Consider the following 57671-nt stretch of genomic DNA (forward strand, 5'->3'; position numbering starts at 1 on the left):
AAGCCAAGGGCGAAGTGCATTCGTATGAGGAAGTGCATCACGCCATCCAGCCAGCGTTCAAGGCCAAGACACCGTATCTGGTACTGCTGGTTGACCTGGATATACAGAATGGTCAGCCATCGGAATACGAAGCCTTGCGGATTGTCGCCAACCTGGCAACGACGGATGGCGCCTTGGCACCTGTCGAACTAGTTCGCACCGTCGGCATCGGCACGCGCGTGCGCATGGTATTCGCCGACGTGGCCGAGGGGTTGTCACTGCCGCAATGGACGATCGACGAAACCGCGGAGCAACCGGAACGACCGTGGCGTTATCCACTGGAGTAACTATCGGAAGCGGATATCACTCGACCCCGTTGGCAGCATCGATTGTCGGGCGCGCGTGTTTGGCGGACGCCATCATGGTTGTGTTGATTGCGGCATCAATGTTTTAGCAACGGGCGTTGATTGTCCGTATGGTCAATTCAAATTCTATATTATGAGGCGGTCCGGCTTCACGGCTGTTATGTTTAGTAGCGACGCTTGCTATTCTAGGCAGCAAGCTTTGTGATCTTAGCTTACCAGGTTAGCTGTTCACATCATGGCAGGGAGGGTAGGCCGTTGCTATTCCTGGGACGTCAGCACTAATCTCGTTTAGTGCGGCCTAGATAAGAGGTCGCGAGAAGTGGCCCGGCACAAGGGCCAGATACAGGAGTTTAAATGGCCACGAAGGCAACGGGTGTATCTCGGAGAAGAGCTTTAAAGCTAGCAGCCGCGTCGACGGCGCTTCCGCTCGTTCATATTCGAACCGGACGCGCGGCCGGCAAGGTTTCGGTGGGCTTCTGGGACCACTGGGTTCCGGAAGGTAATGCCATCATGCGAAAGCAGTGCGCCGCATTCGCAGCCGCGCATCAGGTGGAAGTGGAGGCTGATTTCATCACTTCCGTGGGCAGCAAAAACCTTCTGACCATGGCGGAGGAGGCTCAGTCCAAGACAGGACATGATATTCAGCAGTTTCCTGGCTGGGAAGTGCAGAACCATGCCGACCAGCTCGAGCCGATCGACGATGTGATGGCTCGGTTGACCGCTCAGTACGGCCCGGTCGCGGACATCAGCAAATACCTGTTCACCGCAAAAGGTCGGTGGCTCGCGGTGCCGAGCAGCTCGGGCAACCAGAACAAGGGACCGTGCGGGCGGATATCGGTCCTGAAGACCGTTGCCAGCCTGGACATCGTAAAGATGTACCCCGCCTCCGCCGATGCCACGCCGGAGGCTGAGAACTGGACATACGATGCGATGTTGAAGGCGGCCGAAGCGTGCAAGAAGGCGAACATGACATTCGGCATCGGACTTGGGACAACGGCTGACTCTGTCGATACCGCAGGTGCGATGTTCGCCGCGTTCGGAGCAGAGGTGATTACGTCCGAGGGTGCTGTAAATGTCCGGTCGGATGCCGTACGGCAGGTGCTGGAATATGCCCAGCAACTGGTCAAATACCTGCCGGACGACGCGGTCAGCTACGATGACGCGTCCAACAACCGGGCGCTGATCTCGGGCAAGAGCGCGCTGATATGGAATCCGCCCTCCGCCTGGGCCGTTGCTCGGCGGGACGCGCCGAAAGTCGCGGCAGATTGCTGGACTTTTCCGGCGCCGAAAGGCCCAAAAGGGCGGTTCCTCCCGCTTGGAGCGTTCTCTTGGGGAGTGTGGGACTTCAGCCCGAACAAGGCCGCTGCCAAGGCGCTGATTGAGTTTCTGTCGCAGCGGGAGAATGTCGAAGCACGTTGCGACGCGGTCTCTGGTTATGACGTGCCGCCTTTCGCCAGCATGACCGACTTCAAGATCTGGAACGAGGTGGAACCGCCGAAGGGCACTGTTTACAATTATCCAATCCGCCCTTCGCACCATCAGCAGAACTGGGTGGCGGTCGCACCGGCCCCGCCGGAGATCGCAGTACAGGTCTATAACCGAGGTACGCTGCCGACAATGCTGGCAAAATTGCAAGGCGGCCAATCGATCAAGCAGGTGCAGGATTGGGCGCAGGATGAGTTGGAGGGCTTTGTGCGCTGACCCGCTGCAGTCTGACGTATGGTGATCAGGGTCGTCAAGCTACCAATCCCGCACCGCTGCCGCAGGCTTATCAACACGTTGTTTTGTCGAGTAGCGTTGCGTTGGCACGCGGCACAGGTTAGCGTGACCATTAATAGAAAAATAACCTTCTAGCCGGTATTCCCCTTGGGATGAGACTGGTCGGAACAAGCAGATGGCTAATTGGACACGCTTCGGACCTGCCGAAGCGTTAGGAGGGATGTCAAAAGGGCGCTCTATCGCGCCGGCAGTTTTGAGCTTGATTGTCAACATTGATAACGCCGTAGATTCTGTCGTTGCTGGCAGGTGAACATTAATTCAAGCAGATTTAATCTGTTCGATAAAGTCAGGAAGGATATGACGTGCCGATGCCAAAGTCGAAGGGATCGCCAACTCGCCGCAAGGCACTGAATTGGCCGCGGCGGCCGCTACTTTGCCGCTGGTTCACATTCGGTCTGGCCGAGCGGCTGGAAAAGTGTCGATCGCTTTTTGGGATCACTGGGTGCCGAGCGGTAATGCCGTGATGCAGAAGCAGGTCAACGCCTGGGCAGCAAAGAACCAGGTGGAAGTGCAAGCCGATTTCGTGACGTCAGTCGGCTCGAAGAACATCCTGACCATAGCGGCTGAGGCACAGGCAAAGACCGGTCATGACATCCAGGCATTCCCTACGTGGGAGGTGCAGAACAACGCGGACTCGTTGGAGCCGATGGATGACGTGATGAAGCGCCTGACCGATAAATACGGCGCGGTAAACCATGTATGCGAATACTTGGCGAAGGTGAAGGGTCACTGGCTGGCGGTGCCGACAAGTTCCGGAACACAGTACAAGGGTCCTTGCGGACGCATTAGTGTACTGAAGGACAAGGCTGGACTCGACATTGTCGGGATGTATCCGGCGAAGGCGGTCCATACGGCCGCTTCCGACGCCTGGAGCTGGGATGCTCATTTGGCCGCCGCGGAAGCCTGCATGAAAGCCGGCATGCCATTCGGAATTGGACTTGGGCAGACGTCCGACTCGGTCGACACTGCCGGTGCGCTCTTCCGTGCTTATGGCGCCGAACTCGTGAACAAAGACGGCAAGATTACAGTCGACTCCGATAAGGTGCGGGCGGTGCTGGAGCATGGGCAGAAGCTGGTGAAGGTGCTGCCAGCCGATGCCGTCAGCTTTGATGATGCCTCTAACAACCGCGCCCTGATTTCGGGCAAAAGTGCGCTAATATGGAACCCGCCGTCGGCCTGGGCCGTGGCGAAGCGTGACGCGCCGCAGGTCGCGGAAGATTCATGGTCGTTTTCCGGTCCCAGCGGGCCTGAGGGACGGTTCCTGCCGTATCTGCCGTATTTCTGGGGCGTATGGGGTTTCAGCAAGAACAAGAGCGCTGCAAAGGACCTGATCGAGGCCCTGCTGCAACGCGAGGACGTAGCGGCGCGATGCGACGCGGTCATGGGCTATGACGTGCCGCCGTTCCAGTCAATGCTGGATTTCAAGGTGTGGGAGGAGGTTGGGCCGCCAACTGGCACGGTCTACAACTACCCGATCCGACCGTCCCATCATGCCGAGGCACATATCGCGGCGTTGCCGGCTCCACCGGAAATCGCGGTACAAATCTACAATCGCGGCACAATGCCGACGATGCTGGCAAAACTGAAAAGCGGCCAGTCGATCAAAGAGGTGATCGCCTGGGCATCGGACGAACTGGAAGGATTTACCCGCTAATCTAGCCGGAAGACCGGCAACGACCGGTGCTTGCCGACAGGAAGGGTTTAGGGAGGTATTTATATATGGCAGACGGAACCAGTGTCCCTATCGGTGTCATGACGCCTGTCAGAGGTAGGGCGGCGAAGAGCAGCATGCGCCGATTTGCGCAGCAGCGGTCGACGGTTGCATTTCTCTTGTGCCTGCCGCTAATCCTGTTGATAGCCGGCTTCGTCATCTATCCAGCGTTTTACGCGATCTACCTGAGCATGCTGAACAAGAAGATGACGGCTTTTGTTGGGCTGGGGAATTTTAGCTTTCTGCTTAAGCGTCATACTTTTCAGATGGTTATCTTCCAGAGTTGCCTATACGCCATCACCGCGGTCATCTTCAAAGTGGTGATCGGCTTCACCATTGCGAATCTTATGAACAATATCCCTGGCAAAAAGCAGCGTATCTGGCGCGGTCTGCTTCTGGTGCCATGGGTAATCCCGCTAGCGCTCTCGACCCTGACTTGGTGGTGGATGTTTGATCCATCTTATTCGGCATTTAACTGGATACTGAACCAATTCGGTTTCGCGAATGTGCCTTGGCTTGGCGTTGGCTGGATCGCGCGGTTCTGCACCATTACCGTTAATGTTTGGGGCGGCACGCCGTTTTTCATGATTATGTATCTGGCGGCTCTGAAGTCGGTGCCGGAGCAATTATACGAAGCGTCCGCGATTGATGGTGCGAATGCCGTTCAGAGACTGTTCTTCGTGACACTGCCGATGATGCGTAACATCATCTCGATCACGATCCTTTTTAGCCTAATCGTGACCTTCGCCGAGTTCGATATCGTCCGTATCCTGACTGCGGGTGGTCCGCAGGATATGACTCAGATCTTCGCGACCTATGCGTTCCAGGTTGGGATCCAGTCTGGCGACATCCCGCTGGGCGCGGCCGACAGCCTGTTCATGTTCCCGATTTTGGCGTTTGCCGCGTTCTTCGTGCTGCGCGGCGTGACTAGGCGGTCAAAGGACATTGCGGCATGAGTGCGACAACACTGGCTGGCGGCCATCCGGCTGCCAAAGCACGCAAGACCAGTTTGCACCGCCAGCGTCTGTGGGCGCTGTGGGGAAGCTACATAGCTTTAAGTGTCTTCGTGATAATGTTCCTGATGCCGCCGTTCTACACCCTGATGACCAGCCTTAAGTCGTCGGCGGAGATCTCCGCCCAGACTGGAAGCCCCTGGCTGGTGCATCATCCGACGCTGGAGAATTTCTGGTACCTGATCACGTATCCCAACTTCCAGACGTTCTACCTGAACTCTGTCATTGTCACCGTCGTGACCGTCGCAGTTTCGATGGTGATCTCGGTTCTCGCGGCATTCAGCCTTGCGCGCATGGGTTTCTGGGGCAGCCAGACCTTGTCGACCGGCGTGTTCCTGACCTATCTGATCCCGCCGTCGCTGCTTTTCATCCCGCTGTTCCAGATTGTCGGCATGATCGGGCTGATCAACAACGTCTGGTGCCTGGTGCTGCTGTATCCAACCTTGGCAGTACCGTTTTGCACCTGGATCATGATTGGCTATTTCAGTTCTGTGCCAAAGGAACTGGATGAGGCAGCCTTGATCGACGGCGCCAGCTATCTGCAAATTCTGTGGAAGATCTTCATCCCGGTCGCGATGCCGGGTATCATCGCGGCCACCATTTTTGCCTTTACCGTATCCTGGGGAGCGTTCCTATACCCGCTTGCGTACCTGTATACGTCGAAAGAAATGGTGCTGACAGTGGGCATCATCTCCGACCTGATTCGCGGTGACGTCTTCCAGTGGGGCAAGATCATGGCCGCATGCCTACTAGCGTCACTGCCGCCAATTGTAATCTATGCTTTCCTGATGGATTATTACGTGGCAGGCTTGACCGCTGGCGCCACCAAAGGCTGATGCGAAACAAGTCGAAATCGAGGAAACGGAGCAACCATGGCTGAAGTGTCCGTCCGTAAGGTCGTCAAGGAGTATGATGCCGGTGTGCAAGCGGTGAAAGGCATCGACCTTGATATCGCCGACCATGAATTTGTCGTGCTGGTCGGCCCCTCCGGTTGCGGCAAATCAACCACGCTGCGGATGATCGCTGGGCTGGAGGAAATTAGCGCAGGCGAGATCTGGATCGACGGCGACGTGGTCAACGATGTGCCGCCGCGCGACCGAGACATTGCCATGGTGTTCCAGAACTACGCGCTGTATCCGCACATGAGCGTTTTTGACAACATGGCATTCGGCCTAAAGCTGCGAAAGTTCCCGAAGGACGAGATCAAGCGACGTGTGGATGAGGCGGCCCGCATCCTCGATATTGCGCCACTGCTGGAGCGCAAGCCGCGGGCGTTATCGGGTGGGCAGCGCCAGCGCGTGGCGATGGGACGCGCCATCGTGCGTAATCCCAAGGTCTTTCTGTTCGACGAACCGCTGTCTAACCTGGACGCCAAGCTGCGTGTGCAGATGCGGACCGAAATCAAGAAGGTCCACCAGACCGTCCGCACGACGACGATCTATGTGACGCATGACCAGATCGAGGCAATGACATTGGCTGACCGGGTCGTGGTGATGAACGGTGGCATCATCGAGCAGGTCGGAACACCGCAGGAGCTGTATCACCATCCGGCAACTCGGTTCGTTGCTGGCTTCATCGGGTCTCCAGCGATGAATTTCCTGCCATGCCGCGTACAGGATGGCATAAATGGCGGCGTAGCGATTCAGATCAGCGATCAGATCATCCTTCCCGTGCCGCCCGCCCGCGTCGACCGCTATGGTAAATTCAAGGGACGCGAGATGGTGCTGGGCATCCGGCCGGAGCATCTTTTTGAATATCATGAGCAGGGCAAACCCGGCTGGAACCGCGTCGATCTGCCGGTTGACGTCGTTGAACCGATGGGAATGGAGACCATGGTGCATTTCTTTGTCAACGGCGCGCCAGTCTGCGCGCGGGTCGATCCCGCGACGCAGGCCGCACCGGGTGAGATGCTGCCGCTGACGGCGGATCTGAACCAGATACACCTGATGGACAGCGACAGCGGCATGGTGGTGTAACCCGCGGGAGCAAGGTGGATGCCGCATCCTTCGTATCAACTCTTGCGCCTTAAAGTAGCCCGGTGCACAAGCGCTGAATTGATCCAGGCGCAGGCTACTTGATCCCGGTTTCGGTCGTTACCGGCTTTCTTGGAAGCGGCAAGACGACCCTGATTGGCCGCATGCTGCGGGATCCAGCGTTCGGTCGAACCGCGGTGATTGTCAACGAGTTCGGCGAGATCGGACTGGATCATGACCTGATCGCCAGTAGCGACGAGAGCGTTGTGGAACTGACAACGGGCTGTCTATGCTGTGCGGTGCAGACCGATCTAGCGCGTACGTTGCTGGCGTTGATGGACCGCCGGCAGTGCGGCGACGTCGGCTATGACCGCGTTCTAATTGAAACGTCTGGCCTTGCCGATCCCGCGCCGGTCCTGAGTATGATGATGACGGACAGCCAGATTGCGGCGACTCATCAGATGTCTTCAATCACAACGCTCGTCGACACGGTTCATGGCGAAGCAACGCTTGAGCGCCACGTCGAGGCGCGGCGCCAGGTCGCGCTGGCGGATCACCTGCTGCTCAGCAAGACGGACATCGCGGCGGTCTCGCAATCTCTGGCATCGCGAGTCATGACATTAAACCCACATGCATCCGTAAGCACGACCGCACAGATAAATGCGGCATTCATGTTCGCGACCGGCGCAATCGAATTGGTAGAGCAGCGGCTGGCAAGCCTGGAAAATCGGCGCGCCAACCACGCAGTAGAGATTGAGACGTTTGTGCTGACGCGGGATAGGCCGTTGCCCGCCCTGGCGCTGACGTTACTGCTGCAGGCGCTGGCGGAACACTGTGGCATACGGCTGCTGCGGATGAAGGGACTGGTGGCGATAGAGGAGATGCCTGGCCAACCGGCAGTAATCCACGGCGTGCGCCACGTTGTTTCGTCACCTGTTTTTCTTGAGCGCTGGCCTGGCGCCGACACCAGTACCCGGATCATTTTTATTGCCGATGGAATACCTCGTTATTTTCCCTCCAGGTTGTTGGAAGCAATCGAGGCCGAAGTGCGTGAGCAAACAGCATCCTGAGACATTAAAGCGCGATTGGTTTAGGTTGATCCATGAGTCGCGCTTTAACTCATTGTCTGATCGCGTGATTCACGTCTTCTGACTGGGTCAGCCTCAGGCGATCACGCTCTAACGCCCGAATGTATTGGAGGTGCTGATAAATACAGACCAAGACGAGCCAATCTACATGTTCCGCCAGACAGGCTTGCGCTTTTCAACGAAGGCCCTTGGTCCTTCAATATAGTCACCGCTCTCGAGGTTTTCCTGCTGCGCCGGGTAAATCGTATGCATGGCCTGCTCGAGCGTCAGCTTATCCAAGCCTTGATAAGCCGCTTGCTTGGACGCCCGAATCGCCTTTGGTGAGCATTCCAGGATCATCTCCGCCCAGCGTTTCGCGGCTGGAAGCGCTTGTCCGTCCGCGACGACCTCGGTGACAAAACCGAGTTCGAAGCCCTCACGCGCGGGAACACGCCGACCCGTCAGAATCATGCCCATCGCTTTTTTCATCGGGATCGCACGTGGTAGACGATGCACCCCACCAGCCCCGGCGATCAGCCCGACTCTGGGTTCCGGCAAGGCAAAGACCGCGGTTTCAGCGGCGATAATGATGTCGCAGGCTAGTGCGACTTCGAACCCGCCGCCCATGGCGACTCCATTGACCGCGGCGATCATTGGCTTGTACAGGCCGAAGCGGTTGCACAGGCCGGCGAAACCGTTGGGCCCGTTTGACCGGCGTCTACCAGCCGCCTGAACCTTCAGGTCATTGCCGGCGGAGAACGCCCTATTGCCCATACCGGTGATGATCCCCACCCACAGATCGTCCCGCTCGGCGAACTCGTCCCACACGGAGGTAAGTTCATCATTGGCATCAGCATGCAGTGCGTTCAGCACCTCAGGGCGGTTAAGCGTCACGATGCGCAGCGGACCCTCATCCTCGACAATACAGTAGTGATAGCTCATCAGCCGATCACCTGGTTGTGTTTCAGGTCAGCGATATGGGCAGGTTTCAGGTTCAGCCATTCCAACAGCACCTGGTCGCCATGCTGTCCCAGAAGTGGCGCAGGCTTGACCTGCGGTGTCTGGCCTCCGAAGCGGACCGGCCATCCGCTCATGACGTAATCGCCGATCTCGGGGTGCGCCATGGTTTGGCGAATGCCGCGTTGCTGGAAAGTCAGATCATTCGCAAGTTCCATCGTGTCCATCACTGGTCCCGCCGGAATGGTGGCGTCACCGACCAGGCTCATCGCCGTGTGCTTGTCATGCTGGATTGTCCATGCCGAGACGAGCGCATCGACCTCTGCCCGATGATCGGTTCGTGCGGCTGGCGTTGCGAAGCGTGGATCGCCGATCAAGTCTTCCTGTCCCATTACCTTCAAGAGCCGGGTCCAATGCTCGGGATTCGCCGCGCTGGTGTATATAAAGACAAAGTCATTTGGGCCGCCGCCTTTGCACGGATAAACGCCAATCGGTGGATTGCCGCCCCCGACTGTCTTGGAGCCAGCGCGGGGCGCCGGCTTGCCGGTTCGTTCCATGTAGGTGAAGGCATTGCGTATGTAGTGCAGGATCGCGTCCTGCATGGCGACCTGCAAATGCTCGCCCTGTCCGGTGCGCAGGCGGCGGACATACGCACCCAGGATCGAGATTGCCATCAACATGCCGGTCCCGGTGTCGCCGATCGTCGCGCCGGGCTTGCACGGCGGCCCATCCTCCTGGCCGGTAATAGACATCAATCCGCCGGCGGCCTGCGCGATCATATCAAAGGCAAGGTTCTTCTCGAATGGGCTGCCGGTGCCGAAACCCTTGAGCTGGCAGTAGATGATCGCGGGGTTGACAGCCTTGATTACGTCGTAGCCAAGGCCGAGACGCTCGATGGCTCCAGGCGCGAAGTTTTCGACCATCACGTCTGCACTGCGGGCAAGATCCTTTACCAGTTCAAGGCCTAGCGCGACCTTCAAGTTGACCGCGATGGACCGCTTGTTGGCGTTATACTGCAGGAAATATGGTGCATCTTTTGCCGTCTTCCCGCCGACCGAACGTCCAGGGTCGCCGACCTTTGGATTCTCGACCTTCACGACATCCGCGCCCATCCATGCCAAAGCTTCAGTGCAGGATGGCCCCGCCTCGAATTGAGTCAGATCCAGGATTTTCAGTCCGGCAAGGCAGTTCTCTCCGCTCATGGCTTGGCGTTTCCCTCTTTTCACTTGCGGAAACGCTACGCCGATCCGGGCACGACTGTCGATAGAAGCACGCCGGGCACAAGACCCTTGATATCTGACGCGTGTGCGGCCAGCCTTGGTTCCATGGTGGAACCTGTCAATCTCAACCTTTACCGCGACGATCAGCTTTGGGCGGTCGTCGCCTTGATCGGACGCACATCAAGGGTGGCGGAAGTCTTCACCAGCCGTCTCGCCGCACTCGCAGACCGGGCCTGGCGGGAGCAACAGGTAACAGCCTACGCGAGTTTTCTTAAAAGCTCGCGACAACCCGCGCCACTTTACACGGTCAAGCCGATCAAGCGGGCCGATCTGCCGCGGTCCTGGCGTCCTTTGCCTGCCCTGGGTTTTCTGCAAGGCAAGCTGATGTGATCAGTCTCATTCCTGTAATACGAGCGGTGCCTTTACGCGCTCGCCAACCAGCCGTGCGACAAGATTTTCGAGCTGGTAAAGGTCGGCAAACTGGACACTGAGGTCGCCTCCGCCTTTTCGATTGGTGGTGATCGTGACACGACAACCAAGGACGTCGCTAACCTGACGCTCCAGACTTGCGACATCAAGCTTCTCCGGCTTGGGCTGGCGTGGTGCACCCCTCGCCGCGATTTTCTTTGCTACCAGCATTTCGGTCTGTCGCACTGACATGCCCTGTTTCAGCACCTGCTCAACCAAAGCTTCTGGATTAGGATAATTTAGCAGTGCCCTTGCATGTCCTGACGACAGGCTTCCTGAGCGTACTTCCTGTTTGATCGGGTCCGGTAGTCGCAGCAGCCGCATCGTGTTCCCAACATGGCTGCGCGACTTGCTGACAGCGAAACCCAGTGCGTCATGAGTCAGGCCAAAGTCCTGAAGAAGGCGCTGATATCCCTCCGCCTCTTCAATTGCGTTGAGATCCTGGCGCTGGAGGTTTTCAACCAGGGCCACCACGGCCGCGTCACTGTCATCCGTCTCCCGCAGAATCGCTGGGATTTCAGTTAGTCCGGCCAACATTGCTGCCCTGAATCGGCGCTCACCTGCGACAATCTGGTAACGGCCGTGATCGGTTGGATGCGACCGAATCAAGATTGGTTGCAGAACGCCCTGGACCCGGACCGATTCCGCCAAACTCTCCAGTTCGGCATCATCAAAATCCATCCTCGGCTGGAAAGGGTTGGCGTCGAGCTGATCCATTGGCGTCGCAATGACGGCAACTCCCTGCTCCGAGCTTGGGTGCAACGCGGTATCACCGAGCAGAACCGCAAGGCCGCGGCCAAGTCGGGGCTGTGTCTTTTTGCTAGACATGCGCTGTAACGTGCCCGGGTACCACGACGTTCTCCTTATTGATTATCTCAGCCCCCAATGCGGTGTAGGCGGTCGCGCCGGGCGACTTGGCATCATACAGGAGCACAGGCTTGCCATGACTAGGCGCCTCTGAGACCCGGACATTGCGTGGAATTGACACATCGAAAACCCAATCGCCGAAGTGATCACGCGCATCCTTTTCGACCAGACCCGACAGGCTGTTGCGCCGATCAAACATGGTCAGAAGAATGCCACACAGACGCAGCGCCGGATTGAAACGTCGTCGGACCGCCTCGATCGTATGCATGAGACTGCTGATGCCTTCCAATGCATAGAACTCGCATTGGAGGGGCACAACGACTCCAGTCGCGGCCACCAAGGCATTCAATGTCAATAGCCCCAGGCCGGGCGGACAATCCAGCACGATGACGCTGAATTCGCTTAGAGCGGGCGATCCGGCCAGTGCGGCCTTGAGATGGAACTCCCGGCGGTTTTCGCTGACGAGTTCGACCTCCGCGCCCGCTAGATCAATATCAGACGCGATCAGCGAGAGATTGCGCACCAGCGTGGGCCGGATGGTTTCCCGGCCCGGGCTACCCTCCATCAACAGCTTGTAGGTACCCCCGAACCGTTGGTTTCGGGCAACGCCCAGGCCGGTTGATGCATTTCCCTGCGGGTCCATGTCGATCAGCAACACAGGCAGACCGGCGATCGCCAGAGATGTCGCGAGATTGACCGCAGTTGTTGTTTTCCCGACGCCTCCTTTTTGGTTCGCGACGGCCAAGATAAGCGGTCTGGTAATGATGGCCCCCGAGTGAGATAGGTGACGCTGCAAGCACAACATTGGAAAGGCAGTTTGTATAGCCGATATCACCAGAATTCGGAACGGGGGCTTTGCCAGTAACGTAAATGATGCTCGCGTTAATCGCTTGCGCCTACGACGACGCCGGTTGCGATAAGGTCGGAGATTTTTGCCATTGAGTATCCAGCTTCTGTCAAAAGTTCGATTGTGTGCTCACCCATGCGAGGGGATTGCATTCTTATTCCCGGTCGCCCGCGATCCGTGCCGAACTCGATTGGCAGGGCCGGCAGCTTCGCTGGCGTGCCTTGGGTCCCGCCAATGCGGGAGATCATTACATCCAGCAAGCCCCCGGTCGCAAGCAAATGAGGATCGGCGAACAGATCACCCGGCTGGCCAACCGGCGCCCAGGAGACGTTGGCGCGTTCACATCGCGACTGCACCTCGGCTTGCGGCAGCTTGATCAGAATTTCCTGCAACACCGGGATCAACCAGGGACGTTCCTGCAACCGCATCAGGTTCGTCCCGAGCCGTGGGTCCGCGGCGAGTTCCTGAAGCTTGAATTCATCAACAAAGCGACTCCATTGCTGGTCCGAGGTCACGCCGATGAAGAGCTGGCCATTGCCTGCTGTTTGGAACACCTCATAGATTGCCCAGGCGCCGCGGCGTGCGGGCATCGGCCGAGCCTCGAGGCCGGTGGCAATCATGCCGGCCATGTGGGTACTCATGAGGAAGGCGGCGCTCTCGAACAACGCGCTGCTGACGCGCTGGCCCTTTCCGGTCATGTCGCGCTCCCGAAGTGCCGCCTGGGCGGCGACAACGCCAAAGGCTGCTCCCAGGATATCGACCACGGAAGCGCCGGCCCGCAGCGGGCGTCCCGGTGGACCGGTCATGAACGCAAGACCGGTCTGAAACTGCACGACCTCATCCAAAGCCGGGCGGTGTTCGTATGGACCGGCGAGGTATCCCTTCAGCGCAAGGTAAATTAGCCGCGGGTTCAGCGGCGCAAGCTGGTCATAGCCGCAGCCCAGACGCTCCATCGTGCCTGGACCGTAATTTTCCAGTATAAGATCAGATGTGGGAACGAGGGCTTGGATGATCGCGCGTCCCTCCGGTCGTTTCAGATCGACCGCCAGGCTACGCTTGTTGCGACTGAAGGCCGCGAAGAATCCCGCGGCGAAGCCACCCAACCCCCGTGTGTGGTCGCCCTTTGGTGCCGGCTCGACCTTGATCACGTCGGCGCCGAGTTCGGCGAACAACAGACCGGCGGTCGGACCCATTACCGTGTGGCTGAATTCCAACACCCGCAGGCCCTGCAGCGGCGTGGCCGACATTTAATAATCCTTTCATTTAAAGATCTGGAAAGAATTGATTATTCGGCCGTGGCAGACCGAGGTTCTCGCGTAACGTCTGCCCCTCATACTCGCGGCGGAAAAGGCTACGCCGCTGGAGTTCCGGCACCACTAAATCGACGAAGTCGTCCAGGCCGCCAGGAACATACGGGAACATGATGTTAAACCCGTCGCAGGCCTCGCTGAGCAGCCATTCTTCCATCGAGTCAGCGATCATAGTCGGGGTGCCTACCAGCGACAGTCCGCCATACCCACCGGCTATCTGCGCCAACTGCCGTACCGTCAGGTTATCCTGACGAGCACGGTCGATGACGCGCTGCCGGCCGCTCTTGGTCTGGTTGGTTTCCGGAATTTCTGGAAGTGGCGCATCCAAATCAAATTGCGACGCGTCACACCCCAGCGATACCGACAGCGAGGCAATTCCACTGTCCGGATGAACCAGGCTATCCAACAGATCCTTCTTCCTGCGGGCCTCGCCCGCGGTTTCGCCGACGACGACCAATACACCCGGCAGGATTTTCAGGTGATCCCGGTTGCGTCCCAGACGCTCCATTCGGGCTTTGACATCGGCATAATATAGTTGCGCATCGGCCATGGCCCCGCCGGCGGCGAAAACCACCTCGGCGGTTTCCGCGGCAATTTGGCGGCCGGCCTCCGATGCTCCGGCCTGGACGATCACCGGCCATCCTTGAATGGGGCGCGCGATGTTCAATGGACCGCGAACAGAATAATGCCGCCCTTTGTGATTGAGCACATGCATTTTTTCTGGATCAAAAAAAATCCCGTTTTCAACATCACGAACGAATGCATCGTCAGCCCAGCTATCCCACAGCCCGGTCACGACGTCATAGAATTCGCGCGCACGGCGGTAGCGTTCCGCGTGCTCGATGTGGTCGTCCAACCCAAAATTCCGTGCTGCATCCGGGTTTGATGTGGTCACTAAATTCCATCCCGCTCGGCCGTGGCTGAGGTGATCCAATGAAGCGAACTTGCGAGCAATGTGATACGGGTCGTTAAAGGTGGTGGACGCGGTGGCAATCAGTCCTAGCCGTTCGGTCACCACCGCCAACGCCGGCAGCAGCGTCATGGGGTCAAACGACGTGTTGGTCGCGCTGCGCTTCAGTGCTGACATCGGCATGTTCAGCACCGCCAGATGGTCCGCCATAAAGAAGGCGTCGAACTTGCCGCGCTCCAATGTGCGGGCGAAGCTGCTCAGATGCTTGAAGTTAAAATTAGCATCTGGATACGCACCGGGATAACGCCACCAGGCGGTGTGAATTCCCACTGGTCGCATGAACGCACCCAGCCGCAACATCTTTCGCTCTGTCATCCGCTCGGCCTCCACCGGTTAGTGCGGTGACACTACCAGGGCTGGACATGGGGCCAAAGGGCCGCCAGCCTTACTAGCGGACGCGCGGCATCACCTCCGTCGCAAACCGGCTCATCTCAGCCTCGAACGGCTGGAACTGAAGCATGAACAGCTCGATGCCGGCTTCGCTGAACTGATGAATGCGTTGCGCGATCTTGTCGTAGCTGCCCACGAGGCCAGCCGCCGTCCCACCATTGCTGCCGACGCGCGGGGTTTTTAACATTGTCTGCGCCATTACCGAATAAGGATCCGTGTTCGCTCGTTGCACGGATCGGATGGGTGCGTCTTTGGCCGCCAACTCCAACAGGTGGTCAAACATGGTTTGCGCCTCCGCGTCTGTTCGACGGGCAATGACGAAGGCCGACAGTCCGAAGCGCAGCTTTGGTCCTGTGCGAGGACGAGCCGACACATCCGCGACCAGTGTCCGCACGTCCGCCAGAGGCTGACCGTTGATAAACCAGACATCACCTTTGTCCGCGACCAGCCCCCGGGCCGGCGTTGATTCGCCTCCAACATAGATTAGCGGTCGGGAACGGTATGGGTCGGCCGGATGCAGCGTATAGTCCTGAATATTGAAATACTTGCCACTAAAGCTGAGTGTTTCCCCGCGCATCAGCGGTTCAACAACAGATATCCATTCGCGGCCATAGACATAGCGTTCGTCGTGTGGTGCGAAGCCAATGCCGGCCTTTTCCAGTTCTGGGATATTCCATGCATTTACCAGATTGATGGCAAAGCGGCCGCGGCTGATATGCTCGATCTGCAGGGCCATCTTGGCCAGGACTACGGGATGATAAAGGTAAGGCTTGATTGCGGTAATGATCTCTATGCGGCTGGTCAGAGCCGCGAGCGCCGCAGACGAAGTCCATGCCTCGAGCTGATCCATTGGCGCATGATGTGGATTGATGGTGTGCTGCGCGACCAATGTGCTGTCAAACCCGAGCCGCTCAGCTTCCAGGACAAGGGCCTGGTTACGCTCCCATGATGCATCATACGGCTCGTCGGGATCCTGCAATGCCCCACGGCTGCCGTGAACCAGCGCCCAGATGCCGAAGCGTATTGGTGGCATGGCCTTCAATCCAATCTTCAGGTAACGACGATAATCCTATTGAATCAGTTGCTAACCAAGCTGTAGTCGTGAAAATCCAGCCTGTCGAGGCGCCGATCTGGCGGAAAGCAACTGTGCCGGATACTGATGGCATCCACGAAGCAGCGCCATCCCGTTTGCCTCACCGGATGAAGGAACATGCCGATGGATCATGGCCAGGCCGCATTGGTGGACCTCATCAATGCGGCCGATCGAATCGTTCTGTTCACGGGTGCTGGAATCAGCACAGAATCTGGAATTCTGGACTTCCGCAGTCCAGGGGGCATTTGGACAAAGCAAACGCCTGTCGACTTCTCCGACTTCATGCGATCCGACAATGCGAGGCGGGAAACATGGCGACGGCGTTTTGAAATCGAGGCGGTGCTTCGCCAAGCCACACCAAACCGTGGCCATCGAGCGGTTGCCACACTGATCAGGTCTGGCAAGGCCGCCGCAGTCATAACGCAAAATATTGACGGACTGCACCAGGACTCTGGCGTTCCAGACGACAAGCTCATCGAGCTGCACGGCAACACGACCTACGCGCAATGCCTTGAATGCGGCATGCGGTATGAGATTGATGCCTTGAGAGTCGACTTTGAGCAAGATGGACTTGTGCCGCACTGCGCATGTGGAGGGTGGGTGAAGACAGCAACCATCTCGTTCGGGCAGTCGATGCCGCCGAACGAAATGCGCAGAGCGGAGCGGGAAACTCTGCTGGCCGATCTGTTTATCACGATCGGATCATCCCTAGTCGTCTATCCGGCCGCCGGATTCCCGGAATTAGCGAAGCGAAACGGCGCCAAACTGGTTATCCTCAATCTTCAGCAGACTGGCCTGGACCAAATCGCCGATCTCGTTCTGAACCGTCCGATCGGCGACACACTGGGAGCGGTTGTCGGCGCGTACTGATCCCGCAGCGCTATCCATCATGAATCGAAGAGATACCATCCACAATCTTATGCAGCCAAATCTAATAGGATTTTGGTAAATCCAGCACGCGTTCGGCAATGTAGCTGAGTACGAGTTCCCGGCTGACCGGTGCGATCCGCGGCAGCATGCTTTCGCGAAAAAGGCGCTCCACATGATATTCTTGAGCATAGCCCATTCCGCCATGCGTCATGACGGCCTGTTCGGCTGCGCGATATCCTGCCTCGGCGCCCAGATATTTTGCCGCGTTTGCTTCCGCCCCGCACTCCTGCCGATTATCGTACAGCCAAGCCGCCTTTAAGGTCATCAGATTAGCGGCTTCAAGGTCCGCCCAGTTCTTTGCAAGCGGATGCTGAATTCCCTGATTTTGACCAATGGGACGGCCAAATACCACCCGCTCCCGCGCATAGCGCGCGGCTTTGGCGAGCGCGGCCCGTCCAATGCCGACGGCTTCGGCGGCGATCAGAATACGTTCGGGATTCAATCCATGTAGCAGGGCTCGGAAGCCCTCGCCCTCTTCACCGATACGATCCTCCACCGATACTGGCATATCTTCAAAAAAAACCATGTTCGAATCGACGGCATGCCGGCCCATCTTGTGGATCAGCCGTACTTCGGCATGCTTGCGGTCGAGGTCTGTGTAGAACAAGGTCATGCCCTGCGACTTGCGCTTTACCTTTTCCAGCGGTGTTGTGCGAGCCAGGAGCAAAATCTTGTTCGCCACCTGCGCTGTCGAGGTCCAGATCTTCGTGCCGTTAATCCTGTAGTGATCGCCATGCAGATCCGCACGCGTTGCAATCTCAGTCGTGTTGAGGCCGGCATTCGGCTCGGTTACGCCGAAGCAGGACTTATCCGTGCCGGCAATCAGCGGCGGCAGCATTCGCATCTTTTGCGCATCGGTGCCGTGGACCACGACCGGGTTTAGACCAAAGATATTGATGTGAATGGCGCTGGCACCGCTCATGGCAGCACCTGATTCCGCTACAGCCTGCACCATCACCGCAGCTTCGGTAATGCCTAGGCCGGCGCCGCCATAGGCCTCTGGCATGGCGACACCCAGCCAGTTTCCAGCGGCCATCGCGTCAAAAAAAGTCTGTGGGAACGTCGCGGTATTGTCCCGCTCTAGCCAGTATGTGTCGTCAAATCGCGCACAGAGGCGCAGGACCTCATCGCGAATTTGCTGTTGCATGTCAGTCAATGCGAAATCCATGGACGGCGCCCCTTCGCAGGCTGTTCGCCAACTCGCTTATAACGAGATCTGGGAAATAGGAGAAATGCAGCAAGGGAGAAAGATAGATCCACTGCTAGCCAGGTCTTCCAGCAGGACCAAGCCGGTTTCGACCAACTGGCTTCATGCGAATGAACTGTTAGGGCTCATGAACGACCCGAAACCGCGCTTGGTGATGGACGTGCGAATCAGACAGCTTTCAAGATCCGCCAAGTCACTTTGAAGCCGCACGCGTCATCGTATTCGACATATTGAGGCCGATCGAGCCGATCTTCTGAGTGAGTACAGGCTGGTAATGCTGCGCATATGGTTTTTTGTTGTAAAGCGCCTTCAGCCGATGGGCTTTATGCAGTCGTGCTCGTCCTAAGCGGTAGCTTGCCTGTCTCGCGCCGCATGATTATGAGGATTCATGACGACTGGGAAACTGCGGCCGACCAAGGCGAAGCTGCATCACTGACTCCGTCCCGCGACCCGTCGGGGTTCTGAAGGATTACACTTGGGCAGGCAAAATTGATCGGCATCACACCGTGTTCCACTATATCGGTTGAGCCATCCGCGGCGAGTGCGTCAATGACCTCCAGCGGCAGTCGGCGATCGGCCGAAACATGATCAGGTCCGGAGACATCGATTCGAGGATGATGTGCGGCTTCCTGCAAACTCATGCCAAAGTCCGCAATAAACGTCATGATCTGGGTAACCGAGGCCAGGATGCGCCGGCCGCCTGAGGCGCCGGCTGCTAGCCACGGGCGATTTCCCTGCTTGAGGATAATCGGAGACATGTTGGTCAATGGCCGTTTGCCACCAGCAATTGAATTCGGCTGATCTGGCCTTGGATCAAACCACATGATGCCGTTGTTCATCAGGATGCCTGAACGCGGCAGAACAACACGGCTTCCCATGGACGAAAGGAGTGTCGTCGTCATGGCGACCATGGTACCGTCCTGGTCACAGACATTCAGATGCGTCGTGCAGGTTTCGGCCGCAAGAGGGTCCGCATCGCCCAATCCGGCCAGGCGTTCCGCATATGCAGTTTTCATAGCCCGGGCAAAGGCGACAAACCAGGCCGCATCCGGAGCGCGTCCATAAGGCACCGACCTCATCTGCTCCAGAACCTTTGTCATCGTCGGCGCCGCAGTCAACCCGCCGGCGAGTTGCAGCGTGCGATCACGCCAGGGCACCTCATGCGCACGAACGACCCGCGCTTGACAAAGCCTCAGGTCCTCCGCCGAAAGAACACCGCCTAAATCCTTTACGTCCGCGAGAATTGCCGAGGCGATATCGCCCTCATACTGGTCGCGTAGCCCGGCCCGTGCCAGGTGTTCGAAGGTATCCGCCAAGGCGCCAAGACGAAAAAATCCCGGCGCTCCCTGATAAGGCGCGACAGGCGGCAATCCGTCCGGCAAGTAGATGCGCGCGCTCTCGGCGTAGCGGCGCAACACCGATGCGGATGACGCAACCTTTAGGGTAGTATACCAATCCTGCGGCAGACCACGTTTGGCCAACGCGATCGCCGGGGCGACGACTTCCGCGAAAGGCAATTTACCCCAGGCAGCATGCATACGAGCATACCCGGCGGCGGAGGATGGGATGGCAAATGACAGAGCGCCATGAATATTGGCGTCATTCTCCACTTCCGGCCATGAAAATAGGTCCTGCTTTGGTCGCCCAGTGAGCCTGAAGCAGGCTGGGTTCAGATCACGAGGCGCTACCGGTCCGAAATCCACAACATCGGCTTTGGATTCTCCGGCGCGATGCACAAGTGCGAAACCGATCCCGCCAAGCCCGGAATTCCAGGGTTCGACGGTAGCCAGGGCGAGCGCGGTCGCCACCGCAGCGTCTACCGCGTTGCCGCCGGCGTCGAGAATAGCCACGCCGGCCTCGGCAGCGCTTTTCACCTGGGAGACAACAATACCACGCTGCCCAAGGGTAGATGGCTTAGAGAGCAGCCAATTCTGGGTAACATGCGGTGACGGCGTGAAAGTCATTGATCCCTCGTTCACTTGCAGCAGACACAACACCTATAGGCGATACCTATCCCTGCTTGAAATGGGGCTGGAACCGGACGTCGTCGTCCCCTGTCATTTAGCGCGGATGGCTCTAGGTGGTGCTTAAGCGGGGCAGACTTTGGATCACGCTGCTCAGGTGTGTTACGGAGGTCACCTGCTAGAGTGCGGCGGCGGCCTGCTGAGTTGCGAAGAATGTGGCCTCCGCGCGAGACTATGCAGGCCAAGGATGAATGCTTTTGCCAGGTCTGCACAAGGTGCAGGGCGACAGAAAGCATGAACCGGGTCAGACGCCGGCCTGCAGCACGCAAGTGCGATGACTTCTACTGGCGATCGGCTGTCTTTAGACGTCGTGGCTTGGTCTATATCGAGCACCAAGATTGGACGACAAGGTCTATTCATATGTGGTCTGCCAAATATGGTTCGCCCTTCAGCCCGCTGACCCGGGCCCTGGGTCAACTTGATGACCCAATCATCGTGGGTGTCGTCGCGCGCACCGTAGGCTGGTCAATCGCGTGTTTCGTCGGGCTTTATGTCGTCACGATCTGGTTTGTCCACTGGCTGCTAGGTTTGCACGGCGTAGCCGCATGGGCCACTGACATCATCGGATCCATTGGTGCGTCGTTCCTCGCTCTGTGGCTGTTTCTACCTGTGGCCGCGGCCATTGGGACCATGTATTTTGATACAATTGCCTTTGCTGTGGAGCGCCGCTTCTTTCCATATTTACCTCCTCCCCGCGGTGCTCCCGCAATGGAACAGCTATGGGATGGTCTCGCCGTTGCCTGCCGGGTACTTCTTTTCAATTTTATTGCGCTCGTGTTGGCCATGATCTTACCTGGTGCCGGTCTGGTGCTTGGCTGGTTGATCGCGGCCTACGCGATCGGGCGTGGGCTTTTTGTTGCGGTGGCGATGCGCCGGATGTCCCGGAACATGGCTGAATCTCTCTATCGGTCCCGCCGGAGCATTGTATTGACTTCAGGCGCGATACTAGCAGCAGCATCCTATGTACCGCTGCTCAATCTTCTGATTCCGGTTGTGGGCACGGCCGCTATGGTTCACGTCCTTGATGTGGCCGTGGCCGCCGCGCCTATACACAGCCGATCATTCTCCTAATCCGGTGCAACTACATAACGATGTGGATAACCGAAACCGACTGTTGTTGGATGGCCGCGCCGTATGGTAGGCGAAGCTTCTTTTCGGCCGGGCAGAATTCCTTGTTTAAGCGTCAAAAGCCTAACGACCTGAATGCCTCCGTGTTGGATACGACGCTTCCAGTCGGCCTTTCTCCGCGTCCGGAGGAAGCTAACGCCGAACCGGCCGCGGCTATCCGTCAGCCGCTCCCGGACACCGTGCCAGCATCGTCAGACAATGGCCTGGGTGTTCCTCCTTTCCGTCCCGCTCGGTCTAAGGAAGCGTTAAATATGTCAAGACCGCCTTTCTCGCCACCCACGGCCACGTCCACTCCGCCAGTTGCGCCTCCGCGGCCTGGCATGACAACATCTCGCCCGCTGGCCCGTGATCCGGCAGAACGGCGAACCCTTGTCGTTGGGCGGGGTATCAGTGTGCAGGGCACTGTTCAGGACGCGGAGCGTCTGGTTGTCGAAGGCACGGTGGAAGCGTCCATGATCCATGCCACCGAACTCGCGATCGCGCCGGGAGGCATTTTTAAAGGTGAAGTCGAGGTAGAAGAGGCGGAAATCGCCGGCACGATTGATGGCACATTGACGGCACGAGGCAGTCTGATTGTTCGCGGCACCGGCCGTGTCCTGGGCACAGCGCGGTGCCGCCGGCTTCAGGTTGAAGACGGTGGACAGATTACCGGACGGATTGAGATGATCAGTGACCAGTCGCAGTCCGACGTTTCGCCGCGGCAGAACGTGGAGCCGGTCGTGTAGATCTTAACAAACGAAAGCCAGGCCATGCTCACAAGGCCTCGCGGATACGATCAAGGCGGTGGAACAGGATTCGGCGGAAACCAAGTGCAGACTTAATAATGCCAAGGCCAGCTCAAGCGTCTGCTTGCACGAATCGTGGAGATCCTTGCAATACGTGTTTCAGGCAAGAAATCCTCGCGTCAAGCGGCTCAAGCGCGTCCGGCTGCGGCGCCGTGGCGAAATGCGCCGTCAAGCAGGGATAGTGGCCTTCCCAACCTATCGTGATGAACGGATCAGTGTCTGTCGTTATGTGGCTCGCTGAACTAGCATTTCGCGCTCAGCAGCATCGTCTTGGGATTGCCTAAAGCCGCTAGATAAGGCGCTAACTGCTGCTTGTCATTGGTTGCCTGCATCACGTCGGCCGCAACCACCAGCGAACAGCCGGCCGCCAGCATGACCTGCTCATTTTTAGCACTGCTTGAACCCGCTGTTCTGGGGCATTAATTGTAGCTTTCCGTTCGGCTAGACGACGATGATTGGGAACAAGCGTTAGCAGCGGTGAGACCGGATGCACTGAGCGGTTGGGCGCTCCAGCTTGCGGTTGGCTGGCATTATACTGTTCCACCAGAACTTACTGCGCGATAGCTTGATAGGCAGCCAGACAGGCGAGATCCACAATCTGGCTAGATGATGCATCCATTGGCACGATCTGCACCGGCCTTTCCATCCCAATCAGCAGGGGCCCGATCGTCGTACCACCGCCGAGATGATGGGCGAGGCGAGCTGTGATATGGGCGGAATGAAGCTCGGGAACAACAAGCACGTTGGCATCCGCAGTCAGCCGACAGAAGGGATACAACGCCCGAATTGAAGGTTCCAGCGCAACGTCCGGGCTCATCTCGCCGTCGTACTCGAAATCCACCTTTCGCTGATCAAGGATCGCGACCGCATCCCGCATGGGTACCGCGCGGTCATGCGGCGGATCACCAAAGGTCGAGTGCGACAAAAGAGCGACGCGCGGCTCATGGCCAAGATGCCGCGCCGCAGCCGCCGCACCGATGACAATGTTAGCCAACTGCGTCGCATCTGGTCGGAAGTTCACTAACGTATCAGCCAGGAAGATCGTTTTGCCGCGCATCCCGACAAGCAAGGTCAAGCCAAAGGGGATGGCACCCGCGGCAGGGCTGATTGCGTGGCCGATGTCGTGCAGGCAAACAGAGGCAGAGCGGGTAAGCCCTGTGACCATGGCATCCGCATCACCTGTTGCGACCAGGCAGGCGGCGAACACATTTCGGTCCTGATTAACCATGCGCTGCACATCACGCCGCAAAAAGCCACGCCGTTGTAGCCTAGCATAAAGATAGTCGACATATTTCTGATTGGCGCCCGACAAACGGGCATTGTGGATCTCAATTCCTTCAATCTCGCCAAGGCCGAGTCCGGCCATGGTTGCCTGAACTCGGTCTTCACGCCCGATCAGGATGGGCCGGCCGTATCCAGCATTACGAAATGCCACAGCGGCGCGGACGATTTTTTGTTCCTCGCCTTCCGCAAATACCACACGACGCGGGTTTTCCCGAACCATATCCATCGTGGCATCCAAAGCATCGGCGGTTGGGTCCAGCCGCCCCGACAGGCTGCGCGCGTAGCGACGCAAATCTTCGATGAGCTTACGTGCGACGCCTGAATCGATTGCGGCTTTCGCGACCGCAGGTGGCAGGCGCGTGATCAACCGCGGATCGAAAGCGTTCGGGATGATGTAGTCAGGTCCAAAGGCAAGACGGCGGCCGGCCGATGCGGAGTGGACCTCGTCTGGCACGTCCTCGCGGGCCAAGGTCGCCAAGGCCTCGGCGGCCGCGATCTTCATGGCGTCGTTAATCGTGCTGGCCCGCACATCCAGCGCACCGCGAAAGATGTAAGGAAATCCAAGAACATTGTTGACCTGATTTGGGTAATCGCTGCGGCCGGTGGCAATGATCACACCGGGATTCACCTCTCGCGCCTCTTCCGGCGTGATTTCAGGATCCGGATTTGCCATCGCAAAGATGATTGGCTTGTCGGCCATGGATGCGACCATTGCCTGGGTCAACGCGCCTTTTACGGATAGACCAAAGAATGCATCGGTTCCCTCCATCGCCTGCGCGAGCGTACGTGCGCGGGTGTTGGCGGCGTGGGCTGATTTCCACTGATTCATACCTTCGGTACGGCCCTGGTAGACGACCCCTTTAGTGTCGCAAAGGATCACGTGCTGCGGGCGCACACCCATCGCCTTGAGCAATTCGACACACGCAATTGCCGCGGCGCCGGCGCCATTGACCACCAACTTGGTGTCGCGAAGATTGCGTCCGGTCAGGTGACAGGCGTTGATCAGCCCAGCGGCGGCGACGATCGCCGTGCCATGCTGATCGTCATGAAATACCGGGATATCCATTAACTCGCGCAAACGCTGCTCGATGACAAAGCATTCAGGTGCCTTGATATCCTCAAGATTAATTCCGCCGAAGCCTGGGCCGAGAAAGCGCACCGCATTGACAAATTCATCGACATCCTCGGTGCCGATCTCAAGATCGATACCATCGACATCAGCAAAACGTTTGAACAGCGCGACTTTGCCCTCCATCACGGGCTTTGAGGCGACAGCGCCCAGATTGCCGAGACCCAGGACGGCGGTTCCGTTGGATATGACCGCAACCATGTTGCCTTTGGTGGTGTAGTCATACGCCAGCGCCGGGTCCCGTGCGATGTGAAGGCATGGCTCAGCAACGCCTGGTGAGTATGCAAGCGACAGGTCACGGGCCGTGGTGATCGGCTTACTGATCCGGATTTCCAGTTTCCCCGGCCGGCCGCTGGCATGCATCGCCAGCGCCTCCTCGGCTGAAATCCGCGCAGTTCTTGTATCGCCGACGCTATCGGCCATAGCGAGCCTCCCCTTTTGCTTTAACCAGCGTTCCTGAACGGTGCTGCTCACGCCATCATGGGCGTGCTTCGCCAGGGACGGAAGAGGTTTCGGTTGAGGCATGGCAAGTGAGGACTGTTCTGTGGCAAAAGGCTGCCGATGACCAACCGATTTGATGTGATTGTCATTGGCGGGGGACATGCGGGCTGTGAAGCCACCGCCGCGGCGGCACGCATGGGGGCGCGAACGCTGCTGCTGACCCACGCCTTGCACACCATTGGCGAGATGTCCTGCAACCCATCGATCGGTGGGATTGGCAAAGGTCATCTGGTGCGGGAGATTGATGCCCTCGACGGCATCATGGGACGCGCCGCTGACCTTGCCGGGATTCACTTCAAGCTGCTTAACCGGAGCAAAGGACCGGCGGTGAGAGGACCTCGCGCGCAGGCGGATCGCATGCTGTACCGCCGAGCGATCCGTGATTTGCTGGAGGCCACAGAGGGTCTCTCGGTTCAGGCAGCGGCGGTAGAAGATCTGGAGATCGGGCCAGACGGTCGGCTAATGGCCATTATCTGTGGCGATGGTAGGCGAATCGGCTGTGGTGCTGCCGTTCTGACGGCCGGCACCTTTCTGCGTGGGATCATTCACATTGGCAATCAACAAACAGCGGCTGGACGCGTCGGAGAAGCACCCTCGGTTGGTTTGGCGCAGAAACTCGGCCATCTCGGTCTGCCGCTGGGGCGTCTGAAGACGGGAACGCCACCGCGGCTCGACCGCCGCACAGTAGATTGGGAAGCCATGCGCGCCGACCCAGGCGACGAGCAGCCAGAACCGTTCAGCACAATGACCAGGCGGCTGGCGAACCGGCAAGTCGACTGCCGCGTGACCGCCACGACTGAAGCGACGCACGCTGTCATTCGGGCCAACATTCATCGCTCCGCGGTTTATTCCGGACAGATCGGCGGCAAAGGTCCACGTTACTGTCCCTCGATTGAGGACAAGGTTGTCCGATTTCCCTCGCGGAAAAACCACACCATATTTCTGGAGCCAGAGGGGCTCGACGATCCCCTCGTGTACCCAAACGGAATTTCCACCAGCCTTCCAGAGGACGTTCAGCGCGATTTCCTTAAGACGATTCCCGGCCTGGAACACGCTCGGCTCGTTCGACCAGGGTATGCGGTGGAATACGATTATATTGATCCTCGATCGCTGACAGCCGGCCTGGAATTGCGCGCCGTTCCGGGTCTGTTTCTCGCCGGCCAAGTCAACGGCACGACCGGTTACGAGGAGGCCGCGGCACAGGGATTGCTGGCCGGCCTTAATGCCGCGCGCCTTGCGAGCGGCGGGAAGCCCGTGTCGCTGAGTCGGACCGAAGCCTACATTGGTGTTTTAGTGGACGATCTCACGACGCAAGGTGTGACCGAGCCTTATCGAATGTTTACCTCGCGGGCCGAATTCCGGCTTAGCCTGCGAGCTGATAATGCTGACATCCGCCTGACTGCCAAAGCAATTGAATGGGGATGCGTTGGGTCGGCGCGGCGGGCTGCCTTTTCAGTCCATCAGAACGCACTCATCGAGGCCTTGGAACGGGGCCGTCAGGACGGACTTCCGGCTGCGGCGATGGGCTGCCTGGGTGTTCGGCCACCCCCGGATGGGCGCTGGCGATCGGTTCTGGATTTGGCGGGAAACGAGGCGATCGGCTGGCAGGATTTGTGCAATGTGTTTTCCTGGCTGGAGCAGCTTCCACCTCGGGCAGCCGATCAGCTTCGGACGGATGCACGATATGCGGGCTATCTCCATCGACAGCAAAGCGAACTTCGGCTGAGCCAGCGAGAAGATGGTGTGGCGCTGGACGATATCCTGTTTGAGGATATCGGCGGTCTGTCAAACGAAATACGTGAAACGCTGAACCGCATTCGGCCGCCTTCATTGGGCGCTGCATCTCGCGTCCAGGGCATGACGCCGGCAGCACTGGCGTCGATCGCAGCGTATCTTCGTAAACGTGAAGATTTTCGTCTCGGTCGCGCGGATGCGTGATCTGCCGGTGACTTCACACCTTAGCATTGCTACATCCGTCCCTCCCGCTGCCGGCGCTACGCCCGCGATGGCGCAGTGGTTCGCGGCGAAGGCTGATCACCCCGACGCGCTGCTGTTTTTCCGCATGGGTGATTTCTACGAACTGTTCTTTGCCGATGCCGAAGCCGCCGCCGCCGCACTCGACATCGCTCTTACACATCGCGGCGAGCATAATGGATCGCCAATCCCGATGTGTGGTGTCCCGCACCATGCCTCGGAGGTATATCTTGCACGACTGATCCGCCGCGGTTTCCGTGTCGCGATCGCCGAACAGATGGAAGACCCCAAAAGCCGCAGCGGAAAGATACCGATAAAGCGAACGGTTGTCCGGGTGATCACGCCCGGCACGATTATCGAGGACGCTTTGCTAGAGGCTGGCCGGCCAAACCTCCTGGTTGCCCTGGCGCTGGAGGCCGGCGAGCTTGGTGCGGCCTGGATCGACGTTTCCACGGGCCTATTCGAAACATGCAGCGTTGCCTTAGTCGACCTGCCATCCTTGCTGGGGCGCCTGGAGCCGGCGGAGATTCTTGCTCCGGACGGCCTTGATCTGGGTGACTGGACAGCGGTTCGTTCACCCGAGCCGGCTCCGTCACCACCGTTGATAGCCAGGCGTCGTCTGGCCGAGGCATTCGGCACGGTCAGCCTCGACGCGTTTGGGACATTTGGCGACGGAGAGGCCATCGCCGCAGCGGTGGCACTGGATTATGTCCGCGGCACACAATCCGGCGCGCTGCCACGGCTTGGTCGTCCGGAGCCTCTAGGACAGTCCGGGCTACTGGCGATGGATGCCGCCACCCGGACAAGCCTAGAGATCCACCGATCGCGCGATGGCGGCACGCGGCATACGCTGCTAGCGGTCGTGCGTCGAACCCTGACGGCGGCGGGTGCTCGTTTGTTAAGCAACTGGCTTTCGGCACCGCTAACGGACAAGGACGCGATCATTGCACGACAGGATGGATGGTCGTGGTGTGTTGCCAATCCGGATGCGACAAATCGGCTAAGAGCCGCCATCAAAACAGCGCCGGATATAGCCCGTGCGCTAGGACGCCTGTCGCTGAACCGGGGCGGGCCGCGAGATCTTGCCGCTATCAGGGATGGGCTGAACGCCGCCACCGCCGCCGCCAGCATCTTACATGATCCACTTCCCCAGGCGCTAGCGGAGGCACGTGCCGCTGTTCCTTCTGGGCTGACCCTCGCGGGTGAACTGACGCGGGCACTGACGGATCCTCCGCCGACTCGCCTGGAAGAAGGCGGCGCAATACAGCCTGGTTTTGATGGCGAACTGGATGCATACCGCGCGCTGCGGGATGATAGCCGCCGAGCGCTGATCACGCTACAACTCGACTACGCGCAGCGCTATGGAGTTGCGAGCCTCAAGATCAAGCATCATGCGCAGCTTGGCTATGTCATCGAAGCTGCTGGCGCGGCGGTGGAGAAGTTGCGGGGCTTTCCTGAATTAACCTTGCGACAAGGTATGGCGAGCGGCGCTCGCTTCACTGAGCCGGAACTTTCGAATCTCGACCAGCGCATCCGGGAAGCCGGGGAACGGGCCGCGGTGCGTGAGCGGACGGTGTTTGCTCATCTGGTCCGTCAAGTGCTGGAGCAATGTGACGCTTTAGCGGCGTGTGCAGAGGCCCTTTCCTTCCTGGACGTAACACAATCCACTGCGCGTCTTGCGGAAGGGGGATCCTGGGTTCGTCCTTTGATCACCGACGCGGACGACTTCCTGATAAAGTCCGGGCGTCATCCCGTCGTGGAGACCGCGCTTGCCGGCCAGGGCGGCTTCGTTCCAAACCATTGTGATCTATCGACCGATCGGCGAATGATGCTGCTGACCGGCCCAAATATGGCGGGGAAGTCGACATTTCTACGGCAAAGTGCGTTATTCGTTGTTCTGGCACAGGCGGGCTTGCCGTTGCCGGCAGAATCAGCCGCCGTTGGCATTGTCGATCGATTGTTCAGTCGTGTGGGTGCCGCGGATGATCTCGCGCGTGGGCGGTCCACCTTCATGGTCGAAATGACGGAGACAGCCGCGATACTGCATCAAGCGGGACCAAAGTCCCTGGTGGTCGTCGATGAGATTGGCCGTGGCACCTCCACCCTGGATGGCCTTGCGATTGCCTGGGCTGTACTCGAAGCTCTGCATTCAGCGATACGCTGCCGCACTATTTTTGCGACGCATTTTCATGAGCTTACTGGTCTCGCAGATAGATTGCCCAGGTTACGGCCGCATACCATGCGGGTGAAGGAATGGAAGGGCAGTGTGGTGTTCCTGCATGAAGTCGCCGAGGGCGCGGCGCGGCGGTCCTGGGGTGTGCATGTCGCGGAACTGGCCGGAGTACCGGCACCGGTGGTGCGGCGCGCTGCCTCATTGATGGTCGCCATGGAAAAGCATGGGGGAGCACTTGGTCAATCGACTTCGATTCAAGCGTTGCCTCTGTTCGCTATGGCGACAAGCCAAAATGACCCGGCCTCCGGCATGGAGGATTCAGGCCTTCTGTGCCAGGCACTGAGCGACATACACCCTGATACATTGTCGCCGAAACAGGCTTTGGACGCTTTGTATCACCTGAAGTCCATTGCCGCCGCTTGTATGCATAAGTCCACGGTATAGGGTTGATCGGATGCTAACTCCCATCCCACTACCGCGTGCCCCTGAGGCGGCCACGAACTTGTTGTCCGACACGCTGGCCGGCTTGGTCCAGGAGAGCGGCGGCATTCGCCGAGATGCCGCGGTGGGAGCGTTTCGGCGTCATTTGGCACGAATTCAGTCATATGTTCAGCATGCGTTTGAGCATGAGCAGATAACTGGATTGCAGGCGGCGCGACTTCTGGGTGCGCTAATCGACGGAGTTGTGTCGGCTCTCTTCGATCATGCGACGCGTCATGCGGACCTCGGACCAGTCGAAAGCTTAAGTATTGCCGCGACCGGCGGATATGGACGTGGTGTCCTCGCGCCGTTCAGCGACATTGATCTGCTATTTCTGACTGCCCCTCACCCGTCGCCGGAGACGCTTCGGGTCGTCGAGTACATGTTGTATTTTCTTTGGGACCTTGGGTTGAAGGTTGGACATGCCACCAGAGCCATTGATGATTGCCTGGTTGAGGGATCGAAGGACACGACAATCCGGACAGCGTTGTTGGATGCTCGGTTCCTGACCGGTGACAAATTGTTATTCGCAGACTTCCATCGACGGTTCAGGATGGCATGCAAGGAGGCTGGCGCCGCCGATTACATCGCGGCCAAGCAAGCTGAGCGTGCAGTGCGCCATCGGCGTTATGGTGACAGCCCATTTGTGGTTGAACCAAACGTTAAGGAAGGTCGTGGAGGACTTCGTGACCTGCAAACGCTTTACTGGATCGCGCGCTACGTTTTCGACACCCAGACGATGGGCGAACTGGCCGACCTGGGCGGCATTCTTACGCAAATGGAGGCGCGGCATGGCAGGCGGGCGTGGGAATTTCTGTGGACCGTCCGGTTTCATCTGCATTACGTAGCTGGCCGCGCCGAGGAGCGTCTAACCTTCGATTTGCAACCCGTCGTGGGTGCGCGGATGGGTTACACGCGACATGGTCGGCAGGATGGCGTCGAGCGGTTCATGCGCCATTACTTTCTTACAGCGCGTGAGATTGCCAGGCTAACCCGGATTTTGGAACCAGCGATATTGCGATCCGCGCTCGGACCCCCAGCCATCGAGGCCGAGACCGATAATGCATTGCTTTTAGCCGGTTTTGTGCTGGCGGAGGGTAAGTTGCTTCCCGTAGGCGGACGGGATTTTGATGCCGAGCCAATCCAAATGCTGCGCATCCTGCAAATTGCACGCGACCGAGGACTAGAATTGCATCCTCTTGCCCTACGGTCCTTCATACAAAACGCGCGACGAGCGATATCGCTCCGCACGGATCCGAAGGCGGCGAACATTTTTATGGATCTTCTATGTGGCAAAGAGCCGGATCGTCACTGCCCTGGAGGGCCAAATCCAGATGGGGCGCAATGGCTAAGCATTTTGAATGAGACCGGGTTTTTGGGCCGCTACATGCGGGACTGGGCGCGGATCGTCGGCCAGATGCAATTTGATACCTATCATATATTTACCGTCGATGAGCACACAATCGAGGCGATCCGCATCTTGAATACGCTTGAGCGGGGAGAACTCGCTGACATCGCCCCCGTTGCGTCGGAGCTAGTGGATCATGTTCAGTCGCGCCGCTCCCTTTACCTTGCAACGTTGTTGCATGATATCGCCAAAGGTCGCGGCGGCGATCATTCCGAGTTGGGTGCTGAAGTGGCCTTAGAAATTGGGCCACTGCTTGGCCTGACGGACGAGGAGACTGAGACGGTATCCTGGCTAGTGCTGCACCATTTACTATTGAGTGCCACGGCATTTAAGCGAGACATTGATGATCCAAAAACCATTCTTGATTTGGCTGACACCATCCAATCACCCGAACGATTACGCCTGCTGCTCATTCTGACCGTCGCCGATATGCGCGCGGTATCGAGCAAGGTCTGGAACGGTTGGAAAGCAACGCTTTTACGTGAACTTTACACGCGCGTAGCCGAGGTTCTGGCCGGCGGTCTGGCTACAACCGAACGCGATGTTCGGGTTGCTCAGGCTAAGCAGGCCGTTGAAGCGCTTCTACTGGAGTGGACAGAAGCCGAAAGAGAGCACTTTACACACCTTGGCTATGGTGGGTACTGGCTGTCTTTTGATCCGGAAACTCATGCGCGCCATGCTCGTCTGATTCGTGACGCGGAAAATCGGCAATCGCCTCTCACAGTCGACACTCAACCACTGCCAGCTCGCGCCGTAACCGAGGTGACTGTTTATTGTGCTGACCATGCAGGCTTGTTCAGCAAGATATCAGGAGCGCTCGCTATCGCGGGCGCCTCGATTGTTGACGCACGAATTCACACCATGACCAATGGCATGGCACTGGATACATTTTGGGTTCAGGACGCCGCTGGAGGTACCTTTGACGCACCGCACAGGCTTGCTCGGCTATCAGTCCTGATCGAGCAATCACTGTCAGGTCATTTGCGTATCGCAACAGAAATCAGGAAGTTATCAAAAATTCTGCTGGGACGACGTATGCAGGCTATCCATGCGCCGCCCCGAGTGGTGATTGATAACCGGGCCTCGAACACGCATACGGTCCTTGAGGTCAATGGTCGCGATCGTCCAGGCCTATTGCACGATGTCACGGCGGCAATAAGTGACGAAGGTCTGCAAATTGCATCGGCTCATGTGACCACATACGGTGTCCGAGCCGTAGACGTATTCTATGTAAAGGACGTGTTTGGCCTCAAAATTGAAAACGAGCGGAAGCTTAATCAATTGAGAGCCTCGCTCCTGCAAGCACTTATGAATAATGACGAAATATTGCCTCCGCCTACAATTGTAGCAAAACGTAAGCAGAAACAAGCAGCAGTCAGCTAATGGTAGACATTGGCGCTTTAGGTCACCACCAAGAGCCGATTTGCTTCGGTCGTTCTGTCAACTTGATTTCATAATGATTATGGTTCCGGAAATGCCTGCAAGCCTTCATCACACATGTTGCGTAGCCAGATTTGCTCTTTCAGCCACTTTAGGATTGGCCGCATCATTACCGCTTCATGCTACAGCGCGTCCCGCGCCAGGTTTCCCAATTATGGCTCCAGTGACCTCGCCTTGCATTTCCTCGCCGTTCGGACCTCGCATTCTTCCCAATCGACCACTTGCGGGGACTTTCCACAATGGTATTGATTTACCGGCACCCGACCGCACCCCAGTTGTGGCAGTCGCACCGGGCGTGGTCATCAGGATCCAAAAGCATGGTGTCGGGGGCTTAGAAGTTCTCATTCAGCATGATGGCTCCATTGGCGTTTATAGCCACCTAGGATTGATTGCACCTGAGATCGCAGAAGGACGGCAAACGATTTACGGAGGAGAACGACTTGCGACTGTCGGCCGCACAGGGGTTAGTTATGGTCCGCATCTATACTTTGGGATGATTATCAACGGACGCCCAGTCAATCCAGCTCCCTATTTTGCTGTGAAACCGTGTGGCAGTCCGGCGCCCACAGCGTCAGACTCACGAATTGCACCGACGCGGTTGTTTGCTCAACGCCCGTTTTGGTCAAACGACACTAAATTTGCGAACTTAGGCAACAACAGGTAACGCTGCCGGCTGTGCTTCCGCTTGCCACCGCAACGTGCCAACCGCACCGCATGATGTACATTTGGCCGACCAGATGACATATTCCGCACGACAGTTCGTGCAACGCCAAGTGGGATCTGGATCGGCGGCCGCGGCACGGCGGAGTGCATCACGCTGAGCTTTTCTGCCTTCCTCGGTATCGCCGCGTTCCTGTTCCTCGATATCCGCGATCAAGAGCCAAAGGCGTCGCTCGTTTAGCCCATCAGCTTGCGCTGCATCAGCCTGATGCCGCGCTTCCTCGGGCAATCCGGCCTCGATCGCCACTTTGCCTAAGAGAAGTCGACTCTCCGGGTGCGAAGGATTGTTTGCAGCCAAGCGTTTGGCCGACTGAAAACGCGCAAGGCCATCGCTATCACGCGCTAGAGCAAAGTCCGCTAAATCGGGATGAGGCGCTAGTTTCCACGCATTGGCAATGGCGGATTGGGCCCGCCTTTCATGTCCCGAAGCACGCTGCCGACGAGCAAAGGATAATACGGCTGGGGCGAAAGCAGGCTCAGCCTTCCATGCTTGTCTCGCAAACCTGAGTGAGCGAGCCGGGTCAGCTTCAGCATCGGCAGCAGCAATGTAATAGGCAGCGCGAGGGCCACTAGGATTGCTTAGTTCTGCTGCCTCCGCCCAATTATCGGTCTGAATTGCAAGCTCAGCCCTTTGTTGCCGCAACCAAGTCGTTCCAGGATAAGCTGCTTCGGCTTCACGAGCAATCGCCTCGGCTTTACCCCAGTCATGACGATCAACAGCCTGTCGCAGCAGGCCGCGAAAGCCGAGGAACTTTCCGTCTTCATGGGTCGTCAGTGCCCGAAAGGCTTCTTCGGCTTCATCTTCTCTGCCGGACAATCGACCAGCTTCCGCGATGAGTAGCAGCGTTTGCGGCGACTCGCCTATCAGTTGACGAGCACGGCGGGCTTCCTTTCGGGCAACCGTTTGCTCACCGGCTGCCAGTGCAACAAGTACGCGCGTGATCGCTCTCTCACCCAGCCTGAGGCGGTGCCGACGCCGCCAGCCTGCTCCGGCCTTTGGCAGAGCGGCAATGCCGCCGAGCAGACGCAGTAGAATGACGATAACGACGAGGAGCAAAACTATCACCAAAATTGCAAGCGAGGCAGAGGTTTCGATCGTAATCGAACCAATCGATGCACTGACATGTCCGGGCAGGTTGCCCAAGCTCCACGCCGCAGCAACAACAGTTGTGCCGATAATTAAAAAGAGAACAACCGTCCGCATCAGGCGTGCGCCGCGATGTCTGCGAGCGCTGATCGGGCCTCAATTAGCGCTTTGGCCTGTGCCAGCCATTCGCCCGCGGCTCTTACAACCATTGGATTTCCGCTGGATATCGCATTGACGGCAGCGGTTAAATCGCCCGCCTCGAGCGCAGTTCTGGCGCGAGTGATCGCAATCACCGGTGCATTACCGACAACAACGTCATTGCCGCGGCGAATGGTCACGAGATCCTCCGCCCGTTCCCAGGTTCGCTCAATGAACGGCGCGCTGCTGTTGCTGGGCTGGTTCGCAGCCAGCGCGGCACGCTCCACCTGCGGAAAGGCAAGGCGAAGCTGAGCCTCCGTTGGTGGCGCAGCTTCAGCATATCGAGACAGTGCCGGCGGCGCATCGGGCAAATTCCCTAGAGGCTGTCCCGCTGCCAGGGCTAATGTTGCCGCCTGTAGGCGGGCAATACGGCCAACCCGCGCAGAAACGGCATCAATCCTGTCCGCAGCTTTTTCCAAAGTGGAGACTTCACCAACCGTCTTCTCGAGTTGTTGCTTAGTCGCATCAAGGCTGGACTGGTCGCGGGCAGACAATGATTCTATCCGGCTTGACAGAAGGTCAACATGAGTCGCTAGCTGCGCTTGAGAGGATATGCGCGCTTCAAGCGCATCGAGCCGAGCTGAAAGTTTCCCAAGATCCGCTGCGGATGGTGGATTCGGTTGCTGCTCGAGACGACCAAGTCGCGAGTCGACAGCTGCCAGTTTTTGCTGGACAGCAAGAACTTCAGGCTGCCAGCCGGGCGTTTCAGGTGGCATATTCGGGTACCGCCACACATACAAGATTGCCATGGTTAAAAACAGAAAGCCTAAGCCGTACAACCATGGAAACAGGTGCGGTTGGTTCGGCCGTTCGGCGATCGGTGGCATATCTGCCTGCACGGTCGGCTCGTCAGATGACGGAAAACTCGTTTGTTTGGTCATTTCAGCAAGGCCAGCATCGCATCCTGGTTTGGCTTCGAGGCGACACTTATACGGCGCCACGTAAGGTCTCCTAATGCCACGGTTGATCGCCTGCTGATAGTCACTGCTTCGACATCATGTACGGCCTCATCGAGGCTAGCTGCCCGCAAAAGGCGAACGAAATGGCGTGCTGTCTCCGCCGAAAAAAACATGATCACTCTCACATGGCAGAGTTTTAGGTTGATTTCAGCCTCGGTCGGCAAGATTGAGACGCCTCTTGCCCGATATACGACATGTCGAACGACCCGAAATCCGCGATTTCGGAGGTTGGTGGCCAGATCAAGCCCTTGGCGAAATCCAGTCGGCAGAAACAGGCTGCCTTTGGTGGTGGCAATCGTCTTGGAGACAAGGTCGGCAAGAGCAGTCGCGTCTCCACCAGCCGTCATGACGTGCTTGAACCCGGCCCCTCTAGCTAACGCTGCCGTCACATCTCCGACTGCAAACATGAGGAGATCATGGCATGCGGCCGGAATTGCTGCCAAGGCACTCCGACTCGTGAGTATGGTAGCCTGGATTCCATGCGGAACTTGAGCCGTCTTACCCACCTGTTGGATAGACATCACGGGAGCAACCACCGGCGTAAAGCCAAGCGCGGCTACTCGAGCCGCAGTCTTGCTCGCGCCTGGCTCTGGTCTTGTTATCAGCACAACGGCCAACGCACCGCTCTTGTCAAACGACTTGGGATCGATGATGTGACACATATTCTGATATGAGCAATAACTTGACCATCTAGAGTTTGCCAGCGGGAAGGCAACCATGAAGCCGGTGCTAGGCATTGAAACTTCCTGCGACGAGACGGCTGCCGCGGTTATGGGAGCCGATGGGCGGGTGTTGGCAGAGGCAGTCCTTAGCCAACTGTCCGAACATAGACCCTTTGGAGGTGTGGTGCCTGAAGTCGCGGCTCGGGCCCACTTGCACTACCTTCCTGAACTCGTTCGGCAGGTTCTCACGCATGCCGGCGTCGACTCGGCCGGCTTAGGCGGAATTGCAGCGACGGCCGGCCCTGGGTTGATTGGCGGCCTAATTATTGGGACGCAGTTTGGAAAGGGCATCGCAATAGCTCATCGATTACCCTTCATAGCAATTAATCACCTGGAGGCTCATGCCCTTAGTGCCCGAATTCCTGGTTTGGCTGACGGTGGAGCAGCCTTTCCCTACCTGCTGTTGTTGCTGTCCGGTGGCCATTCCCAATGCATCGCAGTAACCGGTGTTGGACGCCATGTGCGGTTGGGAGGGACGATCGACGATGCGGCTGGGGAAGCGTTCGATAAAGTTGCTAAACTTTTGGGACTAGGGTGGCCGGGTGGCCCAGCCCTTGAAGTGCTAGCTGAGGAAGGTGATCCCGCCAGGTTTCCGTTTCCCCGGCCAATGCTCAGACGTCCTGGATGCGACTTCAGTTTTTCTGGGTTAAAGACTGCGGTGGCTCAAGCAGTTGCACGCCTGGGAAAAAATGCGCTTGGCAGGGAACAGGCCGCTGACATAGCCGCAAGTTTTCAACGAGCCATGGTCGACGTGCTTGCGGATCGAGCTGCCAACGCGGCAAGAATGATGCAGAATGCCTATCCAAACGCGCATTTAATGGTGGTTGCCGGGGGCGTCGCCGCAAACGCACGGCTAAGATCAACGTTGGCTCGCGCGGCCAAGGATTCGGGCTTCCAGATGTTAGCGCCTCCTGTCAGGCTATGCTCGGATAACGCGGTGATGGTTGCCTGGGCCGGGATAGAGCGGTTGCGGGCTGGCTTGATTGATGACTTGTCCCTGGACGCGCAGCCGAGATGGCCGCTGGAAACGCTGAACGACCAATCCATTTTGGCATGAACTACCGTCACGTTTATCACGCGGGTAACTTCGCTGACTGCTTCAAACATGCGCTGTTGGTCGCGCTGATCGAAGCTTTGGCTCGCAAGCCAGCGCCGTTCTATGTACTCGATACGCATGCTGGAGCTGGTAGATATGACCTAAATTCTAAACAGGCACGACAAACCGGTGAAGCTGACAAGGGAATCTACGTTTTGCTGCAGAGACAGTCACCTGAGCTTCGCCGATACCTAGGATTGGTCGAATCGCTGGGTCTCTACCCGGGATCTCCGCTGCTGTTACGAGCCTTGCTGCGCCCTGTTGACCATATCAGCTGCTGTGATGTGGGGGCAGAAGAAGTCGAGCTTCTCCGGCAGGCGTTTCACAATGATGCGCAGGTCACCGTGCATCAGCGATCCGGCTGGGAAGCGCTTGGAGCGCTACTCCCCCCAAAAGAGAAGCGTGGGCTGGTTTTTATTGATCCTCCGTTTGAGAGTCGAGATGAGTTCTCTAGTCTTGCGGATGGTTTGTTCCGAGGGTATCGCCGCTTCGCCCGAGGCATTTTCGCTGCTTGGTATCCAATTAAGCAGCTTTCCGCCGTTCGAAGCTTCATGGCTAATATGCAGGCTCTTCCCATAAGAGATATCATCGCTATTGAAATTCGTATTAGCAAACCGTTTGACCGGAGCCGGTTAAACGGGTGTGGTCTTCTGGTGGTAAACCCACCGTTTCAGTTTGATGATCGGGCTCGCTTAATTGGAAATGCTGTCCTTGACGATCTTAGCTCAACCGAAAACGAGTCCAGGACGAATGTTTATCGGATAGCTGATGAGTGACGTGCAGGTGCCTGGCGTAGTTCCTCACGGTCTGAGGTGTATCGTCGGATTAGCGGGACATGCAAATATGTCAAGGCTATCTCCTCTCGGCGGAAAATTCGCATCGTGTGACCTAATCATGCAGCTTCTGTTGCGACCTTGACGTGATGATCAGTAACACCAGTGCGTGGCATGACGGCTTATGGCGGCCTCGCTTGCTACAATCTCACTCCGATCTTGATATCTGGTTAGAGAAGAGATCATGCTGAGGGGTATGCTGACTGTCGGTGGCTGGACGCTTGTCAGCCGCATGCTGGGCTTTGGACGAGATATGTTGATTGCGGCATTGATCGGAACAGGGCCGATAGCGGATGCATTTTTTGTTGCGCTAAAGTTGCCAAATCTGTTTCGTCGTTTATTTGGTGAAGGTGCGTTCAACGCAGCATTCATTCCGGCCTTTTCAGGTTTACTACAAACCGAAGGTTTGGCGTCGGCCAAGCGATTCGCTGAGGAAGCGCTTGCGGTGATGACCTTCTGGTTAGGAATCATGACAATCGGTGGCGAAATTTTTATGCCGCAATTAATGCTTGTTTTGGCACCAGGCTTCGCAGCCGATCCGGCGAAGTTTGAGCTTGCCATAGATTTGTCGCGTATAACATTTCCGTATTTGATTCTAATCTGTCTGGCGGCTCTGGTGTCTGGCGTTTTGAATGGCTTTGATCGCTTTACGGCTGCCTCAGCCTCATATGTCCTGTTCAATATCATTTCCATTGGGTGCATGATCTGGCTTACACCCTATGTTCCGACCATCGGTCACGCGTTGTCCTGGGGAGTCACGCTTTCGGGTGTGGCGCAACTCGGGCTTCTCATGTTGGCGGTGCGCCGAAGTGGAATGGCACTAGCCATTCCTTGGCCACGGCTTACGCCGCAAATGCGGCTGTTGATGCGCCGTATGGCCCCAGGCATTTTGGGAGCTGGCGTTACACAGCTCAACCTGGCTGTTGATGTCATCATCTCCAGTTTACTTCCTGCTGGGACAGTATCGGTACTTTATTTCGCTGATCGAGTTCAACAGCTTCCGCTTGGTGTCATCGGAACCGCTGTCGGAACCGCACTCCTTCCCCTGCTGTCGCGCCAAGTACGTGCAGGCGAGGCTTTAGCCGCGATCAGCACGTTAAACCGTGCCATGGAATACGCGCTTTTTCTGACACTGCCGGCTGCCCTGGCTCTTATGATCTGCTGCTATCCCATTGTCTTGGTCTTGTTTGGTCGTGGCGAATTTACCCCAGAAAGCGTGCTATTTTCATCGCAGTGCCTTGCGGCCTATGCATTTGGATTGCCGGCTTTCGTGCTTATAAAAGTACTTGCACCTGCCTTTTTCGCACGAGGCGATACGAGCGGCCCGGTCAAAATAGGGTCTGCCTGCGTGGTGCTAAACCTTTGTCTCAATGTTGCGTTCATGGTTCCGCTTGCACATGTGGGCCCAGCACTGGCGACAAGTATTGCCGCCATCTGCAACGTCACTGGGCTGGCGGCTGTTCTGATGCGGCGTGGCCATCTCCGCCCCGACCAACAACTCCAGCGAAGGGTCGGCGGGATGATCGCGGCCTCAGTGACTATGGGATTAGTTCTTTTGGTAATGCGTCACATGCTCTTTGGTATGGAATCGCACGGCATATTCAGGATGATATCGCTTGTCGGCCTCATTATCGGGGGAATGGTTACATACGCCGCGGCTGCGCAAGCCTTTGGCGCATATAGGCTTCGGGATGTCACCAGCATGATGTTCCGGCGTCGCTTGCGCAGAACCGATGGATCGGCCATTACTTCCGTTCCAACAATTGAGACCTAGTGCATGCAGCGCGTCTTTTCCGGCATCGCACCCTCTGGAATTCCGACCCTTGGCAACTACCTCGGAGCAATTCGCAACTGGGTCAGGCTGCAGGCGGATCATGAGTGCCTGTGGTGTGTTGTCGATCTTCACGCCATCACGGTGTGGCAGGATCCAGTGGCGCTGCGGCAGCAGACGCTTGAAATGACGGCTGCCCTGCTGGCGTGCGGCGTGAATCCATCTGAGCATATTCTTTTTCCGCAATCTGCCGTTCGGGCCCACGTTCAGCTTGGTTGGATCTTTAACTGTATAGCTCGTGTTGGCTGGCTTAACCGAATGACACAGTTCAAGGATAAGGCCGGAAAGGACAGGGAGAATGCATCCTCCGGCCTGTATGTTTATCCAAATCTAATGGCTGCCGATATCCACGCCTACCACGCTACCCGTGTTCCAGTGGGCGACGATCAAAGACAGCACCTTGAGCTGGCAAACGATATAGCCAAGAAATTCAACCATGACTATGGAATGAATTTTTTCCCGAATATTGAGCCTCTCGTGCTTGGACCAGCCGCACGCGTGATGAGCCTGCGAGATGGAACACGAAAAATGTCCAAATCTGATACTTCTGATCAAAGTCGCATTAATCTGACTGATGATCCCGACATGATCGCCTTAAAGATTAGGCGGGCGAAGACGGATTCACTTCCGATACCAAGTAACCTGGCCGACTTAGAAGAGCGACCTGAGGCGCGAAATCTAATTGGCATATTTGCCGCTTTGCTAGACGCCGATCATGCTACCGTTCTGACCAATTATGGAGGTATGGGCTTTGGGCCATTTAAGGCTGCACTTATCGAACTGCTTGTCGAAAAACTATCTCCAATCGCCTCCGAGACGCGTCGGCATCTAAATGATAAAGGGTTGATCATCCGCGTTCTTAAGACTGGTGCTGAACGGGCAGCCGCAATTGCTGACCCCATTGTCGCCGAAGTTGAGCGGATTGTAGGTTTCATGTAAAGACCTCGCTAAAAAGTGCGAGCATCAGCCATGCTGACGGGTACTACAATCCGGGCGTACCAGAAGATTGAGGAGCAGGCTCAATCATGGTCGAACCAGCACTTTCCACGCGAAAGACAGCCAGCCCACGCCTGACTTGGCCATCAGGCAAGAAGGCAAGCCAGCCGTCGGCGCCCACAAACCCGGCCGGTTGCGTTAGCGCGACAAGGTCAACGCCCTGTGGCGCGACAATTACTCGAGCAATTGAAGCTGCATCGAAGGCAAGGTCAGCAAGAGGTGGCGGCGGAACACCATATTTTACCGCATAATCCTGTTCAAAATTCGCCCGCGCATTGCTATCCGGTGCTGCGTACCATGCGCCTAAAATTGAACTCGACCCGCTCGCGGCAGATGACCATAGCGCGGGTCCTACAACCTGAACGGCGGAGCGATCGACATCATAGTATGGTAGAACTGCCGCTATCTCCCGGAGATCGTCACCCGTATCGGCCAGAAGAAGGACGTTGAATTTCGGTGGAGGGATGGGCGTCTTGAGAAGTTCCTGCGCTTCGCGCCTTCCTTCGGCAGTCCCCATAGCACGGGCGGCCTTAACCTTCGCATCAATTGGACCCCGGCGATTAGCGTAATCGGATAGATCTCGCGCCGCTGAGGTGATGGATCCCATGCCAGGTGCATGCATGTGCACAGTGGGTGGCGATAGGCCGTTAGCACCCGTGGCTTTTTTCAACGCGTTAGCCATGGCTCGGCCAAAATCCGTGTCTGGCAGCAGAGCGGCAAATTGGGTCTTTCCTTGCCCCAGGGCAGCGGCAACCAATCGTCGAATTTGCTGGTCAGGCGTCACCCCAATCGTCCAGATTCCGGATTGCGATTGAGAAGTATCGTTTGTGAACGCGAGAACGTTAACTCCGGCTGATCGCGCTATGGGGGCAACGGCTGCCGTTTCCACCGATGTAAGGGGACCCAATATGACCTTGTCACCGTTCCTCAACGCTGCTTGAGCCGCCAAGACCGCCCCGCCAGCAGTCCCAGCAGTGTCAATAATATCCAGATTGGAGTTACTACCCGCTGGAAGGGCAAGTTGTGCTGCCTGCTCCAGAACCACACCCAAATCCGCGCGCGCACCTGTCAATGGAAGCAGAATCGCGACTTTCCGCGCTGACACTTGTGGACCGGCGCCCGCCAAATCTAGCTGCTGCGGGTTACCAGTGCCAAATTGAGAGCCAGATCCGTATCGTCCAGAATACTGATCCGCACAGCCTGTGACGGTGAGGGTGCAGACAAGGAGTAGGAATGCCCGTTGCAGCATCGGCCGCGTCTCCAGCAGACCTTCGAGACGGCCAGTCCGACTCGTTATCTGGCCTTGTGCTTGTTTCCACCCCGATCGGCAACCTTGGAGATGTCACAGAGCGAGCACGAACCACTCTTCAATTGTGCGACCTCGTTCTCTGTGAGGACACGCGCCGGACCGGCATGCTGCTGTCGGCGCTTGGCATCCGCGCGCGGACAGAGGCTCTGCATGATCACAACGAGGACGTCCGAATTCCTGAAATTTTAGATAGGCTGCGGCGTGGGCAAACGGTTGGTCTGGTATCCGACGCTGGCACGCCGCTTGTATCTGATCCCGGGTACAGGTTGGTTCGCGCCGTAATAGAAAGCCGAATTGCGGTGACAGCTGTCCCTGGACCGAACGCGGCGGTGACAGCACTGACGCTGTCTGGACTGCCGCCCCTACCCTTCATGTTCCTTGGTTTTCCACCCCCCAAAAAAGCCGCGCGCCGAGCGATGTTTAGCGGGCTACGCGCCGCAGAGCGTGCCGGACTAGACGCAACACTCATTTGGCATGAGGCGCCGCACCGGCTGCTTGAGACGTTGACCGACTTACGCGACATCTTTGGGAACCGATCCAGTGCCGTGGCTCGAGAACTGACAAAGCGCTTCGAAACGGTTGAGCGGGGTCGATTAGACAAACTTTCTGCTTGCTTCGAGCGCCAGGCTCCCAAGGGTGAGCTGACCGTGGTTCTTGGGCCTCCCGAGGATAAAGATCCTGAGAATCTCGACGAACGGCTACGCGATGCTCTGGCCTCTCAAACGGTTAAGGATGCTGCTGCTATGGTGAGTACCGCCACTGGACTACCCAAGCGGCTCGTTTACAGCCGGGCGTTGGAGTTGATGAATGAGGTATCCAAAACTTCAGAGTGGTAATTCACTTCTTAATCGTGGCAGTTCTATCGGATCAGCCTTACGGCAATGCATCAAGTTGGTCACACGCCCACTGTGCAGCATCGGCTACGACCAAATTGGGATCAGATCGGAGTGAAGCCGCCTGCACTCGGAGTGTTCGATCCCGTGAGTTACCGATTGCTATGAGAACGTTTCGAATGAATCGATCTCGTCCGATTCGTTTGATGGGCGAGCCAGTAAAGGTTGTTCGGAACGTTTCTTCAGTCAACGCCGACAGGCGAGCCAGATGTGGCGCGGTAAGGTCCGCACGCGCTATGATCTGTTCGTGGGAAGTGGCCGAGGCGAATCGGTTCCATGGACAGACAGCCAAGCAGTCGTCACAGCCGTAAATACGATTGCCTATCAGAGGTCGGAGTTCGTGGGGTATTGAGCCATGATGTTCGATTGTCAGATACGAGATGCACCGTGTCGCTTCAAGTTGGTATGGTGCTGGAAAGGCGTGGGTGGGACAGATGTCAAGGCAGCGTGAGCAAGAGCCGCAATGGTTTGAGGCGGCTTGATCTGGCTCAATTTCCAGATTCGTATAAACTTCGCCAAGAAAAAGCCATGAGCCATATGATCGTGATACAAGGTTAGTATGCTTCCCTTGCCAGCCGAGACCGGCGCTCTGCGCTAAAGGCTTTTCCATAACAGGCGCCGTATCGACAAAGACCTTAAACTCACATGAAAACCGTGAAGCAATAAACTGCCCGAGATGCTTCAACTTTCCTTTGATAAGAGCATGATAATCTCGATGTCTTGCATAAACCGAGATTGCACCCTGGCTGGGTTTGGACAAGACTTCAAGCGGATCAGTCGCAGGCGCATAGGAAAATCCAACAACGATCACACTACGAGCGGCAGGCCAAAGGATTTGTGGGTCGCTTCTTTCGTCGATCCTGGATGCAAGCCAACCCATGTCCCCATGGTAGCCGGCTTGTACGAACGCTACGAGTCGGTCTCGTGCTTCCGACCCAAGGCGTGCAGGCGCAAAGCCGACGGCGTCGAATCCGATTGCGAATGCATGAGTGCGTATCATCGCCCGTGGATCAGCTTGTCCTGTCACGGGTGCTTCTTTTCAAGCCAAGCTGGCTGTCTAATGTCTTTTGGTCGGTATCGCCAGGGTGCAGCATTGAAGGTTAGCCTCTGCCACGGTAATTAGGAACATCCTGCGGCGGCACCCATACCTCTGACGGTGGTAAACCCGTTTGCCAAAAAATATCGATGGGTATTCCCCCTCTTGGATACCAGTATGCCCCTAGCCTTAGCCAGACAGGATTCAGAACTCCTACCAGCCTGCCAGAGATTTCCATTGCGCAGGCTTCATGAAAGGCACCATGATTTCGATACGAGTTTAAAAACAGCTTGAGAGATTTACTTTCAACAATCCAGTTGTCTGGTATGTAATCAACGACAAGATGTGCGAAATCAGGTTGGCCAGTAATCGGGCAGAGGGAGGTAAACTCAGGACAAGTGAAGCGGACAATGTAACGCAATCCGCTTGCGGGGTTCACAATGCGCTCAAGTTCAGATTGATCTGGAGTAGTTGGTTGTGGCGTGGACTTCCCAAGTTGCTTTAAACGGGGGGCATCTTGTTCTTTCATATGAATTACTCCGACATTCTCCACGCGGTTCGGACACGCGCCGTATATGCTGTTAAGGTTCCTTCCTGGATCGACAGACGGAGGCCTTGCATAAGAGATTGGTAGTAGGTCAGATTGTGCCAAGTCAGCAGCATTGGCCCCAACATTTCTTGTGCCCGAAAAAGGTGATGTAGATAGGCTCGGCCGTGGCGAACACAAGCCGGGCACTGGCAATCTGGATCTAGTGGCTGAGGATCGGCAGCATAACGCGCGTTGCGCATGTTCCTAATTCCGGAGGATGTATAAGCTCTTGCCGTCCGCCCCGCTCTCGTTGGAATAACACAATCAAACATATCAATGCCGCGCTCGACGGCACCGACAATATCATCGGGTGTACCGACGCCCATAAGATAGCGAGGTGCATCCACCGGGAGATTGGGCAATGTCACGTCGAGCACTGAGAGCATCGTCTTCTGTCCCTCGCCTACTGCCAGTCCCCCTATAGCGTATCCATCGAATCCAATGTCCTTCAGCACGTCGGCGGAACGGCGTCGCAGGTCGGGATAGGTGCTCCCCTGGACAATACCAAACAAGCTGTAACCCAACCGTACACGAAAAGCCCCTTTCGATAGACGTGCCCAACGCATTGATAACTCCATCGATGCTCGGGCTGTCTCATAATTCGCTGGGAATGCCGTGCACTCATCAAGCACCATGCTTATTGTTGCATCAAACATGTCCTGAAGTTGGATTGAACCCGCCGGCGTCAGACAATGTCGACTGCCGTCGATGTGAGATTGGAAATCCACACCATTTTGATGAAGCTTCCGCAATCCGGCAAGGGACATGACTTGAAACCCACCGGAGTCTGTAAGAATAGGAGCCGGCCAATCCATGAACCGGTGAAGGCCGCCTTGAGAAGCGATACGGTCGGCACCGGGCCGTAGCATTAGGTGGTATGTGTTGCCGAGGATACATGTGGTTCCGGTATCTCGCACCGCGTCAGCCGTCATGGCCTTGACGGTGCCGGCAGTGGCAACTGCCATGAAGGCGGGGGTCTGAAGGCGTCCATGGGCTGTATGAAAAACGCCGGCGCGGGCACAACCGTCGGTGGCGAGCAACTGCAGGCGGGGCCCAGGCCGCAGATCAAGCGCAGATATCATGCGACGTGCGTATGACCATTGGCACAGTTTTGACAAGGGGCGCTAACGGTCTGGAGCTACAATATCAACTTAAATCCCGCAGCAGCACCGGTTGCATAACCCAGAATGACACCAGCGTCTGCCCTTGATCCACGACCGTCGGCCGGAGCCACATCGGCATTTGTCTACTCCTAGTGAAGATTTTTAGGTAGCTAGGAAGATTGGCTTGACTAATGCCCCAAACCGGTGTATATTCCTACGTAGCATAGCGGTTACAAATAGCCGGGCCGTTTGTCGCGGCGGCTGCGGTGAAGAAGGACCCACTTAAGCCGCTACTTTTGCAAACCTGATCACGTCGATCAGTATTTCTCAGCATCAAATTGATTGAGTGCGAAATTTTTGACCACATCCTGTATTCGCGCGGAAAAATTCGGGGAAGTCTCCGAACGTGGGCGGAAGAAGTACTGTGTGAAGCTGGTCAACGCCCAGCAGCGCACCATCTTTTTCTACTTGCTGAACTGGAACAACTAGCGGGCGGTTCCTCCGACCGGCTAATGGTTTTGATGCCACCTGGATCGGCAAAATCCACGTATACATCTGTTCTATTTCCGGCATGGTGGTTCACGCAGCATCCGCAATCTGCAATCATCACTGCTTCCCACTCAGCAGGCCTCGCGTCGCACTTCAGTCGCCGCGTGCGTGCTCTAATTCTCGCGAAGGAGGCCTACCTCGGATACAGTGTAGCAGCAGGCCAGCGCTCGGCTCAAACATGGGCCACGACGACAGGTGGCGAATACTTCTCAACTGGTGTTCGGGGCGCAATCGCGGGCCGAAGAGCTGACCTGATTATTGTGGACGACCCTATCAAATCCCTGGCCGATGCAGAAAGTTCGCATCAGCGTGACTACATTTGGGACTGGTTCAAGACCGACCTCACCACCCGCTTACGTCCGGGTGGAAAAATAGTCTTAATCATGACGCGATGGCATCCTGAGGACTTGGGCGGACAACTGCTCGCTCGAACACAGGCTGAATGGCGGGTCATTAGGCTACCAGCGCTTGCTGAAGCCAATGATCCATTGGGTCGACCGACAGGTGCTGCACTATGGCCTGCGTGGGAGGATCGTGAGGCGCTGATGCGCAAACGTAATCTTCTTGGGGAACGAGCGTGGGCTGCGCTGTTTCAACAGGATCCGCGTCCAGCCGGCGGAAAGTTATTTCTAGTTGATCGCCTTGGCGTTATTGATCGTCACGATTGGAATCTTTCACAGGCAACCACAAGAGCATGGGACCTGGCCGCAACCGGAGCAACCAGCCAAAACGATCCTGACTGGACAGTCGGCATCAAGTTAGCGCTACAGCCCGACGGTCGCTGTGTTATCGTTGATGTGGTTCGTATCCGCGGCACACCTCGGCAAGTCGAAGAGCTCGTCGTCAGTACGGCACACAGTGATGGAACAAAAGTAATAGTAGCTATACCGGAAGATCCTGGTCAAGCCGGAAAAAGTCAAATGGCGTACTTGACGAGGCAACTCGCCGGCTTCCATGTCACTGCGGCACGAGAGACGGGCTCAAAGGCGACCCGAGCAATGCCTGTTGCGTCGCAGATCGAAGCAGGAAACATATCAATGTTGCGCGCCGATTGGAACCGGGTGTTTGTCGAAGAGCTTCGTGATTTTCCCTTTGGTCGAAAGGATGACCAAGTGGACGCTCTAGTTCGGGCCTTCACAACTTTGTCTACTCGACTTCGTTCCGCTAAAGCGATTAATATTCCGATGTTTAACCGATAGAAGTCAGGAATGCCAGCTTTTGGATATGTATGTTTGACACTCTATGCGAGCTGATCCCAACAGACCGCGACTATCCGGACAGAGTGCGCCAGCTCAACATTTTGAATCGTGTACTTGCCGGCACGTTGTATGATATTCTACCGTACCATTTTCATGAGGAGAGGAGCGAGAGCGGCGAATACATTCCACTAAGGAAGCGCCGGCCAAGCGTACGATATCCGCTGTGTAGAATCGTTGTCGAGGACAGTGTCTCTCTACTCTTTAGCGAGGGTCACTTTCCGACCATTGACAGCACGGAAAGCGGTGTTCGACAAGTATTCGCTGACATCGTAAAAGAAAGTCATATCAATACAATAATGATAGACGCTGCAGTGAAAGGCGCAGTCGGCTCAGTTGCTTTATTGATGCGCGTGCTAAAAGGCCGGATCTTTATTGACGTGCTTGCGACCACTTATCTTACGCCAAGCTGGAATTTATACGCGCTGGATACTCTATCGCAGGTTGACGAGCAATATAAAACGTCGGGAGCCGATCTAGTTCGGAACGGCTATACGATAGAAGACCCGAGCCAAGAGTTCTGGTTTGCTAGAAGGTGGGATACCGAAAGAGAAATTTGGTTTGAACCGTCGCCGGTTGGTGAGCCGAATCCCTTTCTCGTTGATAATGCCAGGACAGTCGTCCACAAGCTCGGGATCGTCCCAATCGTGTGGATTAAAAACCTTCCGGGAATGTCAGCGACCGGTAATTCCTGCGATGGGGGCTCCACTTTCGCGGCCGCTATGCATACGCAGGTTGAAATCGATTACCAGCTAAGCCAGGTAGGCCGTGGCTTGAAGTATAGCAGCGATCCAACCCTGCTGTTGAAGGACCCTGCATTACACGACACGGATATTATAAAGGGTGCCGGAAACGCGTTAATCGTGTCAGAGAAAGGTGATGCCCGCCTTCTCGAGATCGGCGGGACTGCTTGCAACGCCGTTATTGACTATGTGCGTAATCTACGCGAACTGGCGCTAGAGAGCATTCACGGTAGTCGAGCCAGCCCTGAGCGAATGGCAACGGCGCAGTCGGGACGGGCGTTGGAGTTGCTTAACCAGGGGCTGATCTGGTTGGCTGACAATCTGCGGGTTAGCTACGGAGAGGTTGCTCTCATACAGCTTGCGCGCCTCATTGCTCGGGCGTCCCAAACATACACTCTTGTCGTGCTTGGCAAAGAAGTCGAGGCAATTGATCCTGGTGTGAACCTAAGTCTCAAATGGCCGCGGTGGTACCCATTATCAGCTGACGATCGTCAGAAGGACGCGCAGTCTCTGACATCGCTTGTCGCCGCCGGCTGTATCAGTCGGGAGACGGTGCTGAAAGCTATCGCGAGCTCCTACGACATTGAATTTATTGAAGACGAGACTCAGTCAGTCATCAACAACAATCTTGGAGATCCAGATGGTTGATCTTTCGGCGGACGAGATGATCCCCTCCAACCAAAGCGCTTCATCCCCAACTGCGCCTGAGGATGTGACTGCGGAGATGGCGAAGTTGCGTGCCGATTTCCAATCACGCTTGATTGCAGCAAACCTTCGTACAGAGGCCGTTCGCGCGGGAATGATAGATCTGGATGGGTTGAAGTTAATTAACTTGTCGGATGCTCAACTTGGCCCTGATGATAAAGTTGTTGGGAGCCGGCAAATCATGGACGATTTGCGACGTCAAAAACCATGGCTGTTTGGTGCAACGTCTTCGTCAAGCGCCGCTTTGGCACCAGCATCGCAACCAGTGCGTCGGAAATCAGCGCTGGAAATGACGAACGAAGAATATGTGGCAGCGCGAGCAGCTTTGACTAAAAGACGTTACTAACTCTGTTGCTGATTTATAGTCGAATTACCTAATAGGATTATTTATGGGTATCCAAAACTTTCCGATCTCGCTTCAGCCAATCATTCAGCAGGGCTTTCTTGAGAGAGAATTTCAGCAGGCACTTATCTCGAAGCTGGGCTATAGGGCATGCGCGGATCGGGTGGACATTGCCGCAGGTATCGGCGAGACATTGATTAAAACACGTGCCGGTCTAAAGCCATCCGTCACAACGCCTATGGTCCCGTCCGCCAACACTAATCTTGAGAATGGTCTGACTCCAACAACCTGGGGCGTCGAACAGTATACGATCCAAATGAACCTTTATGCTGCCACGACGGACCTAAACATGGTTACGGATCGTGTCGGTATTGCGTCTCAGTTTCTTCAAAACGCTTATGTCAATGGGGAACAGGCAGCACGTAGCCTCGACGAACTCGGGCGAAACGCGCTGTTTGGGGCATATTTAGGTGGCAATACGCGGGTGAAGGCGACTCTGACAAGCGCCAATCCCACGATCGCGGTCGACGACATCCGCGGCTTTCAATTCGTGTTCTCGAACGGTGTGCAGTATCCGGTCAGTTCGACATACTCGATGAACGTATTTGTCAACGGTAATCCCTATCTCCTGGTCGGGGTCAATCAAGACCCAGTATCTTTATCGACCGCGCCAAACGGCCTATCAGGCACACTAACGACGTCAGCACCCGTCGCAGTCGCAGACGGAACTGCCGCCAACACCGTCTTGGCTTCAACCGGGTCAACGATCGTGCGGCCTTCTCAGCGCACCAACACGTCGCAGATCTTGGCTTCCGACACTCTAACGATGTCTTGCCTTCTGGACGCGGTCGCCAAGTTGCGTCTGAACGCGGTTCCCGAAATTGATGGTGCTTATAATTGTTATCTTGATCCGGTTTCGTCGCGTCAACTTTTCGCCGATCCCGACTTCAAGCAGCTTTTTCAGGGAGCCACGTCCGCTAACCAGGTTTTCAAAAATGGCATGACCAACGACTTCCTCGGACTTCGGTTTGTGCCCACGACTGAGGCTTTTGTCCAGACGCACCCGACGCTATCCGGGCTGATGATTCGCCGACCTGTGATCTGTGGTCGCGGAGCGCTGATTGAAGGTGACTTCGCTGGAATGGCGGCGCAGGACATGGCGCCGGAAGACTCTATTGTGTCTATGGTGGATGGTATCGCGATGGTGACTCGTGAAGCTATCGACCGGCTGCAACAGATCATCGCGCAGTCTTGGTATTGGATCGGCGGCTTTTGTGCTCCTTCCGACACCACAACTAATCCCACCACCGTACCGACGGCGACCAACGCTGCTTATAAGCGTGCGGTGGTTGTTGAACATGTCGGCTAGCAGAAGTCAAAGGACAGACCCGCATGCCTATCGGTTCGGTTAGTCCATTTCGTCCCACCGGCACCGCCAGCCTTTCTCTCTCGACCGCGAATGCCTCAGCCAACGTGCCGTTGGCGGGCGGCGGGGATACGGTTGTCGTCACGAACCCTTCCAATGTCCTTGCCTATGTCAGGTTTGGCGCTGATCAAACAGTCGCGGCCTCAACCTCTGACATGCCGATATTACCAGGTAGCCGGCTTATCTTGTCCGTCAACAGCCTGATTACGTATACGGCAGCGATCATGCCGTTGGGAACCGGGATCATCTTGTTTAGCCGCGGCGACGGGTCAGTCGTTTGAACCCACTCTGTGATCATGAAAAGGTCGACATCCGCCGCTTCTGCGGTTATCCGGCCTATGGCGCAACACCAAGTGGAATGACGTCCTGGCGCTTTTTCACAGTATACGGATTACTCGAATTCAGGATGACTAATCTCGCGCCGACAGAGATCAGCGTGGTCCGCCGCTACCTTGGGACGCTTAGCGCTCTAGAAATTGCTGTTCCTGCATCGGGCGATAACCTTGACACGGATGAGGCGTCTGTATGGACGAGGAACCGAAGCGAACCGGATGACAGGTTGCGCTTGCTCGACGAGTGGAGGCGACGGCTATGCGGGTTCATTGGCGTCCCGTCGGGCCCGTCACTATCCAGCGGCATCGGCAGGCTGATTGTTTGAACGATGGACAGCCTGAAATTACAGGACCGCCACTACCGCGCCCTTGGCGCAGCAGCTCGGCGCGTTGGGGAGACAACGGATGCTTTTCGGCCGATCGACGCTGTTGACCCGCTGAACAAGAATAACCGGTTTCTTCGTCTGCACGCATCGTTCTTTCCGGTGGAGGGCGGATCCAATCATCCGAGTGGCTACGGCATGGTACAATGGCAGGGTATCTTCGACGCCTCTTATACAAGACCTGGCGATTATCTCGTCCAGAAGCTGCGGACTTTCTTCATTGCCGCGCAGCAGCCGCTGTTGCCTGTTCTCTGCGTTGAGACAAACCGCATTATCTCAGTAACGCGGCCACACGTTCAAACGACGACAGCCAGCAATCCATATGGAGGTTACACAGACACCGGAACATCGGTTTTAATGGAAGGATGGCCGGCAAGTGTTCTCGGACTTACTGGCCGGGGCGAGCCGGCCGCTGGATTACCAACCGACCAAACCATCCCATACCTGGTAATTCTAGTGCCGGCGCTACATCGGATCTTCCTATCACCGGGCGATCTCGTGAGCGATGATATAGGGCGCAGCGCAGTCATCACCGGCTCTGAATTGACTGCTTTGGGATGGCGGTTGAGTGCAAAAATGGCAACCACTTGATGGCAGACATATCTGACGTCGAACAAGCCCTGACGAACAGCGTAACGGCTATGCTTTATCCCGAGGGATCGTCACAAGCTAGCATCGCTGGCATAACGTGTCGCATTTATAGGGGATGGCCTAATACAGCCACATTAAGTTCGGATTTAAGCGCTGGCATTGTCAACGTTACCATCACTTCGAACAATGACTCGGGCAAGACGACAACTCGATATCTGGTGGAATGGCAATATGACGACATCGTACCAGATTTGACGGCAAGTGTGACAGGCCAAACTATTTTTATCGCCGGCACTGCCGCTGTTGGCAATGTTGTCGGAGCTTTAATAGATGGCCGAGCGTTTGCATACCGCATATCTTTGGGTGATACACCAGACCTGATCGCGGCCAATCTATGCGCTGCCGTGCAGCCCACGTTCATCGCCGAACTGAGCGGGCCACGAATAAATATGCCTGGCGCCACATCAGTCGTAGCACGCGTCGTCAACGATAATCTTGCATGCTACGAGGGGCGGCGCCAGGAGAAGGACGTCCGTGTTGTACTATGGTGTCCGAACCCGACCGTGCGAGACTCTCTTGCGGCCGCGATAGATCTGTCCGTGGCTCAGTCGCCCTTTCTATTGTTGTCTGATAGGACGAATGCGCGCATGACCTACCGGAGTAGCGCAACCTTCGACCAATCTCAGAACGCGCTTCTTTACAGGCGAGATCTAGTATACACCGTCGAGTATGCAACTGTCATATCCGCGAGCTTACCCTCGATGCTGTTCGGTGCTTCCGTAATTAACGGCCAAATCACCTATGGTTAGGTAAATCACTATGATACATAAGCTAATCGTGACAAAGACCTTCGAAGACTTTGTGCGCGGCGATATCATTACAGATCCCGCTGAAATCCTTCGAATCATAGAAAGCGACCATATTCAGTTCGTGAGGCCAGTCGTTATGCCGGCTTTGGCAAAGGATTGATTTATGCCCATTACTCAGCAAGGCAGCGTTAATACAACGTCACTGATTGTCCCGGATCTATACGTTCAAATCGTATCTCCCCAAAATCTTGTCCTGAACGGCGTACCGACGAACGTTCTGGGAATTGTGGGAACTGCCGCTTGGGGTCCGACAAATGAGCCAATTACCGTGGCGACAATGTCTGATTACGCCCAGAAGTTCGGGCCAATCAGTGCTCGCAAACATGACATGGGTACTCAGGTTGCCGTTGCAGTTCAGCAAGGCGCTCAAAACTTTCGCTGTGTGAGAGTTACGGACGGAACTGACTCGGCAGCAAGTATGTCTGTCCCAGGCACCAATGCCGGCTTCACCGCACTATATACCGGTTCCCTAGGTAACAACATAAGTGTTGCCCTTAGCACAGGAAGTAAGACAAGCACTTGGCTGCTGTCAGTAACTGTTCCGGGCCTGCCGGCAGAACTATACGACGGTTTAACGGGTGATGGTGCAGCCTTCTGGATTGGACTAGCTGCAGCAGTGAATTCGGGTACAGGGTCACAACGTGGTCCGTCACAACTGATTATTGCTAGCTCTGGAGGGACTACCGCGTCACCCGCGCCATTTGCACTTAGTTTGGGTGCGGGATCACCAGGATCTGACGGGGCCGCGATCACAACCAGTGCGCAAGAGGTCGGGGTCGACGGAACTTCCCGTACTGGCATGTATGCTTTAAGAGGCCAGGGCTGCGGCCTTGCTTTGCTCGCAGATTGCGACGACGCGGCGACGTGGACAACGCAGGCTGCCTTCGGTCTTCAGGAAGGCATCTATATGATCCTGACCACGCCTGCAGGTGATACGATAGCAAATGCTGTCGCCGCCATGAACCAAGCCGGTCTGAGCAGCTACTCCGCCAAATTAATGTTTGGAGACTGGCTTTGGTGGTCAGATCAGGTGAACGCCACAACTCGGCTGGTATCACCGCAGGGCTTCGCTGCCGGTCGATTGGCAAACCTTTCACCCGAGCAGTCAAGCCTGAATAAGCCAATTTATGGCATTATTGGTAGCCAACGCTCGGGTGCTCCCGGCTCAGGCTGGAACACAGCCTATGCATCCGCTGACCTTAGTGTCCTGCTCGGGACTGGCATAGACGTGATCTGTAGTCCCCAGCCGGGTGGATCGTTCTGGGGGGTACGCGGTGGCATTAATACGTCGTCCAACGCGGCTATCAATGGCGACAACTACACACGCCTAACGAACTATATAGCGGCAACGCTCGCATCCGGGATGGGACATTACGTTGGTCAGGTCATCAACCAAAGCTTGTTTCAGCAGGTTCGATCAACGCAGCTTTCATTTCTAAATAATATGCTAAGTCAGGGACTACTTGGGAGTACAAACGGCTCACTGCCGTTTAGCGTGATCTGCGACACATCGAACAATCCTGCCTCTCGAACTAGTCTTGGCTATGTTCAATCTGATGCGCAGGTGCAATATCAATCCATCAACGAGCGATTTATAGTCAATGTTGAAGGCGGCCAAACTGTCCAGGTATCTGTCCAGACTCTACCTGCCGGGCAGATTAACTAGGAGAACGTATGATGGCACTGACCACCTTTTCAATTGGACGCGACACCCAATTGGTTATCATGGGACCGACGGGACGCATTGACATCAGCCACGTTACAGAGTTTGAAAGCCGTCAACTCACAGCAGCGGTTCGTGTAGCCCGGATTGATGGAACACAGCTCGCAGCGGAACTTCCAAAGGGTTGGGAGGGCACCTTTGAAGTGGAGCGAGGCACGTCAACGCTTGACGATTTTATAGCAACGCTGGAGCAGAATTACTATAACGGCACTACCTCACAGTCCGGTACTATGTACCAGTATATTACCGAAAGTGATGGGTCGGTATCGACGTATCAGTTCATTGGCGTTGTCTTCAAGCTAGCCAGCGCGGGTGTTTGGAAGGGTGATGCAAGCGTCAAGCAGAAGCTTGATTTCTACGCAACTCAGAAGCAGAGGATTTGATGGAACCCACCAAGACAGTGCTAGCCGCCGCCGGTGCTCCGATTTCGACAACGGATAAGCAGGGTCGACACTTTCTGATCCGCCGGCCAACCGCGCTAGACACATTACGTCTCTTCAAGGTCGCGGGTCCTACGTTAGCCCAGAATGAGCCGTGGTTGGCGATGGCTAGTTTAGCATTTGCTGTCCAAGAGATTGATGGCATTCCAATTCCATCTCCTGTGTCTGAGAACCAGATTGAGCTTCTTGTCGATCGCCTGGGTGAGAATGCTCTAACAGTCATTGCTGAAGCGATTAACATCGCGGACGACGAGACTGATATGAAAGCTCAAGTGGGAAACTTGCCCGGCACCCCGTCCTGATTGATTGCCTATACCTTGTGCGGCACGGGGTGCCATTTGATGTTGCCTTTTCTCTCTCAAGCGTAGAGAGAATGGCCTACGTAATTTCGCTCGGGACTCTACAAGGACATACCTTTGACTGGTCGACGTTCAACTGGGAGTAGACGCTCCAGCTGGTCTTTTCGAACATGGTCGCATAGCTGCCTTAGTGGCCGTTTACAAGCTCAGGCTAAACGAGCCAGTAGCCCGAAAGCCTGTTTGAATCGGTTTAACTTGCGGCGTCATGGATTGGCATTGGGTTGATCACAGCCTCGACGCCGGAGAGGATAACGGCGAACGTAAGGCGCGCGGCGGAAACGTCCAGGCGTCCGGCCCGGTCGCGCAGCAGCCCACCCCAGTGCACCAGCCAGCCGAAACTGCGCTCAATGACCCAGCGGCGCTTGAGCACGACGAAGCCCTGTTGGCCAGGATCGCGCGCGACCACATGGTGGCGCATGCCATGCAGGTTGCACCATGCCCGGCAGCGTCCGGCGATAAAGGCGCCGTCAAGGATCACCGCGCGCAGGCTGGGCCGCTCTGCCGTGCCCGTAACGAGCGCCGGCAGCGTGTCGCGCGCCTGCGTCGAGGCTGGCACAACTGCGCTGGCGAGCCAGGTGCCGTCGGCATCGACCAGGGCCACGCGCTTGCGCCGCAGCACCTTCTTGCCGGCATCATAGCCGCGCGGGCCACGGGGACCGGGATGCACTTGACCGACTGGGTGTCGACGATGCCCAGGCGGAGCTCGGGCCGGCGACCCGCCGCACGGCGGCGCAGCCGGGCCACGTCGCACACCAGACGATCGAACAGGCCCAGCGCCAGCCAGCGGCGAAACCAGCTATACACCGTCCACCAGGGCGGAAAGCCTCGCGGCAGCGCGCGCCAACTGCCGCCCACGCGCAAGTGCCAGGTAATCGCGTCAACCACCAGCGAAGCCGGCGTCGCGCGTTCACTGCGCGGCGGGTCGACCCGCTTCAGCCACCGCGCCACCTCTACGACCGTGCCGGCTGATACCCTTCGTTTCAGACCCGCCTCATGGCGTGCCCGATGCGCCTTGGTCCACGTCTTTGCTCCAACCCGCCTCCTGTCAGGCGGAGGCTCCCATCTTCAAGCCGTAGGGATGGGATCAAGGCGCATACAAATCACTCAAGCAGGCTCTTAGTTTGCAACATGACACAGGCTTCATAAAAGAAGGCGGTGGCGGAGGTTACTATCCTTGAAGTGCTTGGCGAGGTGTTGGTTGCGGCTGATTCAGGCGAAGAAATATTTCACACTCAGCAGCGAGGCAGCACCTGGAAGCCTACCTGATCAGGCAACTTGCGCACGATCTCCATCACGATACCGATAGCGGCCGCAACCTCCTGGCCGGCAAAAACACTGTCGGCAAATACCATCTTAACAGAGGAGAAGCGGGCCTGACGCGCCTCCAGCAACGCAAGTGCGCCATCGCGGCCCTGAACCGAGGCCTCGCCTTCCACACCTCAAGGCATCAGCCATTGATATCCACTATGGCATGACGTTTGCGACCCTTGATCTTCTTGGCGGCGTCGTAGCCGTCCGGACCGTCGACCTAGGTTGTCTCAGCGCTCCGCATCTCGATGACTACTGGCTTGGACTTGCCAGCCGACCAGGTTGTTCCCGATCATACATGACCAAGTGACGATTCAGCCTCTTCTACAGTCCGTCGTCGCGACAGCGCTCGAACCGGCGGTATATCGTCTGGTGTTGCGGCAGCGTGCGCTATGGGATGCCGCTGTGCAGAACATAGAAGATCGCGTTGAACAATTCGCCCATTGCCTATGATCGATACCGGCCGGTTTTAGCGGGTGGCGGGAGGAGGGCGGACAAAGCGCCTGCCGCACCACCTCGGCTTCAGGACTGGAAGGGTGTCTCGGCCTCTGAATTCGCGGTCCGATTCGAACTTCAACTACCCTTTCAGGGGGGTTCCGAGACAGACACTGAAGCATGAACGAGGAGAAAGCCGCTTTGGAACATCCCTTAAACTCAAACCAAAGCCATATTAGGTGGGCTCTGACGCTACCAAGAGGCGGCTGGTCCTCACAACGCTCGTTTGCTCCTGTTCGCAAGTTGTCCCCAAGACTCTTTGCCACCGTCGTAGACCATTATCCGACATCCCGAAGTGCAACCCT

Annotated in this window: 49 protein-coding genes and 1 pseudogene (1 of these 50 only partly in view); 29 read left to right on the top strand and 21 right to left on the bottom strand. The window is 56.8% G+C overall.

All coding sequences use genetic code 11. The features are described from left to right. The 7 genes from ACQY4S_RS18450 to ACQY4S_RS18480 all read left to right on the top strand — a co-directional run. On the top strand, positions 1 to 326 hold the 3' portion of the coding sequence (locus ACQY4S_RS18450) for a Zn-ribbon domain-containing OB-fold protein (RefSeq protein WP_428486685.1). The gene continues 196 nt to the left of window position 1, outside the view; the window shows 326 of its 522 coding nt (coding positions 197-522); its start codon lies off the left edge, out of view; it ends in the stop codon at positions 324 to 326. Between the two features lie 372 nt (positions 327 to 698). Continuing rightward, positions 699 to 2045, top strand: a complete 1347-nt coding sequence (locus tag ACQY4S_RS18455; protein WP_428486686.1) for an ABC transporter substrate-binding protein — start codon at positions 699 to 701, stop codon at positions 2043 to 2045. Between the two features lie 493 nt (positions 2046 to 2538). Beyond that, a complete protein-coding gene (locus ACQY4S_RS18460) occupies positions 2539 to 3777 on the top strand; it encodes an ABC transporter substrate-binding protein (protein ID WP_428486687.1) in 1239 nt (412 codons plus the stop codon). Positions 3778 to 3842: 65 nt separating this feature from the next. Next, positions 3843 to 4790 (top strand): carbohydrate ABC transporter permease, encoded by a 948-nt coding sequence (locus tag ACQY4S_RS18465; protein WP_428486688.1) that lies wholly within the window; start codon positions 3843 to 3845, stop codon positions 4788 to 4790. Then, positions 4787 to 5683, top strand: coding sequence for a carbohydrate ABC transporter permease (locus ACQY4S_RS18470; RefSeq protein WP_428486689.1), 897 nt, complete (start codon positions 4787 to 4789; stop codon positions 5681 to 5683). Before ACQY4S_RS18465 ends, ACQY4S_RS18470 begins: the two co-directional genes overlap by 4 nt. A 36-nt stretch (positions 5684 to 5719) precedes the next feature. Next, positions 5720 to 6823, top strand: coding sequence for an ABC transporter ATP-binding protein (locus tag ACQY4S_RS18475; protein WP_428486690.1), 1104 nt, complete (start codon positions 5720 to 5722; stop codon positions 6821 to 6823). A gap of 98 nt (positions 6824 to 6921) precedes the next feature. Then, positions 6922 to 7890 carry a CobW family GTP-binding protein gene (locus tag ACQY4S_RS18480; RefSeq protein WP_428486691.1) on the top strand — a complete coding sequence of 323 codons (969 nt, stop codon included), beginning with the start codon at positions 6922 to 6924 and terminating at the stop codon, positions 7888 to 7890. A gap of 162 nt (positions 7891 to 8052) precedes the next feature. Here ACQY4S_RS18480 and ACQY4S_RS18485 read toward each other — a convergent pair whose 3' ends face one another. After that, positions 8053 to 8829, bottom strand: coding sequence for an enoyl-CoA hydratase-related protein (locus tag ACQY4S_RS18485; RefSeq protein ID WP_428486692.1), 777 nt, complete (start codon positions 8827 to 8829; stop codon positions 8053 to 8055). Continuing rightward, positions 8829 to 10046, bottom strand: a complete 1218-nt coding sequence (locus ACQY4S_RS18490) for a CaiB/BaiF CoA transferase family protein (RefSeq protein WP_428486693.1) — start codon at positions 10044 to 10046, stop codon at positions 8829 to 8831. The genes ACQY4S_RS18485 and ACQY4S_RS18490 overlap by 1 nt, the downstream gene beginning before the upstream one ends. 123 nt (positions 10047 to 10169) lie before the next feature. Between ACQY4S_RS18490 and ACQY4S_RS18495 the strand changes: the two genes are divergently transcribed. Beyond that, positions 10170 to 10454: a hypothetical protein gene (locus tag ACQY4S_RS18495; protein ID WP_428486694.1), complete on the top strand. Its 285-nt coding sequence runs from the start codon at positions 10170 to 10172 to the stop codon at positions 10452 to 10454. A gap of 6 nt (positions 10455 to 10460) precedes the next feature. Here the strand turns inward: ACQY4S_RS18495 and ACQY4S_RS18500 are convergent, their stop codons facing one another. The 5 genes from ACQY4S_RS18500 to ACQY4S_RS18520 form a co-directional block, all read right to left on the bottom strand. After that, positions 10461 to 11360 (bottom strand): ParB/RepB/Spo0J family partition protein, encoded by a 900-nt coding sequence (locus ACQY4S_RS18500; RefSeq protein ID WP_428486695.1) that lies wholly within the window; start codon positions 11358 to 11360, stop codon positions 10461 to 10463. Further along, entirely contained in the window at positions 11353 to 12204 is an 852-nt protein-coding gene (locus ACQY4S_RS18505; protein ID WP_428486696.1) for a ParA family protein, read from the bottom strand. The genes ACQY4S_RS18500 and ACQY4S_RS18505 overlap by 8 nt, the downstream gene beginning before the upstream one ends. Positions 12205 to 12281: 77 nt before the next feature. Next, the gene (locus ACQY4S_RS18510; RefSeq protein WP_428486697.1) at positions 12282 to 13493 is read right to left on the bottom strand and encodes a CaiB/BaiF CoA transferase family protein; all 1212 of its coding nucleotides are present in this window, start codon (positions 13491 to 13493) and stop codon (positions 12282 to 12284) included. 16 nt (positions 13494 to 13509) lie between these two features. Next, positions 13510 to 14841, bottom strand: a complete 1332-nt coding sequence (locus ACQY4S_RS18515) for an LLM class flavin-dependent oxidoreductase (RefSeq protein WP_428486698.1) — start codon at positions 14839 to 14841, stop codon at positions 13510 to 13512. A gap of 73 nt (positions 14842 to 14914) precedes the next feature. Then, positions 14915 to 15949 (bottom strand): LLM class flavin-dependent oxidoreductase, encoded by a 1035-nt coding sequence (locus ACQY4S_RS18520; protein ID WP_428488455.1) that lies wholly within the window; start codon positions 15947 to 15949, stop codon positions 14915 to 14917. Positions 15950 to 16132: 183 nt separating this feature from the next. On the opposite strand from ACQY4S_RS18520, the gene ACQY4S_RS18525 reads away from it, so the two are divergent. Continuing rightward, positions 16133 to 16879: an SIR2 family NAD-dependent protein deacylase gene (locus tag ACQY4S_RS18525; protein WP_428486699.1), complete on the top strand. Its 747-nt coding sequence runs from the start codon at positions 16133 to 16135 to the stop codon at positions 16877 to 16879. 61 nt (positions 16880 to 16940) lie between these two features. Here the strand turns inward: ACQY4S_RS18525 and ACQY4S_RS18530 are convergent, their stop codons facing one another. After that, positions 16941 to 18107 (bottom strand): acyl-CoA dehydrogenase family protein, encoded by a 1167-nt coding sequence (locus ACQY4S_RS18530; protein ID WP_428486700.1) that lies wholly within the window; start codon positions 18105 to 18107, stop codon positions 16941 to 16943. A 425-nt stretch (positions 18108 to 18532) separates the two neighbouring features. After that, on the bottom strand, positions 18533 to 20110 hold the full coding sequence (locus ACQY4S_RS18535) for a gamma-glutamyltransferase (protein WP_428486701.1): 1578 nt from the start codon (positions 20108 to 20110) through the stop codon (positions 18533 to 18535). Positions 20111 to 20485: 375 nt separating this feature from the next. Here ACQY4S_RS18535 and ACQY4S_RS18540 point away from each other — a divergent pair, with 375 nt between their 5' ends. Both ACQY4S_RS18540 and ACQY4S_RS18545 read left to right on the top strand, forming a co-directional pair. Beyond that, a complete protein-coding gene (locus ACQY4S_RS18540; protein ID WP_428486702.1) occupies positions 20486 to 21241 on the top strand; it encodes an EI24 domain-containing protein in 756 nt (251 codons plus the stop codon). Positions 21242 to 21342: 101 nt separating this feature from the next. Then, positions 21343 to 22023 (top strand): bactofilin family protein, encoded by a 681-nt coding sequence (locus ACQY4S_RS18545; protein WP_428486703.1) that lies wholly within the window; start codon positions 21343 to 21345, stop codon positions 22021 to 22023. Positions 22024 to 22325: 302 nt separating this feature from the next. Here ACQY4S_RS18545 and ACQY4S_RS18550 read toward each other — a convergent pair whose 3' ends face one another. Further along, entirely contained in the window at positions 22326 to 22457 is a 132-nt protein-coding gene (locus ACQY4S_RS18550) for a hypothetical protein (RefSeq protein WP_428486704.1), read from the bottom strand. A 176-nt stretch (positions 22458 to 22633) separates the two neighbouring features. After that, positions 22634 to 25099, bottom strand: a complete 2466-nt coding sequence (locus ACQY4S_RS18555) for an NADP-dependent malic enzyme (RefSeq protein WP_428486705.1) — start codon at positions 25097 to 25099, stop codon at positions 22634 to 22636. On the opposite strand from ACQY4S_RS18555, the gene mnmG reads away from it, so the two are divergent. The 4 genes from mnmG to ACQY4S_RS18575 all read left to right on the top strand — a co-directional run bounded on the left by mnmG (position 25058) and on the right by ACQY4S_RS18575 (position 33136). Continuing rightward, on the top strand, positions 25058 to 26935 hold the full coding sequence (gene mnmG, locus ACQY4S_RS18560; protein ID WP_428486706.1) for a tRNA uridine-5-carboxymethylaminomethyl(34) synthesis enzyme MnmG: 1878 nt from the start codon (positions 25058 to 25060) through the stop codon (positions 26933 to 26935). The genes ACQY4S_RS18555 and mnmG overlap by 42 nt on opposite strands. Next, positions 26928 to 29588 (top strand): DNA mismatch repair protein MutS, encoded by a 2661-nt coding sequence (mutS, locus tag ACQY4S_RS18565; protein ID WP_428486707.1) that lies wholly within the window; start codon positions 26928 to 26930, stop codon positions 29586 to 29588. The genes mnmG and mutS overlap by 8 nt, the downstream gene beginning before the upstream one ends. A 10-nt stretch (positions 29589 to 29598) precedes the next feature. Continuing rightward, positions 29599 to 32415: a [protein-PII] uridylyltransferase gene (locus tag ACQY4S_RS18570; protein ID WP_428486708.1), complete on the top strand. Its 2817-nt coding sequence runs from the start codon at positions 29599 to 29601 to the stop codon at positions 32413 to 32415. Positions 32416 to 32626: 211 nt separating this feature from the next. Then, entirely contained in the window at positions 32627 to 33136 is a 510-nt protein-coding gene (locus tag ACQY4S_RS18575; RefSeq protein ID WP_428486709.1) for a M23 family metallopeptidase, read from the top strand. On the opposite strand, the gene ACQY4S_RS18580 is transcribed toward ACQY4S_RS18575, so the two are convergent. From ACQY4S_RS18580 to ACQY4S_RS18590, 3 genes are read right to left on the bottom strand one after another with little or no spacing between them, the layout of a single operon-like run. After that, a complete protein-coding gene (locus tag ACQY4S_RS18580) occupies positions 33119 to 34396 on the bottom strand; it encodes a heme biosynthesis HemY N-terminal domain-containing protein (protein ID WP_428486710.1) in 1278 nt (425 codons plus the stop codon). The two genes, ACQY4S_RS18575 and ACQY4S_RS18580, sit on opposite strands and share 18 nt — an antisense overlap. After that, a complete protein-coding gene (locus ACQY4S_RS18585) occupies positions 34396 to 35418 on the bottom strand; it encodes a COG4223 family protein (RefSeq protein ID WP_428486711.1) in 1023 nt (340 codons plus the stop codon). The genes ACQY4S_RS18580 and ACQY4S_RS18585 overlap by 1 nt, the downstream gene beginning before the upstream one ends. Beyond that, entirely contained in the window at positions 35355 to 36173 is an 819-nt protein-coding gene (locus ACQY4S_RS18590; RefSeq protein ID WP_428486712.1) for a uroporphyrinogen-III synthase, read from the bottom strand. Before ACQY4S_RS18590 ends, ACQY4S_RS18585 begins: the two co-directional genes overlap by 64 nt. Here ACQY4S_RS18590 and tsaD point away from each other — a divergent pair. The 4 genes from tsaD to trpS all read left to right on the top strand — a co-directional run bounded on the left by tsaD (position 36154) and on the right by trpS (position 40857). After that, complete coding sequence (gene tsaD, locus ACQY4S_RS18595) at positions 36154 to 37215, top strand: tRNA (adenosine(37)-N6)-threonylcarbamoyltransferase complex transferase subunit TsaD (protein WP_428486713.1); 1062 nt, start codon at positions 36154 to 36156, stop codon at positions 37213 to 37215. The two genes, ACQY4S_RS18590 and tsaD, sit on opposite strands and share 20 nt — an antisense overlap. Continuing rightward, the gene (locus ACQY4S_RS18600; RefSeq protein ID WP_428486714.1) at positions 37212 to 38030 is read left to right on the top strand and encodes a 23S rRNA (adenine(2030)-N(6))-methyltransferase RlmJ; all 819 of its coding nucleotides are present in this window, start codon (positions 37212 to 37214) and stop codon (positions 38028 to 38030) included. Before tsaD ends, ACQY4S_RS18600 begins: the two co-directional genes overlap by 4 nt. Before the next feature lie 253 nt (positions 38031 to 38283). Next, the gene (gene murJ / locus ACQY4S_RS18605) at positions 38284 to 39861 is read left to right on the top strand and encodes a murein biosynthesis integral membrane protein MurJ (protein WP_428486715.1); all 1578 of its coding nucleotides are present in this window, start codon (positions 38284 to 38286) and stop codon (positions 39859 to 39861) included. A gap of 3 nt (positions 39862 to 39864) precedes the next feature. Further along, positions 39865 to 40857: a tryptophan--tRNA ligase gene (gene trpS / locus ACQY4S_RS18610; protein ID WP_428486716.1), complete on the top strand. Its 993-nt coding sequence runs from the start codon at positions 39865 to 39867 to the stop codon at positions 40855 to 40857. Between the two features lie 43 nt (positions 40858 to 40900). Here the strand turns inward: trpS and ACQY4S_RS18615 are convergent, their stop codons facing one another. Then, positions 40901 to 42163 (bottom strand): penicillin-binding protein activator, encoded by a 1263-nt coding sequence (locus tag ACQY4S_RS18615; protein WP_428486717.1) that lies wholly within the window; start codon positions 42161 to 42163, stop codon positions 40901 to 40903. Between ACQY4S_RS18615 and rsmI the strand changes: the two genes are divergently transcribed. Next, positions 42148 to 43059 (top strand): 16S rRNA (cytidine(1402)-2'-O)-methyltransferase, encoded by a 912-nt coding sequence (gene rsmI, locus ACQY4S_RS18620; RefSeq protein WP_428486718.1) that lies wholly within the window; start codon positions 42148 to 42150, stop codon positions 43057 to 43059. The two genes, ACQY4S_RS18615 and rsmI, sit on opposite strands and share 16 nt — an antisense overlap. Before the next feature lie 37 nt (positions 43060 to 43096). Here the strand turns inward: rsmI and queG are convergent, their stop codons facing one another. The 3 genes from queG to tgt form a co-directional block, all read right to left on the bottom strand. Beyond that, a complete protein-coding gene (gene queG, locus ACQY4S_RS18625) occupies positions 43097 to 44116 on the bottom strand; it encodes a tRNA epoxyqueuosine(34) reductase QueG (protein WP_428488456.1) in 1020 nt (339 codons plus the stop codon). 100 nt (positions 44117 to 44216) lie between these two features. After that, complete coding sequence (gene queF, locus ACQY4S_RS18630) at positions 44217 to 44681, bottom strand: preQ(1) synthase (protein ID WP_428486719.1); 465 nt, start codon at positions 44679 to 44681, stop codon at positions 44217 to 44219. 5 nt (positions 44682 to 44686) lie between these two features. Then, entirely contained in the window at positions 44687 to 45823 is a 1137-nt protein-coding gene (gene tgt / locus ACQY4S_RS18635; protein ID WP_428486720.1) for a tRNA guanosine(34) transglycosylase Tgt, read from the bottom strand. 359 nt (positions 45824 to 46182) lie between these two features. On the opposite strand from tgt, the gene terL reads away from it, so the two are divergent. The 9 genes from terL (at position 46183) to ACQY4S_RS18680 (ending at position 55506) form a co-directional block, all read left to right on the top strand. Further along, positions 46183 to 47592 carry a phage terminase large subunit gene (gene terL / locus ACQY4S_RS18640; RefSeq protein ID WP_428486721.1) on the top strand — a complete coding sequence of 470 codons (1410 nt, stop codon included), beginning with the start codon at positions 46183 to 46185 and terminating at the stop codon, positions 47590 to 47592. A gap of 29 nt (positions 47593 to 47621) precedes the next feature. Further along, entirely contained in the window at positions 47622 to 49040 is a 1419-nt protein-coding gene (locus tag ACQY4S_RS18645) for a phage portal protein (RefSeq protein WP_428486722.1), read from the top strand. After that, positions 49033 to 49443 carry a hypothetical protein gene (locus tag ACQY4S_RS18650; RefSeq protein WP_428486723.1) on the top strand — a complete coding sequence of 137 codons (411 nt, stop codon included), beginning with the start codon at positions 49033 to 49035 and terminating at the stop codon, positions 49441 to 49443. The genes ACQY4S_RS18645 and ACQY4S_RS18650 overlap by 8 nt, the downstream gene beginning before the upstream one ends. A gap of 43 nt (positions 49444 to 49486) precedes the next feature. Continuing rightward, the gene (locus ACQY4S_RS18655) at positions 49487 to 50809 is read left to right on the top strand and encodes a DUF4043 domain-containing protein (RefSeq protein WP_428486724.1); all 1323 of its coding nucleotides are present in this window, start codon (positions 49487 to 49489) and stop codon (positions 50807 to 50809) included. Between the two features lie 23 nt (positions 50810 to 50832). Further along, entirely contained in the window at positions 50833 to 51147 is a 315-nt protein-coding gene (locus tag ACQY4S_RS18660; protein WP_428486725.1) for a hypothetical protein, read from the top strand. A 380-nt stretch (positions 51148 to 51527) separates the two neighbouring features. After that, positions 51528 to 52172, top strand: coding sequence for a hypothetical protein (locus ACQY4S_RS18665; RefSeq protein WP_428486726.1), 645 nt, complete (start codon positions 51528 to 51530; stop codon positions 52170 to 52172). A 972-nt stretch (positions 52173 to 53144) separates the two neighbouring features. Further along, the gene (locus tag ACQY4S_RS18670; protein ID WP_428486727.1) at positions 53145 to 54707 is read left to right on the top strand and encodes a phage tail protein; all 1563 of its coding nucleotides are present in this window, start codon (positions 53145 to 53147) and stop codon (positions 54705 to 54707) included. Between the two features lie 8 nt (positions 54708 to 54715). Then, complete coding sequence (locus ACQY4S_RS18675; RefSeq protein ID WP_428486728.1) at positions 54716 to 55147, top strand: hypothetical protein; 432 nt, start codon at positions 54716 to 54718, stop codon at positions 55145 to 55147. Continuing rightward, on the top strand, positions 55147 to 55506 hold the full coding sequence (locus ACQY4S_RS18680; protein ID WP_428486729.1) for a hypothetical protein: 360 nt from the start codon (positions 55147 to 55149) through the stop codon (positions 55504 to 55506). Before ACQY4S_RS18675 ends, ACQY4S_RS18680 begins: the two co-directional genes overlap by 1 nt. A 247-nt stretch (positions 55507 to 55753) precedes the next feature. Here ACQY4S_RS18680 and ACQY4S_RS18685 read toward each other — a convergent pair whose 3' ends face one another. From ACQY4S_RS18685 to ACQY4S_RS18695, 3 genes and pseudogenes are all read right to left on the bottom strand, one after another. After that, the gene (locus tag ACQY4S_RS18685; protein WP_428486730.1) at positions 55754 to 56314 is read right to left on the bottom strand and encodes a transposase; all 561 of its coding nucleotides are present in this window, start codon (positions 56312 to 56314) and stop codon (positions 55754 to 55756) included. A 14-nt stretch (positions 56315 to 56328) separates the two neighbouring features. Next, positions 56329 to 56511, bottom strand: a pseudogene (locus tag ACQY4S_RS18690) (transposase); the annotation flags it as partial. A gap of 284 nt (positions 56512 to 56795) precedes the next feature. Beyond that, the gene (locus tag ACQY4S_RS18695; RefSeq protein WP_428486731.1) at positions 56796 to 56999 is read right to left on the bottom strand and encodes a hypothetical protein; all 204 of its coding nucleotides are present in this window, start codon (positions 56997 to 56999) and stop codon (positions 56796 to 56798) included. Positions 57000 to 57671 lie beyond the last annotated feature (672 nt).

The sequence above is a fragment of the Rhodopila sp. genome, assembly GCF_965276935.1.
GTDB lineage: Bacteria > Pseudomonadota > Alphaproteobacteria > Acetobacterales > Acetobacteraceae > Rhodopila.

Bases quoted from the DNA above. Each gene is read 5' to 3' on its own strand.
- ACQY4S_RS18520 (WP_428488455.1), bottom strand. From the start codon at position 15,949: ATGCCACCAATACGCTTCGGCATCTGGGCGCTGGTTCACGGCAGCCGT.
- ACQY4S_RS18680 (WP_428486729.1), top strand. From the start codon at position 55,147: ATGGAACCCACCAAGACAGTGCTAGCCGCCGCCGGTGCTCCGATTTCG.
- ACQY4S_RS18475 (WP_428486690.1), top strand. From the start codon at position 5,720: ATGGCTGAAGTGTCCGTCCGTAAGGTCGTCAAGGAGTATGATGCCGGT.
- ACQY4S_RS18555 (WP_428486705.1), bottom strand. From the start codon at position 25,099: ATGTCCCCCGCCAATGACAATCACATCAAATCGGTTGGTCATCGGCAG.
- ACQY4S_RS18675 (WP_428486728.1), top strand. From the start codon at position 54,716: ATGATGGCACTGACCACCTTTTCAATTGGACGCGACACCCAATTGGTT.
- rsmI (WP_428486718.1), top strand. From the start codon at position 42,148: ATGCCCGTTGCAGCATCGGCCGCGTCTCCAGCAGACCTTCGAGACGGC.
- ACQY4S_RS18580 (WP_428486710.1), bottom strand. From the start codon at position 34,396: ATGCGGACGGTTGTTCTCTTTTTAATTATCGGCACAACTGTTGTTGCT.
- ACQY4S_RS18485 (WP_428486692.1), bottom strand. From the start codon at position 8,829: ATGAGCTATCACTACTGTATTGTCGAGGATGAGGGTCCGCTGCGCATC.
- ACQY4S_RS18600 (WP_428486714.1), top strand. From the start codon at position 37,212: ATGAACTACCGTCACGTTTATCACGCGGGTAACTTCGCTGACTGCTTC.
- ACQY4S_RS18645 (WP_428486722.1), top strand. From the start codon at position 47,622: ATGTTTGACACTCTATGCGAGCTGATCCCAACAGACCGCGACTATCCG.
- tgt (WP_428486720.1), bottom strand. From the start codon at position 45,823: ATGATATCTGCGCTTGATCTGCGGCCTGGGCCCCGCCTGCAGTTGCTC.
- ACQY4S_RS18590 (WP_428486712.1), bottom strand. From the start codon at position 36,173: ATGCCTAGCACCGGCTTCATGGTTGCCTTCCCGCTGGCAAACTCTAGA.
- ACQY4S_RS18470 (WP_428486689.1), top strand. From the start codon at position 4,787: ATGAGTGCGACAACACTGGCTGGCGGCCATCCGGCTGCCAAAGCACGC.
- ACQY4S_RS18670 (WP_428486727.1), top strand. From the start codon at position 53,145: ATGCCCATTACTCAGCAAGGCAGCGTTAATACAACGTCACTGATTGTC.
- ACQY4S_RS18505 (WP_428486696.1), bottom strand. From the start codon at position 12,204: ATGTTGTGCTTGCAGCGTCACCTATCTCACTCGGGGGCCATCATTACC.
- ACQY4S_RS18615 (WP_428486717.1), bottom strand. From the start codon at position 42,163: ATGCTGCAACGGGCATTCCTACTCCTTGTCTGCACCCTCACCGTCACA.
- ACQY4S_RS18570 (WP_428486708.1), top strand. From the start codon at position 29,599: ATGCTAACTCCCATCCCACTACCGCGTGCCCCTGAGGCGGCCACGAAC.
- mnmG (WP_428486706.1), top strand. From the start codon at position 25,058: ATGACCAACCGATTTGATGTGATTGTCATTGGCGGGGGACATGCGGGC.
- ACQY4S_RS18660 (WP_428486725.1), top strand. From the start codon at position 50,833: ATGCCTATCGGTTCGGTTAGTCCATTTCGTCCCACCGGCACCGCCAGC.
- ACQY4S_RS18510 (WP_428486697.1), bottom strand. From the start codon at position 13,493: ATGTCGGCCACGCCGCTGCAGGGCCTGCGGGTGTTGGAATTCAGCCAC.
- mutS (WP_428486707.1), top strand. From the start codon at position 26,928: ATGCGTGATCTGCCGGTGACTTCACACCTTAGCATTGCTACATCCGTC.
- ACQY4S_RS18655 (WP_428486724.1), top strand. From the start codon at position 49,487: ATGGGTATCCAAAACTTTCCGATCTCGCTTCAGCCAATCATTCAGCAG.
- ACQY4S_RS18465 (WP_428486688.1), top strand. From the start codon at position 3,843: ATGGCAGACGGAACCAGTGTCCCTATCGGTGTCATGACGCCTGTCAGA.
- ACQY4S_RS18490 (WP_428486693.1), bottom strand. From the start codon at position 10,046: ATGAGCGGAGAGAACTGCCTTGCCGGACTGAAAATCCTGGATCTGACT.
- ACQY4S_RS18495 (WP_428486694.1), top strand. From the start codon at position 10,170: ATGGTGGAACCTGTCAATCTCAACCTTTACCGCGACGATCAGCTTTGG.
- ACQY4S_RS18515 (WP_428486698.1), bottom strand. From the start codon at position 14,841: ATGACAGAGCGAAAGATGTTGCGGCTGGGTGCGTTCATGCGACCAGTG.
- ACQY4S_RS18535 (WP_428486701.1), bottom strand. From the start codon at position 20,110: ATGACTTTCACGCCGTCACCGCATGTTACCCAGAATTGGCTGCTCTCT.
- ACQY4S_RS18530 (WP_428486700.1), bottom strand. From the start codon at position 18,107: ATGGATTTCGCATTGACTGACATGCAACAGCAAATTCGCGATGAGGTC.
- ACQY4S_RS18455 (WP_428486686.1), top strand. From the start codon at position 699: ATGGCCACGAAGGCAACGGGTGTATCTCGGAGAAGAGCTTTAAAGCTA.
- ACQY4S_RS18525 (WP_428486699.1), top strand. From the start codon at position 16,133: ATGGATCATGGCCAGGCCGCATTGGTGGACCTCATCAATGCGGCCGAT.
- queF (WP_428486719.1), bottom strand. From the start codon at position 44,681: ATGAAAGAACAAGATGCCCCCCGTTTAAAGCAACTTGGGAAGTCCACG.
- queG (WP_428488456.1), bottom strand. From the start codon at position 44,116: ATGATACGCACTCATGCATTCGCAATCGGATTCGACGCCGTCGGCTTT.
- murJ (WP_428486715.1), top strand. From the start codon at position 38,284: ATGCTGACTGTCGGTGGCTGGACGCTTGTCAGCCGCATGCTGGGCTTT.
- ACQY4S_RS18550 (WP_428486704.1), bottom strand. From the start codon at position 22,457: ATGCTGGCGGCCGGCTGTTCGCTGGTGGTTGCGGCCGACGTGATGCAG.
- ACQY4S_RS18665 (WP_428486726.1), top strand. From the start codon at position 51,528: ATGGACAGCCTGAAATTACAGGACCGCCACTACCGCGCCCTTGGCGCA.
- ACQY4S_RS18575 (WP_428486709.1), top strand. From the start codon at position 32,627: ATGGCTCCAGTGACCTCGCCTTGCATTTCCTCGCCGTTCGGACCTCGC.
- ACQY4S_RS18650 (WP_428486723.1), top strand. From the start codon at position 49,033: ATGGTTGATCTTTCGGCGGACGAGATGATCCCCTCCAACCAAAGCGCT.
- tsaD (WP_428486713.1), top strand. From the start codon at position 36,154: ATGAAGCCGGTGCTAGGCATTGAAACTTCCTGCGACGAGACGGCTGCC.
- ACQY4S_RS18500 (WP_428486695.1), bottom strand. From the start codon at position 11,360: ATGTCTAGCAAAAAGACACAGCCCCGACTTGGCCGCGGCCTTGCGGTT.
- trpS (WP_428486716.1), top strand. From the start codon at position 39,865: ATGCAGCGCGTCTTTTCCGGCATCGCACCCTCTGGAATTCCGACCCTT.